General features: G+C 74.4%; 54 protein-coding genes (1 of these 54 only partly in view). 24 read left to right on the top strand and 30 right to left on the bottom strand.

From position 1 onward, the window contains the following. Positions 1-401 carry the final stretch of a glycosyltransferase gene (locus C892_RS0123655; protein ID WP_051060597.1) on the top strand. Its footprint begins 733 nt before the window's first position, so only the last 401 of its 1134 coding nucleotides appear in the window; the start codon falls outside the window, past its left edge; the stop codon is at positions 399-401. Positions 402-522: 121 nt separating this feature from the next. After that, the gene (locus C892_RS0123650; RefSeq protein WP_017538560.1) at positions 523-1131 is read left to right on the top strand and encodes a malonic semialdehyde reductase; all 609 of its coding nucleotides are present in this window, start codon (positions 523-525) and stop codon (positions 1129-1131) included. Between the two features lie 16 nt (positions 1132-1147). On the opposite strand, the gene C892_RS0123645 is transcribed toward C892_RS0123650, so the two are convergent. From C892_RS0123645 to C892_RS0123610, 8 genes are all read right to left on the bottom strand, one after another. Continuing rightward, positions 1148-2005 (bottom strand): glycosyltransferase family 2 protein, encoded by an 858-nt coding sequence (locus C892_RS0123645; RefSeq protein WP_017538561.1) that lies wholly within the window; start codon positions 2003-2005, stop codon positions 1148-1150. Positions 2006-2230: 225 nt separating this feature from the next. Further along, entirely contained in the window at positions 2231-3001 is a 771-nt protein-coding gene (locus C892_RS0123640) for a CDP-alcohol phosphatidyltransferase family protein (RefSeq protein WP_017559217.1), read from the bottom strand. After that, complete coding sequence (locus C892_RS0123635) at positions 2979-4028, bottom strand: iron-containing alcohol dehydrogenase family protein (RefSeq protein ID WP_017559216.1); 1050 nt, start codon at positions 4026-4028, stop codon at positions 2979-2981. The genes C892_RS0123640 and C892_RS0123635 overlap by 23 nt, the downstream gene beginning before the upstream one ends. 5 nt (positions 4029-4033) lie before the next feature. Then, positions 4034-4765 carry a phosphocholine cytidylyltransferase family protein gene (locus C892_RS0123630; RefSeq protein WP_017538564.1) on the bottom strand — a complete coding sequence of 244 codons (732 nt, stop codon included), beginning with the start codon at positions 4763-4765 and terminating at the stop codon, positions 4034-4036. Between the two features lie 16 nt (positions 4766-4781). Beyond that, a complete protein-coding gene (locus C892_RS0123625; RefSeq protein ID WP_239647506.1) occupies positions 4782-5402 on the bottom strand; it encodes a DUF5941 domain-containing protein in 621 nt (206 codons plus the stop codon). Positions 5403-5427: 25 nt separating this feature from the next. Next, a complete protein-coding gene (locus C892_RS0123620) occupies positions 5428-6156 on the bottom strand; it encodes a hypothetical protein (protein WP_017559213.1) in 729 nt (242 codons plus the stop codon). A 48-nt stretch (positions 6157-6204) separates the two neighbouring features. Next, positions 6205-7023 (bottom strand): ABC transporter ATP-binding protein, encoded by an 819-nt coding sequence (locus C892_RS0123615; RefSeq protein ID WP_017559212.1) that lies wholly within the window; start codon positions 7021-7023, stop codon positions 6205-6207. Next, positions 7023-7877, bottom strand: coding sequence for an ABC transporter permease (locus tag C892_RS0123610; RefSeq protein ID WP_017559211.1), 855 nt, complete (start codon positions 7875-7877; stop codon positions 7023-7025). The genes C892_RS0123615 and C892_RS0123610 overlap by 1 nt, the downstream gene beginning before the upstream one ends. Positions 7878-8140: 263 nt before the next feature. On the opposite strand from C892_RS0123610, the gene ispD reads away from it, so the two are divergent. Both ispD and C892_RS0123600 read left to right on the top strand, forming a co-directional pair. Then, positions 8141-8866, top strand: coding sequence for a 2-C-methyl-D-erythritol 4-phosphate cytidylyltransferase (ispD, locus tag C892_RS0123605; RefSeq protein ID WP_017559210.1), 726 nt, complete (start codon positions 8141-8143; stop codon positions 8864-8866). Continuing rightward, positions 8863-9618: a glycerophosphodiester phosphodiesterase gene (locus C892_RS0123600; RefSeq protein ID WP_017559209.1), complete on the top strand. Its 756-nt coding sequence runs from the start codon at positions 8863-8865 to the stop codon at positions 9616-9618. The genes ispD and C892_RS0123600 overlap by 4 nt, the downstream gene beginning before the upstream one ends. Here C892_RS0123600 and C892_RS0123595 read toward each other — a convergent pair. After that, complete coding sequence (locus tag C892_RS0123595) at positions 9605-10609, bottom strand: glycosyltransferase family 2 protein (protein WP_026124586.1); 1005 nt, start codon at positions 10607-10609, stop codon at positions 9605-9607. The two genes, C892_RS0123600 and C892_RS0123595, sit on opposite strands and share 14 nt — an antisense overlap. 217 nt (positions 10610-10826) lie before the next feature. Between C892_RS0123595 and C892_RS0123590 the strand changes: the two genes are divergently transcribed. The 6 genes from C892_RS0123590 to C892_RS0123565 all read left to right on the top strand — a co-directional run bounded on the left by C892_RS0123590 (position 10827) and on the right by C892_RS0123565 (position 16534). Continuing rightward, positions 10827-12374, top strand: coding sequence for an LCP family protein (locus tag C892_RS0123590; RefSeq protein ID WP_017559207.1), 1548 nt, complete (start codon positions 10827-10829; stop codon positions 12372-12374). 178 nt (positions 12375-12552) lie between these two features. Then, a complete protein-coding gene (locus tag C892_RS0123585; protein WP_017538572.1) occupies positions 12553-12780 on the top strand; it encodes a hypothetical protein in 228 nt (75 codons plus the stop codon). Positions 12781-12838: 58 nt separating this feature from the next. Continuing rightward, positions 12839-13315 (top strand): hypothetical protein, encoded by a 477-nt coding sequence (locus C892_RS0123580; RefSeq protein WP_017559206.1) that lies wholly within the window; start codon positions 12839-12841, stop codon positions 13313-13315. Between the two features lie 216 nt (positions 13316-13531). Beyond that, entirely contained in the window at positions 13532-14863 is a 1332-nt protein-coding gene (locus C892_RS0123575; RefSeq protein WP_017559205.1) for a UDP-glucose dehydrogenase family protein, read from the top strand. Between the two features lie 86 nt (positions 14864-14949). After that, positions 14950-15894, top strand: coding sequence for a sphingomyelin phosphodiesterase (gene sph / locus C892_RS0123570; protein WP_017538575.1), 945 nt, complete (start codon positions 14950-14952; stop codon positions 15892-15894). 88 nt (positions 15895-15982) lie between these two features. Further along, positions 15983-16534: a type III secretion system chaperone family protein gene (locus C892_RS0123565; protein WP_017559204.1), complete on the top strand. Its 552-nt coding sequence runs from the start codon at positions 15983-15985 to the stop codon at positions 16532-16534. A gap of 10 nt (positions 16535-16544) precedes the next feature. Here the strand turns inward: C892_RS0123565 and purE are convergent, their stop codons facing one another. Together purE and C892_RS0123555 are read right to left on the bottom strand one after the other, a co-directional pair. After that, positions 16545-17108 (bottom strand): 5-(carboxyamino)imidazole ribonucleotide mutase, encoded by a 564-nt coding sequence (gene purE, locus C892_RS0123560; RefSeq protein ID WP_017538578.1) that lies wholly within the window; start codon positions 17106-17108, stop codon positions 16545-16547. Then, positions 17105-18262, bottom strand: coding sequence for a 5-(carboxyamino)imidazole ribonucleotide synthase (locus C892_RS0123555; RefSeq protein WP_040685568.1), 1158 nt, complete (start codon positions 18260-18262; stop codon positions 17105-17107). Before C892_RS0123555 ends, purE begins: the two co-directional genes overlap by 4 nt. Positions 18263-18341: 79 nt before the next feature. Between C892_RS0123555 and C892_RS0123550 the strand changes: the two genes are divergently transcribed. The 3 genes from C892_RS0123550 (at position 18342) to C892_RS0123540 (ending at position 21011) form a co-directional block, all read left to right on the top strand. Continuing rightward, the gene (locus C892_RS0123550; RefSeq protein WP_017559202.1) at positions 18342-18821 is read left to right on the top strand and encodes a GtrA family protein; all 480 of its coding nucleotides are present in this window, start codon (positions 18342-18344) and stop codon (positions 18819-18821) included. A 165-nt stretch (positions 18822-18986) separates the two neighbouring features. Continuing rightward, a complete protein-coding gene (locus tag C892_RS0123545) occupies positions 18987-19655 on the top strand; it encodes a response regulator transcription factor (RefSeq protein ID WP_017538581.1) in 669 nt (222 codons plus the stop codon). Positions 19656-19724: 69 nt separating this feature from the next. Continuing rightward, positions 19725-21011 (top strand): sensor histidine kinase, encoded by a 1287-nt coding sequence (locus C892_RS0123540; protein ID WP_026124585.1) that lies wholly within the window; start codon positions 19725-19727, stop codon positions 21009-21011. 340 nt (positions 21012-21351) lie between these two features. On the opposite strand, the gene C892_RS0123535 is transcribed toward C892_RS0123540, so the two are convergent. From C892_RS0123535 to C892_RS0123500, 8 genes are all read right to left on the bottom strand, one after another. Next, positions 21352-21993: an MBL fold metallo-hydrolase gene (locus tag C892_RS0123535; RefSeq protein WP_017559200.1), complete on the bottom strand. Its 642-nt coding sequence runs from the start codon at positions 21991-21993 to the stop codon at positions 21352-21354. Then, complete coding sequence (locus tag C892_RS0123530) at positions 21994-23100, bottom strand: S-(hydroxymethyl)mycothiol dehydrogenase (protein WP_017559199.1); 1107 nt, start codon at positions 23098-23100, stop codon at positions 21994-21996. 71 nt (positions 23101-23171) lie between these two features. Beyond that, positions 23172-24188 carry an adenylate/guanylate cyclase domain-containing protein gene (locus C892_RS0123525; RefSeq protein WP_017538585.1) on the bottom strand — a complete coding sequence of 339 codons (1017 nt, stop codon included), beginning with the start codon at positions 24186-24188 and terminating at the stop codon, positions 23172-23174. A gap of 183 nt (positions 24189-24371) precedes the next feature. Then, a complete protein-coding gene (locus C892_RS0123520; RefSeq protein ID WP_017559198.1) occupies positions 24372-25214 on the bottom strand; it encodes a biotin--[acetyl-CoA-carboxylase] ligase in 843 nt (280 codons plus the stop codon). Between the two features lie 17 nt (positions 25215-25231). After that, on the bottom strand, positions 25232-27832 hold the full coding sequence (locus C892_RS0123515; protein ID WP_051060596.1) for a phosphoenolpyruvate carboxylase: 2601 nt from the start codon (positions 27830-27832) through the stop codon (positions 25232-25234). Positions 27833-28060: 228 nt separating this feature from the next. Continuing rightward, complete coding sequence (locus C892_RS0123510) at positions 28061-29074, bottom strand: TIGR03842 family LLM class F420-dependent oxidoreductase (RefSeq protein WP_017559196.1); 1014 nt, start codon at positions 29072-29074, stop codon at positions 28061-28063. 14 nt (positions 29075-29088) lie between these two features. Continuing rightward, a complete protein-coding gene (gene hydA / locus C892_RS0123505) occupies positions 29089-30507 on the bottom strand; it encodes a dihydropyrimidinase (RefSeq protein WP_017559195.1) in 1419 nt (472 codons plus the stop codon). A gap of 11 nt (positions 30508-30518) precedes the next feature. Continuing rightward, positions 30519-31361 (bottom strand): nitrilase-related carbon-nitrogen hydrolase, encoded by an 843-nt coding sequence (locus C892_RS0123500; RefSeq protein WP_017538590.1) that lies wholly within the window; start codon positions 31359-31361, stop codon positions 30519-30521. A 219-nt stretch (positions 31362-31580) separates the two neighbouring features. Here C892_RS0123500 and C892_RS0123495 point away from each other — a divergent pair, with 219 nt between their 5' ends. The 6 genes from C892_RS0123495 to C892_RS0123475 all read left to right on the top strand — a co-directional run bounded on the left by C892_RS0123495 (position 31581) and on the right by C892_RS0123475 (position 38485). Next, complete coding sequence (locus C892_RS0123495; RefSeq protein ID WP_017559194.1) at positions 31581-33185, top strand: acyl-CoA carboxylase subunit beta; 1605 nt, start codon at positions 31581-31583, stop codon at positions 33183-33185. Further along, positions 33182-33430, top strand: coding sequence for an acyl-CoA carboxylase subunit epsilon (locus C892_RS0123490; protein WP_017538592.1), 249 nt, complete (start codon positions 33182-33184; stop codon positions 33428-33430). Before C892_RS0123495 ends, C892_RS0123490 begins: the two co-directional genes overlap by 4 nt. A gap of 40 nt (positions 33431-33470) precedes the next feature. Then, the gene (locus tag C892_RS0123485) at positions 33471-35240 is read left to right on the top strand and encodes an acetyl/propionyl/methylcrotonyl-CoA carboxylase subunit alpha (protein ID WP_017559193.1); all 1770 of its coding nucleotides are present in this window, start codon (positions 33471-33473) and stop codon (positions 35238-35240) included. A gap of 9 nt (positions 35241-35249) precedes the next feature. Further along, on the top strand, positions 35250-35453 hold the full coding sequence (locus C892_RS32825) for a putative leader peptide (protein WP_394296686.1): 204 nt from the start codon (positions 35250-35252) through the stop codon (positions 35451-35453). 163 nt (positions 35454-35616) lie between these two features. Next, positions 35617-37065, top strand: a complete 1449-nt coding sequence (locus tag C892_RS0123480) for a dicarboxylate/amino acid:cation symporter (protein ID WP_017559192.1) — start codon at positions 35617-35619, stop codon at positions 37063-37065. Between the two features lie 145 nt (positions 37066-37210). Continuing rightward, on the top strand, positions 37211-38485 hold the full coding sequence (locus C892_RS0123475; RefSeq protein WP_239647505.1) for a cbb3-type cytochrome c oxidase subunit 3: 1275 nt from the start codon (positions 37211-37213) through the stop codon (positions 38483-38485). A gap of 94 nt (positions 38486-38579) precedes the next feature. Here the strand turns inward: C892_RS0123475 and C892_RS0123470 are convergent, their stop codons facing one another. Then, positions 38580-39956, bottom strand: coding sequence for an NAD(P)H-quinone dehydrogenase (locus tag C892_RS0123470; RefSeq protein ID WP_017559190.1), 1377 nt, complete (start codon positions 39954-39956; stop codon positions 38580-38582). A 301-nt stretch (positions 39957-40257) separates the two neighbouring features. Between C892_RS0123470 and C892_RS0123465 the strand changes: the two genes are divergently transcribed. Beyond that, positions 40258-41061, top strand: coding sequence for a purine-nucleoside phosphorylase (locus tag C892_RS0123465; protein WP_017559189.1), 804 nt, complete (start codon positions 40258-40260; stop codon positions 41059-41061). A gap of 428 nt (positions 41062-41489) precedes the next feature. Here the strand turns inward: C892_RS0123465 and C892_RS0123460 are convergent, their stop codons facing one another. The 4 genes from C892_RS0123460 to C892_RS0123445 all read right to left on the bottom strand — a co-directional run bounded on the left by C892_RS0123460 (position 41490) and on the right by C892_RS0123445 (position 45840). After that, positions 41490-42086, bottom strand: a complete 597-nt coding sequence (locus C892_RS0123460) for a PH domain-containing protein (RefSeq protein WP_017538598.1) — start codon at positions 42084-42086, stop codon at positions 41490-41492. Between the two features lie 39 nt (positions 42087-42125). Further along, complete coding sequence (locus C892_RS0123455; protein ID WP_017559188.1) at positions 42126-43367, bottom strand: amidohydrolase; 1242 nt, start codon at positions 43365-43367, stop codon at positions 42126-42128. Positions 43368-43423: 56 nt separating this feature from the next. Further along, positions 43424-44566 (bottom strand): glutamate--cysteine ligase, encoded by a 1143-nt coding sequence (locus C892_RS0123450; protein WP_017559187.1) that lies wholly within the window; start codon positions 44564-44566, stop codon positions 43424-43426. Positions 44567-44655: 89 nt separating this feature from the next. Then, on the bottom strand, positions 44656-45840 hold the full coding sequence (locus tag C892_RS0123445; RefSeq protein ID WP_026124583.1) for a YihY/virulence factor BrkB family protein: 1185 nt from the start codon (positions 45838-45840) through the stop codon (positions 44656-44658). A gap of 97 nt (positions 45841-45937) precedes the next feature. On the opposite strand from C892_RS0123445, the gene C892_RS0123440 reads away from it, so the two are divergent. Together C892_RS0123440 and C892_RS0123435 are read left to right on the top strand one after the other, a co-directional pair. Next, positions 45938-46963, top strand: coding sequence for a galactokinase family protein (locus C892_RS0123440; protein ID WP_017559186.1), 1026 nt, complete (start codon positions 45938-45940; stop codon positions 46961-46963). 93 nt (positions 46964-47056) lie between these two features. Further along, a complete protein-coding gene (locus C892_RS0123435) occupies positions 47057-48226 on the top strand; it encodes an LCP family protein (RefSeq protein WP_017559185.1) in 1170 nt (389 codons plus the stop codon). Between the two features lie 300 nt (positions 48227-48526). Here C892_RS0123435 and C892_RS0123430 read toward each other — a convergent pair whose 3' ends face one another. Together C892_RS0123430 and C892_RS0123425 are read right to left on the bottom strand one after the other, a co-directional pair. Further along, positions 48527-49744, bottom strand: a complete 1218-nt coding sequence (locus C892_RS0123430) for an NADP-dependent isocitrate dehydrogenase (RefSeq protein WP_017559184.1) — start codon at positions 49742-49744, stop codon at positions 48527-48529. Between the two features lie 89 nt (positions 49745-49833). Further along, complete coding sequence (locus C892_RS0123425) at positions 49834-50166, bottom strand: DUF3017 domain-containing protein (RefSeq protein WP_017559183.1); 333 nt, start codon at positions 50164-50166, stop codon at positions 49834-49836. A 410-nt stretch (positions 50167-50576) separates the two neighbouring features. On the opposite strand from C892_RS0123425, the gene C892_RS0123420 reads away from it, so the two are divergent. Further along, positions 50577-51182: an FHA domain-containing protein gene (locus C892_RS0123420; RefSeq protein ID WP_017538605.1), complete on the top strand. Its 606-nt coding sequence runs from the start codon at positions 50577-50579 to the stop codon at positions 51180-51182. Positions 51183-51215: 33 nt separating this feature from the next. Here C892_RS0123420 and C892_RS0123415 read toward each other — a convergent pair whose 3' ends face one another. The 3 genes from C892_RS0123415 to purN are packed head-to-tail and all read right to left on the bottom strand — an operon-like array spanning position 51216 to position 54308. After that, complete coding sequence (locus C892_RS0123415) at positions 51216-52073, bottom strand: bifunctional methylenetetrahydrofolate dehydrogenase/methenyltetrahydrofolate cyclohydrolase (RefSeq protein WP_017538606.1); 858 nt, start codon at positions 52071-52073, stop codon at positions 51216-51218. Positions 52074-52107: 34 nt separating this feature from the next. After that, entirely contained in the window at positions 52108-53679 is a 1572-nt protein-coding gene (gene purH / locus C892_RS0123410; RefSeq protein ID WP_017559182.1) for a bifunctional phosphoribosylaminoimidazolecarboxamide formyltransferase/IMP cyclohydrolase, read from the bottom strand. Then, the gene (gene purN, locus C892_RS0123405) at positions 53676-54308 is read right to left on the bottom strand and encodes a phosphoribosylglycinamide formyltransferase (RefSeq protein ID WP_083934462.1); all 633 of its coding nucleotides are present in this window, start codon (positions 54306-54308) and stop codon (positions 53676-53678) included. The genes purH and purN overlap by 4 nt, the downstream gene beginning before the upstream one ends. Before the next feature lie 241 nt (positions 54309-54549). Here purN and C892_RS0123395 point away from each other — a divergent pair, with 241 nt between their 5' ends. Continuing rightward, on the top strand, positions 54550-54957 hold the full coding sequence (locus C892_RS0123395) for a hypothetical protein (protein ID WP_017538609.1): 408 nt from the start codon (positions 54550-54552) through the stop codon (positions 54955-54957). Positions 54958-54961: 4 nt separating this feature from the next. On the opposite strand, the gene C892_RS0123390 is transcribed toward C892_RS0123395, so the two are convergent. Then, positions 54962-56401 carry a cell division protein PerM gene (locus C892_RS0123390; protein ID WP_017559180.1) on the bottom strand — a complete coding sequence of 480 codons (1440 nt, stop codon included), beginning with the start codon at positions 56399-56401 and terminating at the stop codon, positions 54962-54964. Positions 56402-56556 lie beyond the last annotated feature (155 nt).

Genomic DNA, 56556 nt, shown 5'->3' with positions numbered 1-56556 from the left:
TGCGCATGGTCAGCGGGGCCATGGCCGGGGTGAGCCTGCTGCACGACACCCCCAACTACCGGCACTCGCTGCCCACCAAGGTGGTGGAGTACATGGCGCACGGCCTGCCGGTGATCACCACCCCCACCCCGGCCGCCGAGGCGCTGGTCTCCGGCCGGGCGGAGGGGGCCTGCGGGGTGGTGGTCCCGCACGGGGACCCGCGGGCCGCCGCCGAGGCGGCGCTGCTGCTGCGCGGCGACCCCCAGCTGCGCTCGCGGTTCGCCCGGACCGGCCACGAGATCGCCCGGGAGCACTACCACTGGCCCGTGCAGGCCAAGGCGTTCGTCCGGCAGCTGGAGGAGTGGGCCCGGGCCGAGCCGGGGCTGCGGACCCGGCCGCGCCGCACGCCCGCCCCGGTGTAGCGTGCGCCACACCGGCCGCCGGGCCGGAATAGCCCCTGCGGGGGCGGGGTTTCCCCGGTGTCCGCGGGTTCCATGCAAATGCATGGACATCGTGCGCGGACCCGGCACGAGAGGAGACCCCATGACCGCGAGCGCCGACCCGCTGGCCCTGTCCAAGGACGCTCAGGACCTGCTCTTCCGCGAGGCCCGCTCGGCCAACGCCTTCGGCCCCGGGCCCGTGGCCGAGGAGAAGCTGCGCGCCCTGCACGACCTGGTCAAGCACGGGCCGACGGCGATGAACGTCCAGCCCCTGCGGGTGCTGCTGCTGCGCTCGGCCGAGGGCCGCGCGCGGCTGCTGCCGCACCTGGCCGAGGGCAACCGGGCCAAGACCGGGGCCGCCCCGCTCACCGCCGTGCTCGCCTACGACGCCGACTTCCACGAGCGGGCCGAGGACTTCTTCCCCGACCGCGCCGGGATGGTCCGCGAGGTCTTCGCCGACGCCGAGGGCCGCCGGGCCCCCGCCGAGCTCAACGCGCACCTGCAGGCCGGCTACTTCCTCCTGGGCGTGCGCGCGGCCGGGCTGGCCGCCGGCCCGATGAACGGCTTCGACCACGCCGGGGTGGACGCCGAGTTCTTCGCCGGAACCGCGCTGCACGCCTTCATGGCGGTCAACATCGGCGAGCCCGCCGGGCCGCACGAGTTCCCGCGGCTGCCCCGCCTGGACTACGAGGACGTGTGGACCGAGCTGTGAGCGCGGTGAGCGCCCCCTAGAGGATCGGCGGGCGGCCGTCGCGGGCCATCCGCCAGGCCGTCGCCCAGGAGATGGGGGTGCGCGGGCCGGCCTCGGTCCGCCACCCCTCGGCGAACCCCTGGAACCAGGCGCGCAGCGCCGGACCCGAGCGCTCCCGCAGCACCGTCAGGCCCACCCAGTTGGCCAGGTAGAGCCCGGCCAGCGGCCAGGGCAGGTTGCGCCGGGCCAGCCAGACCCGGTTGCGCGCGTTGAGCCGGTAGAAGTCGGCGTGCCGGGTCGGTGCGGTGGCCGGGTGGTACATCACCGACTCGGCGTCGTACTCGATGTGGTAGCCGGCGTCCAGGATCCGCCAGGCCAGGTCGGTCTCCTCGTGGGCGTAGAAGAACCCGCCGGGCAGCCCCCCGCCGGCCTCGAAGGCCGCGCGGCGGATCGCGCACGCCCCGCCCAGGAAGGTGGTCACCCGGCTGGAGCGGCGCGCATCGCCCGCGCGCAGCCGCGGCACGTGGCGGCGCTGGTCCGGCCCGCCGTCGGGGTCGGCGATGCGGAACGAGAGCGCCCCCAGCCCCGGATCGGCGGCGAACCGGTCGACGAGGCGCCGGCACAGCTCCGGCGAGCGGTACCAGCCGTCGTCGTCGAGGAAGAGCAGGATGTCGCCGTCGGTGGCGGCCGCCCCCTGGTTGCGCCCCTCGGGGATGCCCAGGTTCTCGGCCAGGCGCAGGGTGGCCACGCCCTCGGGCAGCTCGGGCAGGTCCGCGCCGTTGCCCACGACCACCACGTCGACGTCGGCCCCGCGCTGCTCCAGCACGCTGGTGACCGCGCGGCGCAGCTCCGCCGGGCGGTTGCCCATGGTCAGCACGACGCACGAGATCTTCAAGCGCTCGGCACCTCCGCTGGACGCCGGCGCGAGAGACCCTTCGGTGGTCTCACGAGGCGCTTCCTCGGACACGTGTCGGTTCATGGCAACCGTTCGTAGGCGTGGACGGCGGGTGGACGGAACATTACCGTCCCGCGAACCCGATAACGAAGAGATAAGGGATCGTTTTCCCCCGCGCGCACGGGGAAGGGGGCGGCGCCCGGCGTGCCGGGGCGCCGCCCGCGACTACTCCAGGCGCCGCGAGGCCAGCACGCTGACCAGGTGCAGCACGGTCTGCAGGGCGGCCACCGCCACGCACACCGCCACCAGCACCCGGGTGGCGGCCAGGTCGCCGCGGACCGCGTCCACGACGGCGGCGCCCACCAGCAGCAGGGACAGCTCCACCGCCTGGATGACGCGGTGGAAGCGCAGCGCCGAGGCGGCCTTGCGGGCCAGGCTCAGCCCGGCCGAGCGGGGCCGCATGGCCTCCTGGGAGATCTGCTCCGGCAGCCCGGCCTTGGCCCGGGCCACCACCACGTTGTCGGTCTCGGCCTTGATCAGCGCCACGCCGATGGCGGCGGCCATGCCGGCCACGACCCAGCCCCCGGCCTCGAACGACCCCTGCGCCCGCACGCCCAGCCCGATGAGCAGGGCGATCTCGGACACGTAGTGGCCGATGCGGTCCAGGTAGATGCCGGCCACGCTGGTGCGGCCGGTGTAGCGCGCCACCTCGCCGTCGACGCAGTCGAGCAGCAGGTAGACCTGGACCATGGCGAAGGCCAGCAGCGCGGCCCACAGCCCCCCGAAGGCCACCACGGCGCCGGCCAGGACGCCGAAGGCCATCATCAGGTAGGTGATGGGGTTGGGCGGCACGCCCATGCGCACGAAGACCGTGCTGACGTAGGGGGACACGTCGCGCATGTACAGGCGGCCGGCCCAGTGCTCCTCGTTGACGCGCTCCTTGACGCCTTCGGGCTGGCCCCCGGCGCGGACCTCAGCGACCGACGGTTTGGACATACTCACCGACGCTCCGCCGAATCTCGTCCTCGGACAGGGACAGGTGCTCCAGCACGGTGTAGCGCCCCGGCCGGGTGGCGGGGGCGTGCGCGACCGCGCGGGCGAACTTCTCCTCGTCCAGACCCACGTCCCCGGGGGTCAGGGGCAGCCCGTGGCGGACCAGGCAGGCGCGGATGTCCCGCATCCGCCGCCCGTCCTCGCCCAGGTGCCGGGTGCGCAGGAAGTACGCGAACAGCGCGCCGATCCCGGCCAGCTCCCCGTGGTTGCTCACCCCGGGGAACAGGTGGGTGACGGCGTGCAGGATCTCGTGGCACCCGCCGCTGGCCGGGCGGCTGGACCCGGCCACCGACATCGCCATGCCCGACAGCACCAGCGCCTCGGCCAGCACGGTGAGGAACTCGTCGGACTCCACCGAGTCGGGGCGGTAGAGCACCGCCTCGGCGGCCACCCGGGCGAAGGTCACGGCCATGCCGTCCACCGGCTCGCCCTGCTCGCGCCCGGCCAGCTCCCAGTCGGCGATCGCCGAGAGGTTGGAGACCACGTCCCCCACCCCGGAGCGGACCAGCCGCTGCGGCGCCGCGCGCACGTAGTCCACGTCGATGACCACCGCGATGGGCATGGACACCCCGTAGGTGCCCTTGCCGCTCTCGTGCTCCAGGGAGGCGGTGGGCGAGCAGATGCCGTCGTGGGCCAGGTTGGTGGCCACGGCGACCATCGGCACCCCCGCCATGGAGGCGGCGTACTTGGTCACGTCGATGGTCTTGCCGCCGCCGATCCCGGCGACCGCCTCATAGGCGCCCGAGCGCAGCTTCTTGCCCAGCTCGGTGGCGGTGTCGACGCTGCCCCCCTGGACCTGGAACACCTCGCAGTCGGGCATGTCCAGGTCCGCGGCGATCTGCTCGCCCTGGCCGGGGCCGACCGCCACGGCGATCCGGCCCTCGGCGGCGATGCGGCGGTCGGACAGGACCGACCCCAGGGAGGCGATGGCGCCCCGGCGCACGTCGATGGTGAGCGGGGACGGGAGCATCCGGGCTAGTAGCGGCATGCGATCTCCCGGGCGCGCGCGAGGTCGTCGTGGTCGTCGACCTCGACCCAGTCGACCCTGCCGATCGGGGCGACGGCGATCTTGCCGCCGCGGCCGACCATCTCCTGGTAGCCGTCCTCGTAGTACAGCTGCGGGTCGCGCTCCCAGGTGGCCTTCAGGGCGTCGGCCAGGCGGCCGGCGGCCGCGCCGTCGATGAGGGTGGCCCCGATGTACTCGCCGGCCGCCGAGGCCGGGTCCATCTGCTTGGTGATCCGCTCCAGGTGCCCGGAGGCGTCCAGGGTCACCTTCATCTCCTCGTCGGCGAGCGTTTTGGCGTTGTCCACCGCCAGGAGCAGCTCCGGTCCGCGCGCGGCCAGTAGCGTCTCCTCGACGCTCACCGGGTGCACCGTGTCGCCGTTCACCAGGAGGACGCCTTCGGAGAAGTACTCACGCGCGGTCCACAGGGAGTAGGCGTTGTTCCATTCCTCGGCCTTGTCGTTGTGGACCAGGGTCAGCTTCACGCCGTGGCGGCGCTCCAGCGCCTCCTTGCGCTCCTCGACCGCCTCGGACCGGTAGCCGACGACGACCACGACGTCGGTCAGTCCGGACGCCGCCAGGTTGTGCAGCGAGATGTCCATGATGGTGGTCTCGCCGTCGACCGGCACCAGCGCCTTGGGGAGCGTGTCGGTGTAGGGGCGCAGCCTCCGGCCGGCTCCGGCCGCAAGAACCATACCGAGCATGTACGCGCGTTCCTCCTTAGGTCGTGGAGGCGCCTGCGCCTCCCGGGTCGTCGCCGGTGTCCGCCGGGGCGTCCACCGGTGTGCGGGCCCAGCGCGCCGCCGCCCCGTAGGCGAGCAGCACGGCCAGGTAGCCGGTGAGCGCGCCGAAGGCGAACGGGAGCCAGCCCAGGGCGCCTCCCGCGGCGGCGAGCAGCATGCGCCCGTCCCAGCCGAGCATCGCCCGCGCGGACCGGTCCGGCGGACCGGCCCCCTGGCGTGCCCGGCAGACGGTACCGCAGTGGTGCAGGGCCACCACGACCAAGAGTACGAACACCAGGGGACCCGGTACGCCGCCGCCCGTGCCCAGGGCGAGCAGGTACAGGTACTCGGCCCCCCGCAGGAGGGGGACCGCGAGGGGGTCGTGGCGGCCGCCGTGCGGGTGCGCCGAGGCGGCCCCGGCCAGCAGGAGCGCGGCCACCGGTGCGAACAGGGTAATGCCTGTCACCGACCCCAGACCGGCCGCCAGCAGCACGCCGGTCACCAGCGCCGCGGCGGCCGCGGGCGGCAGCGGCGGCAGCGCGCCGCCCGCCAGGCGCCCCAGCAGCCGCGCGAGGTGACCATCATCACGCAGGAACCGCACGTCGACGCGTGTGGACACGGGGGGCGGGGGGAAGCCGTCCACGCTAGCCGCCCGGCCCCGGCCCCGGACGGGGGTCCACCAGGGCGGCCGTCACCGCGATCGCGCACCCCACCATGAGTGCGATGAAGGTCACGCGCGCGTCGGCGGCCAGCGCGCCCGCCGCGATCACCGCGAACCGCAGCGGGCGCGGGAAGGCCGCCGCCGCACGGGCCGCGGCCGCCGCCCCGGTCCGCCGCGCGGGCGCGGGGCGCCCGGGTCCGTGTGGGTCGTGCGGGTCGTGCGGGTCGTGCGGGCGCGCGCCCCGGCGGTCCGGGCCCAGCAGCTCCTCGGTCAGGCCGGCGTCGCCGGGCTCCCGGGCGGTCGGCATGCCGGGCAGCCGCGCCAGCGGGGAGCCCGCGCGCGGGTCGGGCACCGGCCCGGGGGCCGGAGCGGCCCGGCGCGCCTCGCCCTCGGCCACGCTGTCGCGCAGCGCCAAGGCGATCAGCGCCCCGGCGGCCCACGTCCAGGCGTCCGCGTCGCCGGCGGCCGCGCCGCCCGCGGCCAGGCCGGCGTAGACCGCGTACTCGCCCAGCCGCCCCAGGACCGCGGCCAGCCACTCCTGGAGGGCGTCCCGGCTCCCGGCGGCGGCCGCCGTCCGCAGGTGCTCGCAGAGCAGCACCGCGGCCAGGAGGGCCGCGCCCGCCAGGGCACCGCGGGCATCGCCCGCGGAGAACCAGACCGCGGCCAGGGCGGCCGGCACGGGCGCGATCCGCGTGAGCACGGCGGAGGTCACCCGCCGAGCCTCCCCTCCCGGGGAGGCCGCGGCAACCTCCGACACGCCTCAGGCGGCCTCTCCGCCGCCCTTCTGCCGGCGCTTGCGCTCCTCGGCGGCCTTCTTGCGCTCCTCGGCCTCGGCCTTGGTGTCGGTGTTGTAGGCCTCCAGCGCCGAGGTGATGTCGGCGTCCATGGCCAGCGCGCCGTCCCTGATGTAGAGCCCGCGGTCGCAGAAGCGCTTGAGGTCGTTCTCGTTGTGCGAGACCAGGACCATGGTGCGGTTGTTGCTCAGCATCCGCTCGATGGCCTCGTAGCACTTCTTCTTGAAGGCCTTGTCGCCCACGGCCAGCACCTCGTCCACCAGCATGACCGGGTGCTCCAGTTGGGAGATGAGCGCGAAGCCCAGGCGGACCTTCATGCCGCTGGAGTAGTGCCGCACGGGCATGTCGATGTAGCCCTCGCGGATGTTGGCGAACTCCACGATCTCGTCGAAGCGCGCGTCGATGGTCTCGGTGTCCATGCCGTGCAGGGACCCGACCAGGTAGACGTTCTCCCGCCCGGTGAGCTGGTCGTTGAAGCCGGCCCGCAGCTCCAGCAGCGGCGCCACCCGGCCCCGGACCCGCACGTGCCCCTCGTCCGGGATGAGCACCCCGGCGATCATCTTGAGCAGCGTGGACTTGCCGGTGCCGTTCTTGCCGACGATCCCGACGCACTCGCCCTCGGAGACCTGGAAGGAGACGCCGCGCAGCGGCCAGAAGTCGGCCCCCGTGGGGTTGGGGTCGCGCTTGGTCCCGTGGATGAACATCTCGCGCAGGCTGCGCTTGCGCCGGCGGTTCACCGCGAAACTGATGCCGAGGTCTTCGGCCTCGATGATCGGCTCCGCCATCACAACTCCTTAAGGACGGCCGTCTCCAGGCGCCGGAACACCCAGTATCCGACAATCAGGAAGGCGAACGCACCGACGAGGGCCGTGGTCAGCGCGAACCCTCCGGCGTCGCTGGGGGCGGCGAAGCCGGGCGCGTCGGCCGGGTACCAGACGGCGTGGTGCATCTTGAAGATCCCCAGCAGCGGGTTGAGCTGGAAGAGGGATTTGAACCACCCGGGGAAGGAGGAGTCGGCGGCCAGCACCATGCCCGAGGGGATGATGATGGCCGAGGCGTAGAACAGGATCCGGTTCAGGATCCGCACCACCCGCTCCACGTCCCGCACCAGCACGTTGACCGAGGACAGCAGGAAGGTCACGCCCAGGGTGAAGGCGTACTGGACCACCAGCGCGGCCGGCAGCCAGACCAGCACGCCCATGAGCGTGGTGCGCCCGCCCAGGAAGAACACGAACAGCAGCAGCACCGGCCAGGTGAGCAGGTAGTCCACGAAGCCGCGGGTGACCACCGCGATGGGGAAGATCTCCCGGGGCACCTTCATCGTGGTGATCAGCTTGGACTGCGAGATCAGCGCCTTGGGCGCCTCGTTCAGCGCGGTGCTGAACCACAGCCACGGCAGCAGGCCCGAGATCAGGAACAGCAGGTAGCCGCCGGGGGCGTCGTCGCCGCCGGGCACCCCCCGGTCCGTGTTGAAGATCAGCCCGAACACGAAGAAGTAGACCCCGGCCATGGCCAGGGGTTCGAGCATCGACCAGGCGTATCCGAGGACCGATCTCTGGTACTTGACCTTCAGGTCGCGCCGGACCAGGAGGCCAACGACCTGACGGTTCTGCCAGACGGCCAGCGCCCTTGACGCCACCGCCACCTCCTTGGGGGTGTGCAGTCGTGAGACCTTGCGGCCGGTCGCGGCGGGGGTGCGCTCCGGCCGGGGGACGTTCGATGGAGAGCCGCGCGGGCAGACCCGGCGTCACCGCGCGCTCCGCGCTGCGGGCGCGCCTGGCGGCCGACGCCGTCCCCGGGGCGTCACAAGGGTACCGGTCGGCTGCGGGCGCCCGGTCCGCTCGGGTTCTTGCCATAGGTTCGGGTGGCAGGAGACGGGCGAACGGAAAGCCGAGGTGCGCGATGCCGCATGTGAGTGCCGCGGTCCTGGCCGGGGGCACCGGGACGAGGATGGGCGGGGCCCTGCCCAAGCAGCTGCTGCCCCTGGCCGGGCGCCCGGTGCTGGCGCACGCCGTCGCCGCCTTCCAGGAGGCCCCGGAGGTGGACGAGGTCGTGGTGGTCATGGCGCCGGACCACATGGCCGAGGCCGAGCGCATCGCCGCGGGCTTCCCCAAGGTGCGCGCGGTGCTGCCGGGCGGCGCCACCCGCACCGACAGCTCGGTGGCGGCGCTGCGCGCGGTGGAGGGCCGCGACGGGTCGGACCTGCTGCTGCTGCACGACGCCGCCCGACCGCTGGTGGCCCGCTCCACCATCGCCGCGGCGGTCGCGGCCCTGGAGCACGCCGGGGCGGTCGGGGTGGCGGTGCCCTCCTCCGACACGGTGGTGCGGGTGGAGCCCGGCGAGGGCGGCGCCGAGGCGGTGGCCGAGGTGCCGCCGCGCGCGCGGCTGCGCCGGATGCAGACCCCGCAGGGGTTCCGCCTGGAGGTGCTGCGCCGCGCCTTCGCGGCCGCCCTGGCCGACCCGGACCTGGTGGCCACCGACGACTGCGGGGTGGTGCTGCGCTACCTGCCCGGCGAGCCGGTGCACATCGTCGCGGGCACCGAGTCCAACATCAAGGTGACCCACCCGGGGGACGTCGAGGTCGCCGAGGCGCTGCTGCGCCTGGGCGCGCAGGAGGCCGCCCGATGAGCCTCTTCCGCCCCACCGAGGTCATCGGGCACCGCGGCGCGGGCCGCGGCGAGCGGGACGGGCTGCGGGAGAACACCGTGGCCTCCTACCTGGAGGCGGTGCGCGCCGGGGCCGCCTGGGTGGAGATCGACGTGCGCCGCACCGCCGACGACGCGCTGGTGCTCCACCACGACGCCGCGCTGCCCGGCGGGCGGCCGGTGGTGGACGCCACCGCCGCCGAGTGCGCCCGGCACGGGCTGGCCCGCCTGGAGGAGGCGCTGGAGGCGCTGCCCGAGGGCACGGGGCTGGACGTGGACGTCAAGTCGGTGATGGAGGACGCCTGCCACGCCCCCTCCCGCAGCACCGCCGCGCTGCTGGTGCCGGTGCTGCGCCGGGAGGCCGGGCGGCGCCGGGTGTTCGTGTGCTCCTTCGACCCGGGGGTGCTGCTGCGGGTGGCCGAGGAGGCGCCCGGGGTGCCCACCGCCTGGATGCCGTACGTGCGCAACCCGCTGGACCAGGCGGTGGCCGGGGCCGCCGGGATGGGGTGCGCGGCGGTGGCGGTCGACGCCCGGTCCTTCGGGCTGACCGGGGAGCCGCCCCGGTCCGGGCGGCGCAGCGTGGACTACACCGTCGGCGTGGCCCACCGGGCCGGCCTGGAGGTCCTCTCCTGGTGCCCGGACCCGGTGGACGCCGCCCGCTTCGCCGAGGCCGGGGTGGACGCGGTGGTCGCCGACGACGTGCCGGGCGTGGTGGCCGCGCTCAAGCGCGGGTAGCGCGCTGCGCCCGGGCGGTGCGCGAGTCGGCGCCCAGACTCGGCGGGCTGGTCAGAAAGCCCAGGCCCCAGGACATGTGCATGGTGGCCAGGGCCACCGGCACCGCGAGCCGCCCGGCGGCCGGCAGCCCCCGGCCCAGCCGCACGGAGGCGGCCGCCACCGCGGCGGCGTAGGCGCCGGGGACCAGCCAGGCCGGCCAGAAGAGGAACCCGCCGGCCAGGCCCAGGGCGATCGCGGCCACCGCCGCCGGGGGCGCCAGGTAGCGCAGGTTGATGGTGCCCTTGTGCTGGCGGGCCACCACCCGCCGCCAGCGCCCGTAGTGGAAGTACTGCTTGGCCAGCCGGGCGGCGTTGGGCCGGGGGCGGTAGGAGACCCGCATCCGGGGCTGGAACCACACCGTGCCGCCGGTCGTCCGGATGCGGTGGTTCATCTCCCAGTCCTGGGCCCGCAGGAAGGCCTCGTCGTAGCCCTCCACCCGCTCCAGCGCCGAGCGGCGGAAGACGCCCAGGTAGACGGTGTCGACGGGGCCGCCCTCGCCGCCGGTGTGGAAGCGCGCGTTGCCCACCCCGACCTTGGAGGTCATGGCCGCGGCGACGGCGCGCTCCCAGGGGGTCTCCCCCTCGGCGGCCATGATCCCGCCCACGTTGTCGGCGCCGGTCTCCTCCAGCGTCTCCACCGCCACCTTGAGGTAGTCCGAGGGCATCATCGCGTGCCCGTCGATGCGGGCGACGATCCCGTGGGAGGAGGCGCCGATGGCGGCGTTGAGCCCGGAGGGCGTGCGGCCGGTGGGGTTGTCCACCACGACCACGCGCGGGTCGTCGGCGGCCAGCGCGTCGGCGACCTGGCGGGTGCGGTCCCGGGAGGGCCCGACGCCGAGCACCACCTCCAGCTCGCCCGGATAGTCCTGGGCGAGCACGTGGCGGACCGCCGCCTCCAGGTGGCGCTCCTCGTTCAGCACGGGCATGACTACGGATACGGCCGGCCAGCTCACAGGACTTCCCACGGGTCACTCGGTCGGGGTTCGACCGTAACGGTACTGCAACCCGCGGCACGCTCCCGCCATGTGGGACGGGCGCCCCCGGTGGGAAGCCCGACCGACACCGGACGACAACACGCCGGGGCCGACATGGCCGACCCATCGGTGGATTCGATGACAACCTGGAATCCGGCGGCCGGAGGGCCGCCGGCACGGGGGCTGGAGGAACCCAGTGGGCGAGCGCAGGTCAGACGAGGGGCGTACAGGGCGCGGCGCCGGCGGGCGCGGCGGGGAGTTCCGCAGGGTGCGGTCCGCCCCCACGCCCCCGGCCGGGCCCTCCCCCGCCCGCGCGCCGCGCGGGCCGGTACTGCCGGACCGGTCGGTGCGCCGCCGGCGGCTGGGACTGCTGCTGGCCGGGGCGATGTCGGTGGCGGTGCTGCTGGCCTCCGGCACCGCCTGGGCGCTCACCGGCTGGATGTCGGGCCAGATCAACCGGTTCGACGTCTTCTCCGACCTGGGCGAGCGGCCCGAGGCCGGGCCCACCGGCGCGCTGAACTTCCTGGTGATCGGGTCGGACTCGCGGGAGGGCATGGACCGCGCGGCCAAGAGCGACCTGGGCGTGGGCAGCGCCGAGGGGCGCCGCTCGGACACCATGATGCTGGTGCACGTCAACGACGAGCGGGACGCCGTCAGCGTGGTCGGCATCCCCCGCGACTCCTGGGTGGACGTGCCCGGGGTCGGCAAGGACAAGATCAACGCCGCCTACGCCCACGGCGGCCCGCAGCTGACCGTGCGGACCGTGGAGGCCGCCACCCACGTGCGCATCGACCACTACGTGGAGATCGACTTCACCGGGTTCACCGAGGTGGTGGACGCGCTGGACGGCATCGAGGTGTGCCTGGCCGAGCCGATCACCGACGACAAGGCCAAGCTGGACATGGCCGCCGGGACCCACGAGGTGGACGGGCGCGAGGCGCTGGCCTTCGCCCGCACCCGCAAGACCGCCGGCGGCGACCTGGACCGCATCGACCGCCAGCAGCAGGTGATGGCGGCGCTGCTGGACCGTGCGCTGAGCACGGACACGCTGGGCGACCCGGCGCGGTTCTCGGCGTTCCTGGAGACCGCGCTGGGCTCGGTGACCGTGGACCGGGAGCTGGACACCTCCGCCATCAACGAGCTGGGCTCGCAGCTGCGCTCGGTGGGGCTGGACGACGTCACCTTCGCCCAGGTCCCGGTGGAGGACACGGCCTACTGGACCCCGCGCGGGGACGTGGCGGTGACCTGGGACCGCGAGGCGGCCCAGGAGATGTTCGCCCGGGTGGCCGCGGACCGCCCGCTGGACGGGGCGGAGGCCGGGGGCGGGCCCACCGGCTCCGCCGAGCCCGAGGACGACCCGGTGCCCGGCGAGGTGCGGGTGCAGGTGTTCAACGGCATCGGCACCCCCGGCCTGGGCGCGAAGGCGGCGCGGGAGCTGCGCGCGACCGGGTTCGCGGTGCCCGGGGACGCGCAGAACTGGAGCTCGCGGGACGAGGAGACCACGACGGTGCGGCACGCGCCCGGCGACGAGGCCGCCGCCGAGCTGGTCGCCTCCGCCGTGCCCGGCGCCGAGCCGCGCACCGACGACACGCTCAGCGGCGAGGTGCAGCTGGTGCTCGGGTTCGACTACCGGGGGGTGGAGCCGGTGGCGGCCCCGGAGCCCTCGCCGGAGCGGCAGGAGCAGGGGGCGGACGGCACCGGGCCCTCGACCGCTACCGCCCGGGAGAACGTCTGCGACGGGTGAGCCCGAAACAGGGCTTGGGGTTGAAGCAGTAGGTGCAGTAGTCCCACTTCTCCGGGTTGGGGCGCCGACAGCTCTCGCACACCCACCGCGTCATCGCCGACCACACCGCACACGCCCCCCGCAAGACGGCCGACCGATCAGCCCGATCGTGGGGCCGATCCTAATCTAGGATCGGCCTATGGCGCTGCTATCCGAGGGAGACCGCCCGAGGCAGGTCGGCGAGGCCCTGAAGCTGCTGCACGCCCAGGGCGTCATCGACGGCATCGAGATCGGCCCGGCGGGGCCGCGCCCCTACGCGGTCAAACTCGTCTCGGGCATCGTGCACATGAGCGAGGACGAGGCCGCCATGTTCGCCCTCGGGGCGGCGGTGGGCGCCTTCGGCGGGGCCGCCAAGCGCGCGCCCTGAGCCCGGCGCGAGCCGATACCGTGGACACCGACCCGGCCCCGATCGCCCGGAGGTCGCCGTGCTGCGCCACTTGTTCACCTTCATGGCCGGGCTGGCCCTGGCCCCCGCGATCTGGTTCGGCGCCGCCTGGGCGGCCGACGCCGCGCCGGGGGCCGCCGACGGGGCGCCGCTGGGCGTGCTGATGGCGGCGGGCGCCGCGGCCGGGTTCCTGGCCGGGGCCCGGATCCCGCCGGTCGGGGCGCTGGCCTGCGGCCTGCCGCTGCTGGGCTACGGCCTGTGGCCGGTGGTCGCCCCGCAGACCGTGCCCGGGTGGATCCCCGACGGCCCCGCCCACCCGGACGGCCCGGCCCTGCCCTTCGCCCTGCTGCTGGGCACCCTGCTGGTGATCGCGGCGCTCCCGCCGTCCCGCTGGCGGCGGCGCCCCGCACCGGCGCCCGGACCCGTCCCGCCGCCGGCGGTGGAGCCCGGCGGCCCCGTCGGCGCCGGGGACCAGGGCGCCGACAAGACGACGATTCCGTTCTCCCGCAAGGGGTAGCCTGGGGCGCATACCGCCGCAGGACACACGCGGCCCCTCCCCCGCCCCGCTTTCCGCGCCCCTTGGCGCTTCTTGGCGCGCCCCGAGGTTGCCCCCGCCCCGGTACCGGAAATGCTCCTGTACGACGCCATCCAGCGACCGGGTCGACGGGGCCCCGGGACCGACCGCCCGCGCCGGTACTACGATGCTTTGCCGGTCGTAAGGAAGGACGGACCATTGGTCTCAGCAGCGCGCACCAGGATCTCGGTCATCGGCACCGGCTACCTCGGCGCCACCCATGCCGCGTGCATGGCCGAACTGGGCTTCGAGGTCCTCGGCCTGGACGTCGACCGGGAGAAGGTGGAGACCCTGGCCTCGGGACGGGTCCCCTTCTACGAGCCGGGCCTGGAAGAGGTCCTGGCCCGCAACCTGGACAACGGGCGGCTGCGCTTCACCACCGACTACGACGAGGCCGCCGCCTTCGCCGACCTGCACTTCATCTGCGTGGGCACGCCCCAGCGGGACGACTCGGGCGCCGCCGACCTGTCCTACGTCAAGGCCGCGGTGGAGGCGCTGGCCCCCCGGCTGCGGCGGCCCTCCGTGGTGATCGGCAAGTCCACCGTGCCGGTGGGCACCGCCGCGGTGCTGGCGGCCCGGATCCGCCGGCTGGCCCCCGCCGGGGACGCCGTCGAGCTGGGCTGGAGCCCGGAGTTCCTGCGCGAGGGGTTCGGGGTGGAGGACACCCTGCGCCCCAACCGCATCGTGATCGGCACCGACTCCCCGCGGGTGGAGGCGGCGATGCGCGAGGTCTCGGCCCCGCAGATCGAGGCGGGCATCCCCTTCCTGGTGACCGACCTGCAGACCGCCGAGCTGGTGAAGATCTCGGCCAACGCCTTCCTGGCCACCAAGATCTCCTTCATCAACGCGATGGCCGAGGTCTCCGAGGCGGCCGGGGCCGACGTGATGCAGCTGGCCAAGGCGCTGTCCTTCGACGACCGCATCGGCGGCAAGTTCCTGGGGCCCGGCCTGGGCTTCGGCGGCGGCTGCCTGCCCAAGGACATCCGCGCGTTCATGGCCCGCGCCGACGAGCTGGGCGTGGAGCCGGCGCTGTCCTTCCTGCGCGAGGTGGACGCCATCAACCAGCGGCGCCGCGCGCGGACGGTGGACATCGCCCGCGGCCTCATCGGCGGCGGGTTCGCCGGGCGGACCGTGGGCGTGCTGGGGGCGGCCTTCAAACCCAACTCCGACGACATCCGCGACTCCCCCGCGCTCGACGTGGCCTCCACGATCGCCTCGCTGGGCGCGCGCGTGACCGTCTACGACCCCGAGGCGCTGGAACGCGCCGAGCGCGAGCACCCGGAGCTCAACTACGCCCGCTCCATGCTGGAGGCGGTGCGCGACTCCGAGGTGGTGCTGCTGCTCACCGAGTGGGCGGAGTTCCGCGACGCCGACCCGGACGAGCTGGGCAAGGTGGTGGCCGAGCGCAAGATCGTCGACGGGCGCAACGTGCTCGACCCCGAGCACTGGCGCGCCCGCGGGTGGACCTACCGCGCACTGGGCCGCCCCTGAGCCGATACCCCTTGGCTACCCGCTGGTAACCGAGAGGAGACCCCGCCCCTGAAGGCTGGGCGGACATGAGAAAGCGAAACTCTTTCATGTTCGCCCTCGCCCTCGGCACCGCGCTCGGTGCCTCGACGCCGGCCGCCGCCCCTCCGGCGGCCGCCGCCGAGACCCCGGCCGCTCCGAGGATCGCCACCTACAACGTCTTCTTCATGTCCCAGAGCCTGTACCCCAACTGGGGGCAGGAGCAGCGCGCCGACCTGATCACCGAGGACGGCCTGGTCGCCGGCCAGGACGTGGTCGTGCTCCAGGAGGCCTTCGACAACTCCGCCTCCGAGCGGCTCATCGACGGCCTGTCCGAGGAGTACCCCTACGCCACCCCCGTGGTCGGCCGCTCCTCCTCCGGCTGGGACGCCACCACCGGCTACCGCTGGGAGACCTCCGAGGACGGCGGGGTCGCCGTGCTCAGCCGCTGGCCCATCGTCCGCCAGGAGCAGCACATCTTCGCCGACGCCTGCGGCGGGGACTGGTTCTCCAACAAGGGCTTCGCCTACGTGGAGCTGGACACCCCCGACGGGCCGGTGCACGTGGTCGGCACCCACCTGCAGTCCGAGGACGACGGCTGCTCCGAGGACCTGGACCGGCACGTGCGCTGGTCCCAGCTGGACCGGATCGACCGGGTGCTGCAGGACAAGGACGTCCCCGACGACGAGCCGGTCTACGTGGCCGGGGACCTCAACGTCATCGGCGGCTCCCCGGAGTACGCCGACATGATCGGCCAGCTCGGCGCCGTCGAGCCGGAGTACACCGGTGCCGAGTTCTCCTTCGACACCGCCACCAACTCCGTCGCCGCCGACCGCTACGGCGACTGGCCGGGCGAGCAGCTCGACCACGTGCTGCCCATCGCCAACGGCGCCGCGCCGCAGGCCTACACCAACCGCACCGAGGAGGTGCACAGCGCCCCCTGGACCGTCACCTCCGGCGGCCGGGAGTACACCTACACCGACCACAGCGACCACTACCCGGTCTTCGGCGGGTAGGCACCCGCCGTCGGCGAGCGGGGCCGCGCCCCGCTCGCCGAGCGGGCCGCGGCTGTTCGGCCCGGGCGCACCCGGGTAGGACCGACGCATGCGCGCACCGAGCACCCCCGACCGCTCCCCCGACCGCTCCTCCGCCCGCCGGGCGCTCGCCGCCGAGCACGGGTGGGACTACACCCCGAACGACACGCCCGCCCTGCGGGGCTGGCCGCGCACCGCGCTCCCGCCGGGGCCGCTGGGCCGGGTGGTGGACGAGGTCTCGGGGGTGCACCGGGGCCGCGCCTTCCGCCTCTTCGACTACCTGCACGGCACCGGGCCGCGCGCCCTGGTGGTGCACGCCCTGGACCTGCCGATGCGGCTGCCCTACGCCTACGTGCAGGACCGCGGGGGCGGGGCGCACGACCTGTACGCCGAGGCCCGCGACCGCGACTACCCCGCGGCGCTGCTGGACGGGGCGGTGCGCGCCGACATCCGCAGCGCCGGCATCGCCGACCTGGTGGTGGACGGCGCCGCGCTCATCTGCACCGGCGGCGGGCCCGCCCCGGGCGCCCTGGTGGAGCGCCTGGACGCGCTGTGCGACCTGGCCGGCCACATCCCCGACGAGGTCTGGACCCGCTGGGGCCGGCCGCAGCGGACCGGTTAGAGCCCCGCGGTCAGCCCTGCCCGCCGCCGAAGCCCACCTGCGGGGCGCCGGACGCGGCCTCCTTGCGCAGCCGCTCGCCCTTGGCCTTGGCCAGGCGCTTGAGCTCCTCCTGGAACTCCTCCATCCGGCTGCGCAGGGCCTCGTCGCCGGAGGCCAGCATCCGCACCGCCAGCAGCCCGGCGTTGCGGGCCGCCCCCACGGCGACGGTGGCCACCGGCACCCCGGCCGGCATCTGCACGATGGACAGCAGCGAGTCCATCCCGTCCAGGTGCTTGAGCGGCACCGGCACGCCGACCACCGGCAGCGGCGTCACCGACGCCAGCATCCCCGGCAGGTGGGCCGCGCCGCCCGCCCCGGCGATGATCGCCTTCAGGCCGCGCTCCGCCGCCCGCGAGCCGTACTCGATCATCTCGTGCGGCATCCGGTGCGCCGAGACCACGTCGGCCTCGTAGGACACGCCGAACTCCTCCAGGGCGGCGGCGGCCTCGCGCATCACCGGCCAGTCGGAGTCGCTGCCCATCACGATGCCGACGGCCGGGGCCGTCTCCTGCTGCGCGGACTCGTGCTCGGTCACTGGGGGTCTCCCTTGAGGTAGGCGGCCGCGTCGCGGGCGCGGGCGAGCAGTTCGGCGGGATCGTCGCCGCAGACGGTGACGTGCCCGATCTTGCGGCCCGGGCGCACCTGCTTGCCGTAGAAGTGCACCTTCAGGCCGGGGTCCTTGGCCATGACGTGGACGTAGCGCCCGTAGACGTCGGGGTCCTCGCCGCCGAGCAGGTTGGCCATCACGGTGACCGGCGCCGCGGTGCGCGGCGAGCCCAGCGGCAGGTCCAGCACCGCCCGCAGGTGCTGCTCGAACTGGGAGGTGCGGGCGCCCTCGATGGTCCAGTGGCCGGAGTTGTGCGGGCGCATCGCCAGCTCGTTGACGACCACGCCGCCGGCGGTCTCGAACAGCTCCACCGCCAGCATGCCCACCACGCCCAGCGCGTGCGCCAGCTCGATGGCCAGCTCCTGGGCGTGCACCGCCAGGTCGGGGTCGAGGCCGGGCGCCGGGGCCACCACCTCGTGGCAGATGCCGCCGCGCTGCACCGTCTCCACCACCGGGTAGGCGGCCACCTGGCCGTAGGGCGAGCGGGCCACCTGGACCGCCAGCTCACGGGAGAAGTCCACCTTCTCCTCCACCAGCAGCGGCACCTCCTCGGCGGCCGCGCGCTCCACCACGGTGCGGGCCTCGCCGGCGCCGCCGACCACCCACACGCCCTTGCCGTCGTAGCCGCCCCGGGCCGCCTTGAGCACCACCGGCCAGCCGGCCTCGGCGGCGAACGCCTCCACCTGCGCGGTATCGGTGACCGGGCGCCAGCGGGGGCACGGCGCCCCCAGCTCGCCGGCGCGCACCCGCATGCGCAGCTTGTCCTGGGCGAACCGCAGCGCGTCCCGGCCCGGGCGCAGCGCCACGCCCTCCTCCTCCAGGCGGCGCAGCACCGGCTCGGGCACGTGCTCGTGGTCGAAGGTGAGCACGTCGCAGGACTTGCCGAAGGCCAGCAGGTCCTCCAGTCCGCGGTCGTCGCCCAGGCGCACGTCCCCGCACACCAGCGCGGCGCTGTCGCTCGGAGACCCGGCCAGCACGGCGAAGTCCGCCCCCAGGGCGATGCCCGCCTGGTGGGTCATGCGCGCCAGCTGTCCGCCCCCCACCATTCCGACACGGGGCACCGTGCGGTTAAGCTCACTCACTGTTCCCTCATCGCCTCACTGATCGGCCGGCATGCCGAACGCAGTCTAATGACCGCCCGCGGCCAGGATCGGAGCGACCATGCGATTCGTGACCGGGCTCTACCGCCGGTTCGCCCACCTGGTCCACGAGATGGCCAAGTTCGGGACGGTGGGCGCCGTCGCCTACGCGGTGCAGCTGGCCACCACCAACCTGCTGTGGTCGGCCCTGGACGCCCCCGCGCTGGCCGGCCAGGCGGCGGGCACCGTGTGCGCCACGCTGGTCGCCTTCCTCGGCAACCGCTACTGGACCTTCGGCCACCGCGCCCGCACCGGCCTCGGCCGCGAATACGTCCTGTTCTTCATCATGAACGGGATCGGACTGCTGATCCAACTCGGCTGCCTGTGGGCGGCGGTGCACGGCCTGGGGCTGGACGGCCCCCTCGCGCGCAATATCGCCGGAAACGTGATCGGCGTGGGACTGGGGTCGCTCTTCCGCTTCTGGTCCTATCGCACCTGGGTCTTCCCCGAACGGCGGGACGCGCCGGAGGAGCCCGGTGCGCAGGAGCGCCAGGGGGCCTGAGGCGCACGTTTTCGGCCAATCCCCGTTCAAAGAACGGCAAAGGCAGGTACCGGACGCCCTTCACACCCGATATCGTCCGGGCCGCGCGTCGGTGATTTCATCCGCCCCTGCTCCATACGGCGCGCATAATAGTGAATTGCCCTGGCGGCACTTACGATCTGCACCATGACCTGCGTTCTGCTGGCCGAAGACGACACCTCCATCTACGAGCCGCTCGCCCGCGCACTGCGCCGCGAGGGCTATACGGTGGACGTGACCGTCAACGGTACCGACACCCTCGACCGCGCCCGCGCGGGGGACATCGACCTGATGGTCCTGGACCTGGGCCTGCCGGAGATGGACGGGCTGGAGGTCGCCCGACGGCTGCGCGCCGAGGGGCACACCACGCCCATCCTCATCCTGACGGCGCGGGCCGACGAGGTCGACACCGTGGTGGGGCTGGACGCCGGCGCCGACGACTACGTCACCAAGCCGTTCCGGCTGGCCGAACTGCTGGCCCGGGTCCGGGCGCTGCTGCGCCGCGGCGGGGCCGAGGTCCCGGTGGTGCACGGGGTGCGGATCGACAACGATTCGCGGCGCGCCTGGCTCGGCGAGGAGGAGCTGCAGCTGACCACCAAGGAGTTCGACCTGCTGCGGGTCCTGGTGCGCGACGCCGGCAAGGTCGTCACGCGCGAGCAGATCATGCGCGAGGTGTGGGACACCAACTGGTGGGGGTCGACCAAGACCCTGGACATGCACATCTCCTGGCTGCGCCGCAAGCTCGGGGACGACGCCAACCAGCCCTCCTACATCACCACCGTGCGCGGCGTCGGGTTCCGGTTCGAGCGGGACTGACCGCGCGGCCGACGACCCGCCTGCGCCGCGGACGCCCGCCGGAGCGGGGGCCCGACCAGAAGGGACGACATGCGCAGGCGGATGCTGTTCTCCACGCTCGTGGTGACCGTGATCGCGGTCATGCTCCTCGGCCTGCCCCTGGGCGCCCTGGTCTACCGGTCGGCCTATGAGGAGGCCGGGCGCGCGCTCCACCAGGACGCCGAGGTCATCGCGGCCGACGCCGACGCCCAGCTGCAGAACGAGGGCGGCATCGACGTCCCGCACTTCGCCCAGGTCTACCCGGACCTGGCGATCCGGCTGACGCCCCCCGGCCCGGGCGGGGCGGTGGCGGCCGGCGGGTGGGGGTACTCCCCCGGCGGCGGCGACACCCGCGCCGTGATGGAGGCCGAGGCCGTCTCCCCCGGCGGGGTCCGGGTGGAGGTCTGGCGCAGCACCCGCCCCATCCAGGAGAACGTGTTCAACGCCTGGCTCGGCATCGCCTCCCTGTCGCTGCTGGCCATCGGGGTGGCGGTGGGCCTGGCGGTGCTGCAGGCCCGGCGGCTGACCCTGCCGCTGGTGGACCTGGCCGCCACCGCCGAGCGGCTGGGGTCGGGGGTGGCCACCCCCTGGGGCCACCGCTACGGCATCCCCGAGGCCGACCGGGTCGCCGAGGTACTGGACCGCAGCGCCGAGCGGATCGCCGGGCTGATCGCCACCGAGCGGCACTTCGCCACCGACGCCTCCCACCAGCTGCGCACCCCGCTGACCTCGCTGACCATGCGGCTGGAGGAGATCATCGCCGAGGCCGAGGACCCCCAGGTGGTGCGCGAGGAGGGCGAGGCCGCGCTGCAGCAGGCCGAGCGGCTCACCCAGACCGTGGAGAGCCTGCTGGGGCGGGCCCGCAAGAGCCAGAACCCCGAGGTGGAGCCGGTCGGCGTGGACCGGCTGCTGGAGCGCTTCGTGGCCGAGTGGTCGCCGATGTTCCGCCGGAACGGGCGCGACCTGCGGCTGACCGGGGCCAAGGGGATGACCGCGATGACGGTGCCCATGGACCTGGTGCAGATCATGGCCGTGCTGGTGGAGAACGCCGCGGTGCACGGGCAGGGCACGGTCACGGTGCACGTGGTCGACGGCGGGCACTCGGTGCGCATCGAGGTCGCCGACGAGGGCGACGGCGTCCCCGACCACCTGGTGGGCCGGATCTTCGACCGCGAGGTGAGCGGCGCCGGCGGCACCGGCCTGGGCCTGGCGCTGGCCCGGCACATCGCCGAGTCCGAGGGCGCCCGCCTGGAGCTGGTCAAGGCCAACCCGCCCACCTTCTCGGTCTTCCTGCCGGTCGGCGGCGAGGGCCTGGACAAGGCCACCGGCCCGGTCTAGGGGTGTTTCCTGGATCAGGCCCTAGTAGTACTTCGTTAGGTTCCTGGTTTCTCTTTTTCCCGGCCCGGTTCCGCCGTCCACGCGGCGTGCCCCACAGCGCTGCCGTCCGCCAAGCCCCTCGCGGTCCGCCGGCAGCGGCAACGACCACGCGGCCGGCACCCCGCTCACCGGCCCCGGCCGGCCCGCAGGCCGCCGGGCGCTCCGCGGTGATCTCGGGAAAAACGACCCTAAAAACGGGCGGGAAGGGTCGTTTTTCCCGAGATCAACGAGAGAACCGGGCGGACGGCGGAACCGGGCAGGGAAAAGAGAAACCAGGAACTCAACGAAGTACTACTAGGGATCAGTACCCCCGGTCGATCCACTCCTGCAGGTGCGGCGCCTCCGCGCCGACCGTGGTGGAGGGGCCGTGGCCGGTGTGCACCGCCGTCTGCGGCGGCAGCGCCAGCAGGCGGTCCCGGATCGAGGCGATGATCGTCGGGAAGTCGGAGAAGGACCGCCCGGTGGCCCCCGGGCCGCCGCGGAAGAGGGTGTCCCCGGTGAAGACCGTGCCCTGCCCCTCGGCGTAGAGGCACACCCCGCCCGGGGTGTGCCCGGGGGTGTGCAGCACCCGGAGCTCCACCCCGCCGGCCTGCAGCAGCTCCCCCTCCAGCAGCGGCGCGTCGGGCTCGCGGTCCGGGTGGACCCGGTGCCACAGCTCGGCGTCGTCGGGGTGCAGCAGGATCGGCGCGTCGCACAGGTCGGCGAGCGCCGCCGCCGCGTTGACGTGGTCGTTGTGCCCGTGCGTGCACACCACCGCCATCAGCTCCCGGTCACCCAGGGCGCGGGCGATGGCCTCGTGGTCGTGGGCGGCGTCCACCACCACCGCGGTGCGGTCGTCGCCGACGATCCAGACGTTGTTCTCCACCTCCCACTCGCCGCCGTCCAGGGCGAACACCCCGGAGGTGACCAGGTTCTGCACGGGCCCGGCGGACGTCTCGGCCATTCAGCGGACCACCACCGATCGCAGCACGCTCCCCTTGCGCATCCGGTCGAAGGCCTCCTCCACGTCGTCCAGGGCGATCCGCTCGGACACGAACGCGTCCAGGTCGAGCCGCCCCTGCAGGTACAGGTCGATCAGCATCGGGAAGTCCCGGGAGGGCAGGCAGTCCCCGTACCAGGACGAGGCGAGGACGCCGCCGCGCGCGAACACGTCCAGCAGCGGCAGCTCCGCGGTCATCTCCGGGGTGGGCACCCCCACCAGGACCGCGGTGCCGGCCAGGTCGCGGGCGTAGAACGCCTGCCGGAAGGTCTCGGGCCGCCCCACCGCGTCGATCACCACGTCGGCGCCGAACCCGCCGGTGCGCTCGCGGATCGCGGCCACCGGGGCCTGCTCGCGGGCGTCGACCGTGTCGGTGGCCCCCAGCCGGGCCGCCCACGGGAGCTTGCGGGCGTCCACGTCGAGGGCGATGATGCGCGCGGCGCCGGCCAGCCGGGCCCCGGCCACCGCCGCCGCGCCCACGCCGCCGCAGCCGATCACCGCCACGGTGTCCCCGCGCCCCACCCGCCCGGTGTTGATCGCCGCGCCCAGCCCGGCCATCACCCCGCACCCCAGCAGCCCGGCCGCGGCCGGGTCGGCGGCGGGGTCGACCCGGGTGCACTGCCCGGCCGCCACCAGGGTGGCCTCGGCGAACGCGCCGATGCCCAGCGCCGGGGAGAGCGCCGTGCCGTCCTCCAGCCGCATGGGCTGCGCGGCGTTGGCGGTGTCGAAGCAGTACCAGGGCCGCCCGCGGGCGCAGGCGCGGCACCGCCCGCACACCGCCCGCCAGTTCAGCACCACGAAGTCGCCGGGCTCCAGGCCCGCCACGCCTTCGCCGACGGACTCGACCACGCCGGCGGCCTCATGGCCGAGCAGATAGGGGAACGCATCGCCGATGCCGCCCTCGCGGTAGTGCAGGTCGGTATGGCAGACCCCGCAGGCCTGCACCTCCACCCGCGCCTCGCCGGGGCCGGGATCGGGGACGACGACGGTCTCCAGGCTGACGGGGGCGTTCTTCTCGCGGGCGACGACCGCGCGCACGGTGCGGCCGGCGGGACGGGGATCGTGGGACACCAGCGCTCCTTGGGGTCGGGCCCGGGGTCTTCCCCCTCCTCATGCCCCGCGGCGCCCCTCCGCAAGCCCCCTCAGGCGCCGGTGGCCGGGGTGGCCGGCGCGGGGGTGAACACCCGGCGCAGCGCGTAGGGCTGGAGCCGGCCCAGCCCGTGGGCGTGGCGCGCGCGCACCGCCGCCACCCGCAGCGCGGACTCGCCCTCCAGCTGCTCGGCCATGGCGTCGTCGACGAGCACCGTCCCGGGCCGGGCGAAGGAGGTGAGCCGGCTGGCGCGGTTGACCGTGGTGCCGAAGACGTCGCCCAGCAGCGCCAGGATCGGGCCGTAGGCCACGCCCACCCGCACGTCGGGCACCTCGATGTCGGTGGCCACCCCGTCGGACAGGCGCAGCGCGATCTCGGCGGCCTGGCGGGGGGTGTTGGCCACGAAGAACACCTCGTCGCCGAGGGTCTTGACGACCCGGCCGCCGCCGGAGGAGACGATGTCGGTGGCGGTGGACTCGAACCCCTCCACCACCTCGGCCAGCTCCACCTCGTCCAGCTCGCGGCTGAGGTTGGTGAAGGAGACCAGGTCGGCGAAGCCCACGGCGAGCGGGAAGTAGGTGGGGGCGGCGTCCTCGCTGCTCTCCATGAACGCCAGGCGGCGCGCCGATGAGGCGGCCAGCTGCCGCCGCCAGATGTGCACCAGCAGCCGCTCCACGTCGGGGAGCAGGTCGCGGGTCAGGCCCACCAGCGGGCCCAGGTCGCCGCCGTCGTCCCCGGAGCGCTCGTAGGCCAGGGCGGACAGGATGCTGGTCTGCCACTCGGCCAGGCGGGCCATGGTCTGGCCCATCGAGCGGGCCAGGCGGATCGCGGCGTCCTCGTCGACCTTGCCCGCGGCCAGCAGGTCGGCGGCGGTGCGCAGCGCCTCGACGTCGCTGTCGGTGAACGCCGCGACGTCCTCGCCGCGGCTGGGGAAGCCCAGGGCCCGCCAGACCCGGCCGGCGAACTCGGGAGGGGCGCCGGACAGCCGCACGGCCTCGGCGCGGGTATGGCGCGCCTGTCCTCCCAACAAGGCGGCTTCGATCTGCTCGGGGTCCGGACGCGCGGGCATACGTTCTCTCGTCTTCGCTGCGGTGGTGGCGGGCCTCGGATAACGCTCCGGGCCCCACGCGATCACGTGTGTATCACTGTCGGTTTAGCGGGCGGGACCTCTCCGCGTCAAGAACGCCCCGGCCTCCGGGCTTGTGGCACGGCCTCCATGGTGCCACGCCCGCTCCGCCCCCAGCAGGGCGCCTCACCCGCCGCGGACGTGGACCACGTCCCCGGCGCCGACCGCCTCGGGCGGACCGCCGTCCGGGCGCACCACCAGGCGGCCGTCGGCGTCCACCTCCTCGGCGCGGCCCTCGAGCAGCCGCCCGTCCGGCAGGTGCACCCGCACCCGGGCGCCCAGGGTGGCGCAGTACCCCCGGTACTCGCCGGCCAGGCCGCTGCGCTCGGCGTCGCCGCCGGCCTCCTCCCACCCCCGGTACACCTCGGCGAAGGCGCGCAGCACGGCGCGCAGCAGCGGGTCCCGGTCGCCCTGCGGGTCGCCCTCGAGCACCAGCGAGGTGGCCGTGTCCACCGGCAGCTCCCCGCGGCGCTGGGACACGTTCAGCCCCATGCCCACCACCACCGCCGGGTCCCCCCGGGAGAAGTCGGCCTCGGCCAGGATGCCGGCCAGCTTGCCGCCCGAGGGGGCGAGGACGTCGTTGGGCCACTTGAGCACCGGCGGCACCTGGGCCACGAAGCCGCACGCGCGCACCGCGGCCGCGCCCATCGCCAGCGGCAGCCACCCCAGCCGGTCGGCCGCCGCGCGCGGGCGCACCAGCACCGAGAAGGTCAGGGCCGCCCGGGCCGGGGTGGTGAACCCCCGTCCCAGGCGGCCCCGCCCGGCGGTCTGGTGCTCGGTGACCAGCACCCGCCCGGCCTCGGCGCCCTCGCGCGCGCGGCCCAGCAGCTCGGTGTTGGTGGACCCCAGCGCCTGCACCACCTCCACCCCGGTCCACAGCGAACCGGGCCTGACCAGGGCGCGGTTCAACGCGCCCTCGTTCAGCGGCGGGCGGTCCAGGTCGGAGTAGCGGGACGGTGTGGCGCTCATGGGTCCCTGTATACCGGTCAGCCGGTGTTCTGCAGGCCCGCCGCCACGCCGTTGACCGACAGCAGCAGCAGCCGCTCCAGGTGGCGCTGGTCCTCCTCGTCGAGCTTGCCGGCCTCCGGTCCGCGCAGCGCGTTGAGCGCCCGCAGCTGCAGGTGCGACAGCGCGTCCACGTACGGGTTGCGCAGGTCCACCGCCCGCGAGAGCACCCGGCGGTTCTCCAGCAGCCGGGTGTGCCCGGTGGTGCGCAGCACCAGCTCCCGGGTGCGGTCGTACTCCTCCAGCACCTTGGCGGTCAGCTCGGGCCGCCCGCCCAGCCGCAGGTACCGCTCGGCGATCGCCCGGTCGGTCTTGGCCAGGCTCATCTCGGCGTTGTCCAGCAGCGAGGCCAGCAGCGGCCACTCGGCGTAGGCCGCGCGCAGCGCCTCGGGGTCCGAGGCCGCCGCCAGCCCGGTGCCCAGGCCGTACCAGCCGGGCAGGTTGACCCGGGTCTGGGTCCAGGCGAACACCCACGGGATGGCCCGCAGGTCGCCCAGCCCGCGCGCCGCCGACCGGCGCGAGGGGCGCGAGCCCAGCCGCAGCTCGCCCAGCTCCTCCAGCGGGCTCACCCGGGAGAACCACTCGGCGAAGCCCTCGGTGTCGATGAGCTCCCGGTAGGCCGCCTGGGCCGCCTCGGCGATCTCGTCGGCCATCCCGCGGAAGCGGTCGGCCGCCTCGCGGGCCCGGTCCTGCACCGTGGCGGTGGAGGCGAGCAGCACCGCGTGCCCCACCTGCTCGGCGTGGCGGTGGGCGATCGCCTTCTGCCCGTACCGGGCGAAGATCACCTCGCCCTGCTCGGTCACCTTGAACCGGCCGTCCACCGAGCCGGGGGCCTGCGCCAGCAGCGCCCGGCTGGCCGGGCCGCCGCCGCGGCCCAGCGACCCGCCGCGGCCGTGGAACAGGGTGAGCACCACCCCGTTGCGCTCGGCCCACGCGGCCAGTCGGCCCTGCACGTCGTACAGCCGCAGCGTGGCGCTGACCGGCCCGACGTCCTTGGCCGAGTCGCTGTAGCCGAGCATGACCTCCAGCCGGTTCCCGGTCTCGGAGAGGCGGCGCCGCACGTCCGGCAGCTCCAGCATCCCGTCCAGCACGTGCGGGGAGGCGTCCAGGTCGGCGCCGGTCTCGAAGAGCGGGATCACGTCCAGCACCGGCGCCCTGCCGGCCGGCAGGGCGTGTGCGGCCAGCTCGTACACCGCGGCCACGTCCGCGGCCGAGCGGGTGAAGCTGACGATGTAGCGGCGGCAGGCGTCCACCCCGAACCGCTCCTGGATCCAGGCGACCACCCGCAGGGTGGCCAGCACCTCCTGGGTGGCCTCGGAGAGCTCGCCGCCGGCCCGCACCTCCTCCAGCGCCCGGGCGTGCACCTCGCTGTGCTGGCGGATCTCCAGCTCGGCCAGGTGGAAGCCGAACGTCTCGGCCTGCCACACCAGGTGCTGCAGCTCCCCGTAGGCCTGGCGGCGGGCGCCGGCCGCGTCCAGCGACCGCTGCACCGTGCGCAGGTCCTCCAGCAGCTCCTCGGGCCGCCCGTAGGCCAGGTCGGCGTCGCGCTCGCGGGTGGCGCGCAGCCGCGCCGCCGCGACCAGCAGCATCTGCCGGTGCGGCTCGTTCGGGGAGCGCTTGGCGATGTCGGCCGTCAGCCGCGGATGCGCGGCCTGCGCCGTGGCCAGGGTGTCCCGCAGGTCCTCACCGGCCGGGGTCAGGTTGGAGTAGGCGGTCAGGGTGCGCGCCACCCGGCCGCAGGCCTCCTCCAGGCTGCGCAGCACGTGCTCGGACTGGATGGTGATCGCCTCGCGGGTCACCTCGTGGGTGACGAACGGGTTGCCGTCCCGGTCCCCGCCGATCCAGCTGCCGTAGCGCATGAAGGCCGGCGCCCGCGGCGGCCGGGTGCCGGTCCCGGCCGGGTCCAGCGCGGTGTCCAGCGACCGGTAGATCTGGGGGACCACCTCGAAGATGGTCTCGTCGAAGGCGGCCATCGCGGTGCGCACCTCGTCCAGCGGGTCCAGCTTGGTGTAGCGCAGCTGGGAGGTGCGCCAGAGCAGGTCCACCTCCTCGGTGAGGCGGCGGCGGGCCTCCCGCTCGGCGGCGCTGTCGGGGTGGGCGGCGTGCAGCCGCTCCAGCTGGGCGCCGATGCGCAGGATGGCGGTGGACACCGCCCGGCGGCGCGCCTCGGTCGGGTGGGCGGTCAGCACCGGGTGGAACTCCATGCCGGCCACGAACTCCGCCAGCCGGTCCTCGCCGCAGTCCTCGCGGACCTCCTCCACCGCCGCGGCCAGCGACTCGCGCGGGGGGTGCACCGCGTCGTCGCGCTCGCGCAGGGCGCGCATCCGCTGGTGCTCCTCGGCGAGGTTGGCCAGGTGGAAGTAGACGGTGAACGCGCGCGCCACCTGCTTGGCCCGCTCCAGCGGCCAGGCGTCGACGAGCTCGGTGATCTCGGCCGCCTCCACGGTGCCCTCGCGGGCCCCGATCACCGCGGTGCGCAGCCGCTCCACGTCGGCGAGCAGGTCCTCGCCGCCGCCCTCGGCCAGCACCGTGCCCAGGGTGCCGCCGAGCAGCCGGATGTCGCTGCGCAACTGCTCGGGCATCTCCTGCCGGGCGCCTTCGCGCCCGGCGCCGGCGGGGTCGTTCGCCATCGCCAGATCTCCTCTCGCAGGGTCACCGCGCCGGCGCCGTTGCAGGTTCCGCGGTGGCGTGTCGGTGCGACAGCCTAGCGGGCGTGGTCTGGACCATTGGGCACCCGGGGTGCCTCGGTCCCCACCTGCGGCGCGGCCCGGCGCGGCCGGGAAGTGGTCTACCCGGCCGCGCCCCGGTGTCTACCCGCGCAGGGCCGGGATCACCTCCGCCCCGTATGTGACGGCCACCTCGTCCACGGCGTCGTGCATCGCGTACAGGGCGAACTGGTCCACGCCCAGCGCGCGCAGCTCCTTCATCCGGCGCCGGTGCTCCTCGGGCGGGCCCAGCACGCAGAACCGGTCCACGATCGCGTCCGGCACGAACGCGGTGTCGGGGTTGCCCGTGCGGCCGTGGTGGGCGTAGTCGTACCCGCGGCGCTCCCGGATGTAGTCGGTCAGCTCCTGCGGGACCGCCCCGGACGCCGGGCCGTACCGGGCGACCAGGTCGGCGACGTGGTTGCCGACCATGCCGCCGAACCACCGGCACTGCTCGCGCGCGTGGGCGAGCCCCTCGGGGGTGCCGTCGGTGACGTAGGCCGGTGCGGCGACGCAGATCGACAGGGCGTCCGGGTCGCGCCCGGCCTCCCGCGCCGACCGGCGCACCGCGTCGACCATCCACTCGGTCAGGGAGGGGTCGGCCAGCTGCAGGATGAACCCGTCGGCGACGCGCCCGGCCATCGCCAGCGCCTTGGGCCCGTAGGCCGCCGCCCACACCGGCAGCCGGCCGGACTCCACCCAGGGCAGGCGCACCGGGGCGCCGTCCACGTCGGCCTCGCGCCCCTCGGCCAGGTCCCGGATGGCGCCGATGGCCCCCTCCATCCGCGCCAGGGTGGCGGGCCTGCGGCCGGCGACGCGCATCGCCGAGTCGCCGCGCCCGATCCCGCACACCGTGCGCGGGCCGTACATCTCGTTCAGCGTGGCGAACGCCGACGCGGTGACCTCCCAGGCCCGGGTGGACGGGTTGGTCACCATCGGCCCGACCCTCAGCAGCTCGGTGGCGGCCAGGATCCGGCTGTAGAGGACGAACGGCTCCTGCCACAGCACGCAGGAGTCGAACGTCCAGCCGTGGGTGAAGCCGAGCTCCTCGGCGCGGCGCATCCGCTCCACCGTCCGCGCGCCGGGCGGGTCGGTCTGCAGTACCAGTCCGAAGTCCACGGCGGCCCCCTTCCTCAGATCAGTTCCCCGCACAGCCCCCGCCGGACGAACCTGCCGTGCCCCGCCGCGCCGGTGTAGGCGCCCCGGTCCACCACCACCCGCCCGCGGGAGAGCACCGTGCGGGCCCGGCCCGTCACGCGCATCCCCTCATAGGCCGAGTAGTCGACGTTCATGTGGTGGGTGGCGGCGGAGAGCACCTGCTCGGCCGAGGGGTCGTAGACGACGATGTCGGCGTCGGCGCCGGGGGCCACGGTGCCCTTGCGCGGGTACAGCCCGAACATCCGGGCCGGGGCCGCGCAGGCCAGCTCGATCCACCGCCGACGCGAGATGCGCCCGTCCAGCACCGCCTGGTGCAGCAGGTCCATCCGGTGCTCCACCCCGGGCATGCCGTTGGGGATCTTGGAGAAGTCCCCGCGCCCCAGGTCCTTCTGGCCCTTGAAGCAGAACGGGCAGTGGTCGGTGGAGACCACCGACAGGTCGCCGGTGCGCAGGCCCCGCCACAGCGCCTCCTGGTGCTCGCGGGGGCGCAGGGGCGTGGAGCACACGTACTTGGCGCCCTCGAAGTCCGGCCGGGCCAGCTCGTCCACGGACAGGTACAGGTACTGCGGGCACGTCTCGGCGAAGACGTTGAGCCCGTCGTCGCGCGCGCGGGCGATCTCGGCCACCGCCTGCTCGGCCGACACGTGCACGATGTACAGCGGCGCACCGGCCACCTGGGCCAGGCGCACCGCCCGGTGCACCGCCTCGGACTCCAGCAGCTCCCTGCGCACCTGCCCGTGCGCCTCGGGGCCGGTGCGCCCCGCGGCCAGCGCCTGCTCCACCAGCACGTCGATGGCCAAGCCGTTCTCGGCGTGCATCATCATCAGCCCGCCGTTGGCGGCGGCGCGCTGCATGGTGCGCAGGATGCGCCCGTCGTCGCTGTAGAACACCCCCGGGTAGGCCATGAACATCTTGAACGAGGTGATGCCCTCGTCCACCAGGGCGTCCATCTCCTTCAGCGCCTCGGGCACCGCGTCGCCCACGATGGCGTGGAACCCGTAGTCGATCGCGCAGGCGCCCTCGGCCTTGGCGTGCCAGGCGTCCACGCTCGCCCGCAGCGACTCCCCGGCCCGCTGGACCGCGAAGTCGACGATGGTGGTCGTGCCGCCCCAGGCCGCCGCCCGGGTGCCGGTCTCGAAGGTGTCACTGGCGTAGGTGCCGCCGAACGGCATCTCCATGTGGGTGTGGGCGTCCACGCCGCCGGGGAGCACGTAGTGCCCCTCGGCGTCGATCACCTCGGCCCCGCTCCGCGCCCAGGAGCGGGCGGCCTCGCTGTCCCGGGCCGCCACCGCGGCCACGCGCTCGCCCTCCACCAGCACGTCGGCCGGCGCCTCCTCGGCGGCGGTGACCAGCAGGCCGCCGCGGATCAGGGTGCGCTCCGGCGTCGTCGCCATGCCGCCTCCCCTCAGGCCCCGGTCAGCGGGCCGTAGGCGTCGGGGCGCCGGTCCCGGTAGAACGCCCACTGGGTGCGCGCCTCCTCGACCGCGTCGAAGTCCAGGTCGCGCACGAGCAGCTCGGGCTTGCGGTCCGAGGCGACGTCCCCGACGAAGGCCCCGCGCGGGTCGGCGAAGTAGCTGGAGCCGTAGAAGTCGTTGTCGCCGTACTCCTCGGTGCCCACCCGGTTGATGGCGGCGACGTAGTACAGGTTGGCGACGGCGGCGGCGGGCTGCTCCAGCTTCCACAGGTGGGCCGACAGGCCCCGGCTGGTCGCCGAGGGGTTGAACACCAGCTGCGCGCCGGCCAGCCCGAGCGCGCGCCACCCCTCGGGGAAGTGCCGGTCATAGCAGATGTAGACGCCGATCCGGCCCGCGGCGGTGTCGAACACCGGCCAGCCCAGGTTGCCGGGCCGGAAGTAGTACTTCTCCCAGAACCCCTTCACCTGCGGGATGTGGTGCTTGCGGTACTTGCCCAGGTAGGTGCCGTCGGCGTCGACCACGGCGGCGGTGTTGTAGAACCAGCCCGGCCCCTCCCGCTCGAAGACCGGCAGCACCATCACCAGGCCCAGCTCCCGGGCCAGCGCCGAGAAGCGGGCGACCGTCGGCCCGTCCGGGACCTGCTCGGCCAGCGCGAAGTGCGCGTCCTGCTGCACCTGGCAGAAGTAGGGCCCGGTGAAGATCTCCTGGAATCCGATGACCTGCGCCCCCTGGGCGGCGGCCTCTCTGGCGTAGCGCTCGTGGGCGTCGGTCATCGACGCGGTGTCGCCGGTCCACTCGGTCTGGACGAGCGCGGCACGAACCATCTGCGGCATGGCCCTCCTTAACGCCGTCCCGGGCCCCCCTTGGCCGCGGGAAGCGTCGAAGGTAAGCAGGCCCTGCGCCGGGGGTCAACGGCCCCGGGCGACACGCCCTGTCCGGACCCGGGGTTTCGGTCGGCCGGAGCGGTGACGGGCGGGGCCGGTGTCCGCCATCCGAAAGTAACGGGGGTCACCCCACCGATCGGCCCGCGGGGAGGTCTACCCTGGCTTTCTATGGCCACCGAAGCCCCAGAACCGCTGCCCGCGGACGAGATCGACATCCACACCACCGCGGGCAAGCTCGCCGACCTCCAGCGACGGCGCTACGAGGCCGTCCACGCCGGTTCGCAGCGAGCGATCGAGAAACAGCACGCCAAGGGCAAGATGACGGCGCGCGAACGGATCGACGCCCTGCTGGATCCAGGGTCGTTCACCGAGTTCGACGCCCTGGCCCGGCACCGGTCCACCAACTTCGGCCTGGACGCCAGCCGCCCCTACGGCGACGGCGTGGTCACCGGGCACGGCACCGTCGGCGGCCGCCCGGTCGCCGTCTTCAGCCAGGACGTCACCGTCTTCGGGGGCTCCCTGGGCGAGGTGTACGGCGAGAAGATCGTCAAGGTCCTGGACCACGCGCTCACCAACGGCTGTCCCGTCGTGGGCATCAACGAGGGCGGCGGCGCGCGGATCCAGGAGGGCGTGGTGGCCCTGGGCCTGTACGCGGAGATCTTCAAGCGCAACGTGCACGCCTCCGGGGTCGTCCCGCAGATCTCGGTGATCATGGGCGCCGCCGCCGGCGGGCACGTCTACTCCCCCGCCCTCACCGACTTCGTGGTGATGGTCGACAAGACCTCCCAGATGTTCATCACCGGCCCCGACGTCATCAAGACCGTCACCGGCGAGGACGTGTCCATGGAGGAGCTGGGCGGGGCGCGGGCGCACAACACCCGCTCCGGCGTGGCCCACTACATGGGCTCCGACGAGCAGGACGCCCTGGACTACGTGCGCGAGCTCCTGGACCACCTGCCCGACAACAACCTGGACGAGGCCCCGGCCGCGCCCGGCGCCGCCGACCTGGAGCCCACCGCGGAGGACGCCGAGCTCGACACGTTCATCCCGGACTCGGCCAACCAGCCCTACGACATCCGCCGGATCATCGAGCACGTCGTGGACGACGGGGACTTCCTCGAGGTCCACGAGCACTTCGCCGGCAACATCGTGGTCGGCTTCGGCCGGGTGGACGGCCAGAGCGTGGGCGTGGTCGCCAACCAGCCGATGAACTTCGCCGGGTGCCTGGACATCGACGCCTCGGAGAAGGCCGCGCGCTTCGTGCGCACCTGCGACGCCTTCAACGTCCCGGTCCTCACCTTCGTCGACGTGCCCGGCTTCCTGCCCGGCACCGACCAGGAGTGGAACGGCATCATCCGGCGCGGCGCCAAGCTCATCTACGCCTACGCCGAGGCGACCGTCCCGCTGATCACCGTCATCACCCGCAAGGCCTTCGGCGGCGCCTACGACGTGATGGGCTCCAAGCACCTGGGCGCCGACGTCAACCTGGCCTGGCCCACCGCCCAGATCGCGGTCATGGGCGCCCAGGGCGCGGTGAACATCCTGCACCGGCGCACCCTGGCCGCCGCCGAGGACGTGGAGGCCGAGCGGGCCCGGCTGGTCGAGGAGTACGAGGACACGCTGCTCAACCCCTACTCCGCGGCGGAGCGCGGCTACGTCGACGGGGTCATCCTCCCCTCGGAGACGCGCGTGTCGGTGGTCAAGGCGCTGCGGTCGCTGCGCGGCAAGCGCAAACAGCTGCCGCCCAAGAAGCACGGGAACATCCCGCTGTGAGCGCCCGGCAGAGCCCCGCACCGGACGGGCCGCACCTGAGCGTGGTCCGCGGCGACCCCTCCGCCGAGGAGGTCGCCGCCCTGGTGGCCGTGCTGACCGCGCGCGCCCGCGCCGCGCAGGCCGCCCGCGCGGCCGCCGAGGCCGCGCCCGGGCCCCGCTCGGCCTGGCGCGACCGCTCCCGGCTGCTGCGCCGCCCCGTCCGTCCCGGACCGGGCGCCTGGGCGCGCAGCTTCCACCCGGGCTGACCCGGCCCGTCCCGATCGTTCACCAGGAGGATTCCCCACCGTGCGCAAAGTCCTGATCGCCAACCGCGGGGAGATCGCGGTACGCGTCGCCCGCGCCTGCCGCGACGCCGGGATCGCGAGCGTGGCCGTCTACGCCGACCCCGACCGCGAGGCCCTGCACGCCAAGACCGCCGACGAGGCCTACGCCCTGGGCGGGGCCGCCCCCGCCGACACCTACCTGGACGCCGCCAAGCTCCTGGACGTGGCCGCCCGCTCCGGCGCCGACGCCGTCCACCCCGGCTACGGCTTCCTGTCGGAGAACGCCGACTTCGCCCGGGCCGTCACCGAGGCCGGGCTCACCTGGATCGGCCCCCCGCCGGCGGCCATCACCGCCCTGGGCGACAAGGTGCAGGCCCGCCACATCGCCGCCAAGGTCGGCGCGCCCCTGGTCGCCGGCACCCCCGAGCCCCTGGAGGACTCCGCCCAGGCGGTGGCCTTCGCCCAGGAGCACGGCCTGCCCATCGCCATCAAGGCCGCCTTCGGCGGCGGCGGGCGCGGCCTGAAGGTCGCCCGCACCCTGGAGGAGATCGGCGAGCTGTTCGACTCGGCGGTGCGCGAGGCCACCGCCGCCTTCGGCCGCGGGGAGTGCTTCGTCGAGCGCTACCTGGACCGCCCCCGCCACGTCGAGACCCAGTGCCTGGCCGACGTCCACGGCAACGCCGTGGTGGTCTCCACCCGCGACTGCTCGCTGCAGCGCCGCCACCAGAAGCTCGTCGAGGAGGCCCCGGCCCCCTTCCTGACCGAGGAGCAGAACGCCGAGCTGTACGCGGCCTCCAAGGCCATCCTGCGCGAGGCCGGCTACGTGGGCGCGGGCACCTGCGAGTTCCTCGTGGGCGCCGACGGCACCATCTCCTTCCTGGAGGTCAACACCCGCCTGCAGGTCGAGCACCCGGTCTCCGAGGAGGTCGCCGGCATCGACCTGGTGCGCGAGCAGCTGCGCATCGCCGACGGCGAGGAGCTGGGCTATGACGACCCGGCGCTGCGCGGCCACTCCTTCGAGTTCCGCATCAACGCCGAGGACGCCGGGCGCGGCTTCCTGCCCGCCCCGGGCACCATCACCCGCTTCACCCTGCCCGGCGGGCCGGGGGTGCGGGTGGACACCGGGTGCGAGGAGGGCTTCACCGTCCCGGCCTCCTTCGACTCGATGGTGGCCAAGCTGATCGTCACCGGCGCCACCCGGGAGCAGGCCCTTCAGCGCTCGGCGCGGGCGCTGGCCGAGTTCGAGGTCGGGGGCATGCCCACCGTGATCGGCTTCCACCGGGCGGTGGTGGCCGACCCGGCCTTCGCCCCGGCCCCGGGCGAGCCGTTCAGCGTGCACACCCGCTGGATCGAGACCGAGTTCGACAACACGGTCCCCCCGTTCGAGGGCGTGCCCGCCCAGGCCGAGGAGGAGGACCCGCGCGAGTCGGTGACCGTCGAGGTCGGCGGCAAGCGCATCGAGGTCGTGCTCCCCGGAGGGCTCGGCGCCGCGGCGGCGCCCGTGCCCGCGGGCCGCTCCGGGTCCAGGAAGGGCGGGCGGAAGAAGGGCTCGGGCGGGGCGGCCGCCGCGAGCGGGGACGCGCTGGTCTCGCCGATGCAGGGCACCGTCGTCAAGGTCGTGGCCGAGGACGGCGCCACCGTGGCCGAAGGGGACACGGTGGTGGTGATCGAGGCCATGAAGATGGAGCAGCCCCTGGCCGCGCACAAGGCCGGCACCGTCGCGGGGCTGTCGCTGGCCCCGGGCGACACGGTCTCCAGCGGCACCGCCGTCTGCGAGATCAAGGACTCCTGAGGGCACCGGGTGCGGCGGGGTGTCCGCCGCACCCGACCCGACATAACGGGACAAGACAGGGCAACCAGGGCGAACGTGACCGGATTGACACCCCCGGGCGGGGGAATAATCGGGCGCGGCCGGTTATTGTTCCTAACCGTGACGAACCTGTGGGGCCTTACCGAGCGACGGCACGTCGACCTGTGCCGCGTCGCCAGCCAGGCGTGTCGCTGACCGCCTGAGCCGATCCGCCGCACCCGCCGATCGACCCGCATCCCACCGCTGCGCGCCTGCCGTGCGTCGTCCCCGCGCAGGCCGCCCCGTTCCGCTTCGTCCGCCCGCCGACCCCGGCACCACCTCCGCCCGTCGGCGCCTGCCCTGATCCAGGAGCCCTCCCGTGCTATCCGCGCTCAGACGCATCCCCCGTATCCCGTTCGCCGTCCAGGTGCTCGCCGCCCTCGTCCTGGGCATCGCGCTCGGCGTGGCCGCCCGCCAGCTCGGCGGCGACGCCGAGAACCCCAACGGCCTGGCGGTCGCCCTCGACACCATCGGCGGCACCTTCGTCACGCTGCTCAAGGCGATCGTCCCGCCGCTGATCCTGCTGGCGGTCATCTCCTCCATCGCCCAGCTGCGCAACGTCTCCAACGCCGCCCGCCTGGCCGGCCAGACCCTGCTGTGGTTCGCGATCACCGCGCTGATCGCGGTGGCCATCGGCATCGGCCTGGGCACCCTGGTCCGCCCCGGCGTGAACAGCGGCGTGGACGCCGGCGCCGTTCAGGACCCGGGCACCACCGGCTCCTGGATGGCCTTCCTGGAGAGCATGGTCCCGCAGAACTTCCTGGGGCTGACCGCCTCCACCGACGGCGAGGTCCTGCCCGACGGCGGCGGCCTGGACCTGTCCACCGGCCTGACCTTCAACGCCCTGCAGCTCATCGTCATCGCCATCGCGGTCGGCGTGGCCGCGGTCAAGACCGGCAAGGCCGCCGAGCCCTTCCTGGCCTTCACCGACTCGGCCCTGCAGATCGTCCTCAAGGTCCTGTGGTGGGTCATCCGCCTGGCCCCGCTGGGCACCCTGGGCCTGCTGGGCAACGCCGTCTACAGCTACGGCTGGACCACCATCGGCGCGCTGGGCTCCTTCACCCTGGCCATCTACATCGGCCTGGCGCTCGTGGTCTTCGCCGTCTACCCGCTCCTGGCGCGGGTGCACGGGCTGTCCATCGGCAAGTACTTCTCCGGCATCTGGCCCGCCGTGCAGCTGGGCTTCGTCTCCCGCTCCTCGATGGGCACCATGCCGGTGACCCAGCGGGTGGCCGAGACCAACTTCGGGGTGCCGCGCCACTACGCGTCCTTCGCGGTGCCGTTCGGCGCCACCACCAAGATGGACGGCTGCGCCGCGATCTACCCGGCGATCTCGGCGATCTTCGTCGCCCAGTTCTTCGGGCTGGACCTGTCGCTCACCGACTACCTGCTGATCGTGTTCGTCTCGGTGATCGGCTCGGCGGCCACCGCCGGCACCACCGGCGCGACCGTGATGCTCACCCTGACGCTGTCCACCGTCGGCCTGCCGCTGGAGGGCGTGGGCCTGCTGCTGGCCGTCGACCCGATCCTGGACATGGGCCGCACCGCCACCAACGTGGCCGGGCAGGCGCTGGTCCCGGCGATCGTCGCCAAGCGCGAGCGCATCCTCGACGTCGAGCGCTACCACGCCCCGCGCGGGCTGGGCGGGTTCGTCGCCGACGACCACGTCACCGCCGCCGAGCGGCTGGCCGCGCAGCAGGAGCAGGCCGGGGCCGAGCAGGCGGCGGCGAAGGAGGACTCCGAGGCCAAGGTGGGCACGGGCGCCTGACCCCCGCGACCCGCCGCACCACGGGCGGCCCGCCGGGCACGGCGGGCCGCCCGTAGTCTGTGCCCCAGGGACCGGTCTCCCCTTTCCGGGAACCGGCGGCTCCCGCCGTTCGTCCTTACCGAATGAGGGAGGCGAGAGGAACGACATGTTGCGCCGATTGGTAGTACCGGCCCTGTTAGCAGCGGGCCTTGGCGTCGCCGCGGCGGCGGCCCCCGCGGCCGCCGACGTCCCCGACGCCGGGGACGCGGTCCAGGACCTCGAATCCGACCACTTCTACATCGAACAGAGCATCACCGAGAACATCCCCGAGGCCGAACAGGAGGCGCTCGTCTCGGCCGCGCAGGACGCCGAGAGCGAGTCGCCCGTCTACCTGGTCATGCTCCCTTCGGAGAGCTTCGACTCCCAGACGGCCCTGGACGGCTACATGGACGAGCTCATGGGCGATGTGGGCGACGGCGTCTACGCCGGGTTCATGGGCAGCGGAGCCAACAACTTCTTCGTGGACTCCCCGGACCTGGAGCAGTCCGAGCTGAACGAGATCCGCGACAACGTCATCGCCTCCGACCCGGCCAACGAGGTCGACACCCTGGCGGCCGTCCCCGACGCCGTCGCCGAGCAGGAGGGCGACGCCGCGGCCTCCGGCATGTTCGGCATCGCGTTCCTGGCGGTCCTGGTGCTGGCGGTGGCCGGCGGCGGCTACTACGTGTACAGCTCCCGCAAGAAGCGCGAGGCCGAGAAGGCCAAGCAGCTCGCGGAGATCAAGCAGATGGCCCAGGAGGACGTGGTCCGGCTCGGCGAGGACATCGCCCAGCTGGAGATCGACGTGTCCCAGGTGGACGAGGCCACCCGGAACGACTACAGCCACGCCATGGACTCCTACGACCGGGCCAAGGCCACCCTGGACGACATCCGTGAGCCGCAGGACATCCAGCAGGTCACCACCGCCCTGGAGGACGGCCGCTACTACATGGTCGCCACCCGGGCGCGGATGAACGGCGAGCCGGTGCCCGAGCGGCGCCAGCCCTGCTTCTTCAACCCCCAGCACGGCCCCTCCGAGCAGGACGTGCAGTGGGCGCCCCCGGGCGGCGCGGTGCGCGCGGTGCCGGCCTGCGCGGTGTGCACCAGGGCCGTGCTCAGCGGCGGACAGCCCGACGTGCGCCTGGTCGAGGTGGACGGCGAGCGGCGCCCCTACTACGACGCGGGCCCGGACTACGCCCCCTACGCCGGCGGCTACTTCGGCATGAGCATGATGATGGGCATGTTCTCCGGCATGATGATGGGCTCGATGATGGGGTCCATGATGGGCGGCGGGATGATGGGCGCCGGCATGGAGGGCATGGGCGGCGGCGAGGACCTCGGCGGAGGCGACTTCGGCGGGGACTTCGGCGGCGACATGGACTTCGGCGGCTTCGACTTCTGAGCGCCGGCCTCCCGGCGCGCACGCGCACGAAAGGGCCCACGGCACCGCGCCGTGGGCCCTTCCCGTGTCCGCGCCCGCATCCCGGGCCCGGGCCCTACTCCGGCGAGGCCTGCATCAGCGACCGGGCCGCCTCGGTCACGCTGCCCGACAGCGAGGGGTAGACGGCGAAGGTGTGGGCGATCTCGTCCACCGTCAGGCGCTGCTGCACCGCGATGGACACCCCCAGGATCAGCTCGCTCGCGCGCGGGCCGACGATCACCCCGCCCAGCACGATGCCGGTGTGGCGGCGGCAGATCAGCTTGACGAAACCGTCCTTGCTGCCGCCCATCTTCGCCCGCGGGTTGGTGTCCAGCGGCAGGTTCACGATGCGCGCGTCCACCGTGCCGCTGCGCACGTCCTCCTCGGTGGCGCCGACCGAGGCGAGCTCGGGGTTGGTGAACACGGTGGCGGCGACCGTGGACAGCTTCAGCGGGGAGACCGCCTCGCCCAGGGCGTGCCACATGGCGATCCGCCCCTGCATGGCGGCGACCGAGGCCAGCATGTTCACCCCGGTGCAGTCCCCGGCCGCGTACACCCCCGGGGTGGAGGTCCGCGACACCCGGTCGACCTGGACGAAGCCGCCGCCGTCCAGGCGCACCCCGATCTCCTCCAGGCCGATCCCGCCGGTGTTGGGGATCATCCCGACCGTCATCAGGCAGTGGCTGCCCTCCACGGTCCGCCCGTCGGAGAGGGTGACCCGCACGCCCTCGCCGGTGTTGACCACCGACTCGGCGCGGGTGTTGCCGAGCACCTGCATGCCCCGGCGGCGGAAGACGCCCTCCAGCACCTCGGCCGCGTCGGCGTCCTGGGTGGGCATCACCCGGTCGCGCGAGGAGACCAGGGTGACCTCGGCGCCCAGCCCGGTGTAGGCGTTGGCGAACTCGGCCCCGGTGACGCCCGAGCCCACCACGACCAGGTGCTCGGGCATCTCCTCCAGGTCGTACAGGTGGCGCCAGGTCAGGATGCGCTCGCCGTCGGGGCGGGCGGTGGGCAGCTCGCGCGGGTGGGCGCCGGTGGCCAGCAGCACCACGTCGGCGCGCAGCCGCTCCTCCCCCACGGCGATGATGCGCGGGTCGACCATCCGGGCCTCGCCCGTGACGATCCGCACGCCCTCCTTCTGCAGCCGGGCGGCGGTGTCCTCGGACTGGGCCCGGGCCAGGCGCTTGACCCGGCCGTTGACCGCGGCCAGGTCGACACCGACCCGGCACTCGTCGCCGGAGTTGATGGTCAGGCCCAGCCGCCCGGCGTCCTTGACGTAGGTGGAGCGGACCGACGTGGCGATCATCGTCTTGGAGGGCACGCAGTCGGTCAGGACGCACGCGCCGCCGACACCGTCCCGCTCCACCACGGTCACGTCCGCACCCAGCTGGGCGGCGACCAGGGCCGCCTCGTACCCGCCGGGGCCGCCGCCGATGATCACGACCTTCGTCACGTCTGTTCCACTCCTTCGCGGCGCGCGGGACCGGGGCGCCGATCCGGCGCCGCTCGGCCGTTCGCCCGGATGTCTGCTCGCCTGTCGCACCTCCATTGTCCGCCATGGTCAGGGGCGGATTCTCCGCGGCTCCCCGGTCGGCGCGCCCGGTGCGGGCCCGGGTGCACGGCCGGGTCGGCGCCGGGGCGGCGGCGGCCTGCCCCGACGTCCGCGATACACACCCCGGCGTTGCGCTCAGTAACAAATCGGAAGCACAGGGGTACGCTCCGGAGATGTGAGCGAATCCACGCAAGACCGCCCCGTGGTCACGACGGCCGACGCGAAGGAGCAGGCGGCCGCGGCGGCGCAGGAGCTGAAGTCCCGCACCGGCGCCGACGGCTACGACGCCCTCGTCGTGCTCGGCTCGGGCTGGACCGACGTGGCCGACCACCTGGGCACGCCCGACATCGAGCTGGACTCCGCCGAGCTGCCGGGGTTCGCCGCGCCGACGGCACCGGGCCACTCGGGGCGGCTGCGCAGCCTGTGGGTGGGGGCCAAGCGGGTGGCCGTGCTGTGCGGCCGTGCGCACCTGAGCGAAGGGCACGACCCGATGGCGGTGGCGCACCCGGTGCGCACCGGCATCGCCGCCGGCGCCCCGGTGGTGGTGCTCACCGGGTCGGCGGGGTCGCTGCGCACCGACTACGCGGTGGGCGAGCCGATCCTGGTGCGCGACCACATCAACCTGACCGGGGCCTCCCCGCTGACCGGGCCGGACTTCACCGACCTGACGCGGGCCTATTCGGCGCGGCTGCGCGGCATCGCCGCCGACGCCGACCCGTCGCTGGCCGAGGGGGTCTACGCCGAGGTGACCGGGCCGGAGCTGATGACCCCGGCCGAGCTGGGCATGCTCCGCGCCTCCGGGGCCGACCTGGTCGGCCGGTCGCTGGCGCTGGAGACGATCGCCGCGGTGGAGATGGAGGCCGAGGTGATGGGCCTGGCGACGGTGAGCAACGACGCCGTGGCCGGGGTGTTCGAGCCCTTCGACCCCGACCGCGCGATCGCGGCGGTGCGGCGGCACACCCAGCGCCTGGGCGGGCTGCTGCACGAGGTACTTATGCGGGCCTGAAAAGGCCGGGAGGGGCGCCGCTCCCCTCCGCGCGAGGGAACGGCGCCCCTCCCGTCGGAGGGGTGCCCAGAAGGGGCCCACCGGGCCGTCGGCGCTGCGTGGCGAGCAGCATCCCGAGGCCGAGGATGACGGCGCCGTCCGGCCGTGCCGGCGGGGCCCGTGTGCACCGAGCGCGCGTGGGGGCGGGTGGCGATCCGCACCGCCGCGCGTTCCCGCTATTCAGTTGACCCGCAGTTGACCCGCAGTGCCCGGGGAGGGGCTTCCGGGGGTCCGGGGTTCCGCGCGATCCCCAGACCCCCGCCCGTTCTCCTTAGGCATGCCTTACCTAATCAGCTGGCCGCCGCCGCGTCAAGTCCCCCCGGACACACGAAGAGAGGGGAGCCCCGAAGGGCTCCCCTCTCTGTGTCCGTCCTCCGCGGGACGAGGTCTCAGAACAGCAGGGCGACCGCCGCGAGCAGCGCGACGGGCAGGGCCAGGGCGGCCACCGCGTCCGGCGACACCGCGGTCACCACGCCCTCGGCCCGCTCGGTGCCCCCCGAGGGCCTCGCCTTGCGGCGCTCGGCGATCTCCCGCAGGCGCTTGGCGTGCAGTTCGACCGGGCGCAGCTCGCGCGGGTCGGACTCGGCCACCGGGTCGGTGTCGGAGTACCCGCCGGCCCGGCGCAGGTTCTCACGGACCTTGGCCCGCTTGGTCTCGCGCAGCGCCCAGGAGCGCACGACGGTGCCGCCCGCGTGGACGCGCAGCACGTCGGTCACGTCGGCCCAGGTGAACTCCGACCACGGCACGAAGGTCTCGCGCAGGGGGTTGACCACCCGCACGCCGTCCTGGCCGGGGACCACCCGGGGGCGGAGCCAGAGGACGTAGACCCCGCCCACGGTCAGCAGCAGCACCCCGGCGGCGACCAGGGACGCCGTGTCGGAGCCGTTGAGCGCCAGGTCCAGCAGCAGCAGCGCGGCGACGCCGACCCAGATCCAGGAAAGGACCCGCGGCAGCGTCGCGGTCAGGGGTTTTCCGTCATCTCCCACAGGAACAGTCTTACCGCATGCCGGTACCGCCGCGGCCGCCTACATCAGCGCGCCGTCCCCCAGCGCGTCCTCGGCGGCGGGGCCGCGGGCACCCTCCCACAGGGCGGTCAGCGCCGCCGAGACCAGCACCCGCACCCCGTGGCCGATCGCCCGCTCGTCCACGTCGAAGGTGCCGCGGTGCAGGTCGAGCATGGGGCCCACGGCGTCCGGCGGGTGGGTGCCCAGCCGGGCCAGCGCCCCGGGGACGTGCTCCAGGTACCAGGCGAAGTCCTCCCCGCCCAGGCTCTGCGGGGTCGGGGCGAGGGCCTCGGGGCCCAGCGCCAGGCCGACCGCGTCGCGCAGCATCCGCACGCTCTCGGCCTCGTTCACCGTGGGCGGCACGCCCCGGCGGTAGTCCACCTCGGCGGTGGCCCCGTAGCCGCCCACCACCGTCTCCACCAGCTCCTTGACGATGTCCGGCGCCGAGTGCCAGGCGTCGTCGTCCAGGCAGCGCACGGTGCCCTCGGCCACCGCGTCGTCGGGGATGACGTTGGGCGCCGAGCCGGCGCTCACCCTGCCCCACACCAGGCTGAACCCGGCCCGCGGGTCGACCCGGCGGGACAGCGCGGCCGGCAGCTCGGTCACCACCTTGCCCAGCGCGTAGACCAGGTCGCTGGTCAGGTGGGGCCGGGCGGTGTGCCCGCCCGGCCCCGAGAGCCGCACCGCCAGCTGGTCGCAGGCGGCGGTGATCGGCCCCACCCGAAGCCCCACCTGCCCGCACAGCAGGCGCGGGTCGCAGTGCAGGGCGAAGACGCGGTCCACCCCGTCCAGGCCGCCGACGTCGACCACCGCACGGGCGCCGCCCGGCAGCTCCTCGGCCGGCTGGAAGAGCAGCCGCACCCGGCCGGGCAGCGCACCGGCCCGCGCCTGCTGGGACAGGAACAGCCCGGCGCCCAGCAGGGCCGTGGTGTGCACGTCGTGCCCGCACGCGTGCGCCGCCCCCGGCACCGTGGAGCGGTAGGGCACGTCCTTCTCGTCGGTCAGCGGCAGCGCGTCGATGTCGCCGCGCAGCGCCACCGTGGGCCCGCCGTCCCCGATGTCGCACACCAGCCCGGTCCCCTCGGGCAGCCGCTTGGGCGCCAGCCCGGCGGCGCGCAGCCGCTCCTCCACCCGCTGGGTGGTCCGGGTCTCGGCGAACGCCAGCTCGGGGTGCATGTGCAGGTCCCGCCGGAACTCGACGAGACCGCTCTGGCGGCGCGCCAGAAACGCGGCCAGTTGGTCCGGCAGATCTCGCCCCTGCATGCGTGGGCCCCCTCGTTCGTCATCGGTCGTGGGTCGTGTCGTCGCGTCCTGCCGTGCTACGCGGCGGCCGGGGTCCCGGTGCGGAACTCCGCGGCCAGCGCGTCCACGACGTCGTTGAGGGAGCCCCCCTCGCGCACGATCGCGCGCTGCCGCTCGTAGGAGGCGCCCTTGTCGAGCACTTCGGAGACCGCGTCCAGCTCCTCGGCGCAGCCCAGGCGCGCGGCCACCGGTCCGAGCTCGCGCACGAGCTCGTACAGGTCGTCCCGCAGCGGGACGGTGGACCCGCGCCCGTCGGTGATCACGCGCGCGTCCAGCCCGTAGCGGGTGGCGCGCCACTTGTTGTCGGTGACCACCCAGGCGGGCGGGCGGGGCAGCCCGTAGCCCCGGTCGAGCTGCTGGTCGAACAGCCGGACGAGGCTCTGCGAGAGGGCGGCGGCCATGCCGACCTCGCGCAGGGTGGGGATCCCGTCGAACATCCGGATCTCGATGGTGCCGTAGTCCGGGTGCGGGCGGACGTCCCACCACACTTCCTTGATACTGGCGATGGTACCGGCGCGCAGCAGTGTCTCCATGTATTCCTCGAAAGCCGGCCAATCGTCCAGCAGCGGCGGCGGCCCGGCGGTGGGCAGCGCGCCGAAGACCACCGACCGGGACGAGGCCAGCCCGGTGTCGTGCCCGCTCCAGTACGGGCTGGAGGCGGTCAGCGCCAGGAAGTGCGGCAGGTAGGCGGCCAGCGCGTTGACCATCGGCACCGCCTTCTCCTTGGACCGCACCCCCACGTGGACGTGCACGCCGAAGGTGAGGATGCGCCGGGCCAGCCACTGCATCTGCTCGATCAGCTCCCCGTAGCGCTGCACGGGGGCCAGGGTCTGGTCGCGCCAGTCGTCGACCGGGTGGGTGCCCGCGCACAGCGCGACCGCATCGCGGGGCTCCAGCACCTCCCGCAGGCGGTCGGTGCTGCCCCGCAGGTCGGCGACGGCCTCCTGCACGGTCTCGCACACCCCGGTCACCACCTCCACGGTGCACTGCATGAGCTCGTGCCGCAGCGGCGGGCACCCCGGGCCGCGGCTCAGGTCGGGCAGGTCGGCCAGCACCCGCTGGGCCTCCTGGCGCAGGTGGCGGGTGCGGGCGTCGACGAGCTGGAGCTCCCACTCCACGCCCAGGGTGGTCCGGTCAGAGGCGTTGAATTCGATGGCCACGGGCAACCTCCGAACAGGGGTCCGGCCGGCGCGCTCGCCGGCGCATGTGGCACCTTCACCCCCGGGGGCTCGGCTCCGCAACCCGCGTACTACCCACGGTACGCCTCCCCGCCCCGCCGGGCCCGCAGAATCCGGAACACGGCCCAGAGCGCCGCGCCGGCCGCGGCCGCACCGGCCGCCGGGGCCAGCGCCCGCAGCCGGCGCCGCAGCAGCCACCGGCGGGTCAGCACCCGCGAGCGGGCCCGGCCCTCGGCGGTGGGCCGGGCCGGCAGCACCGCGGCGGCGCGGGCCCCGTCGGCCGGGCGCACCGCGCTGCGCCCGGGAGCGCCCGGCACCAGCCCCACCGGCAGGTCCAGCGGGACCGCGCCCTGGTAGGGCGGCGGCACCGGCAGCCAGGTGGCCGTCCAGGCCGCGGCGAACAGGACCGCGCGCAGCACGATGTTCATCCACACCAGCAGCCCGACCAGCACCGCGAAGGAGGCGTAGACCGGGTTGTTCAGGGTGCTCGCGATCAGCAGCGCCCCCGCCGCCTTGAGCACCTCGAAGGCCGCGGCGGCCAGCAGCGCGCCGCGCCACAGCATCCGCCAGGGGCGGCGGGTCCCGGAGAGCCGGGAGAAGAGCACCAGGAAGATCAGCGTGTCGGCGGCCACCGCGATGGCGACCGCCAGAAGCCGGGTGGCGGCCACCGCGGCCACCGAGCCGTCCAGCTCCACCCAGGCCAGCACCCAGCGGGTGGCGGCCTGCGAGACGCTGGTCAGGGCCACCGAGGCCAGCAGGGCGGTGCCCAGCACCACCATCACCGCCAGGTCCTGCAGCTTGGCCAGGACCACGTTGGGCCCCTCGGAGGGGTTCTTCAGCCAGATCCGGTGCAGGGCCGCACGCAGCTGGCCCACGGCGCCCAGGCCGGTGTAGAGCAGGCCCAGCAGGCCCACCACCGAGGCCCCGGTGCGCGCCTGGGCGACCTGGTCGATGGGCAGCTCCGCGGCCAGGCCGGGGAGCAGGTCGCCGATGGCGGTCTCCAGGTAGTCGCGGGCGTCCGGGCTGAACTCGGCCACGTACCCCACCACGGCGAAGGCCAGGGCGATCAGCGGGAAGAAGGACAGGAACCCGAAGTAGGTGACCGAGGCGGCCAGGCGGCTGCCGTCCTGGTCGGTGTAGCGCTCGGCGGCCCGCACGGCGTGGTCGAACCAGGGGCGGCGGCGGCGCATCGCCCAGTAGGCGTCCATGCCGCGCCGGAACAGGTCCTTCGCCCGCTCTGCGACCCGGCCCGCCATCGCCCCCGCCTTCCGGAACGTCCCTGCCCGCGGACCGAGCGTAGCCCCACCGCCGCAGAGCGCGGAAGCGGGCCACGCACGGCACAATGAAGGCATCGTGAAGCTCTTCGCACGCCTGCTCGGCTCCCGCGGCCGCCCCGGCGGCCCCCTGCACTGGCCCGTGGCCGAACGCGTCGCCGGCACCGCCCTGGCGGACGCCTTCGCCGACGTCTACGGCACCCCGCCCGCGGGGGTGCGGTTCGCCCCCGGGCGCGTCGCGCTGATGGGCGACCCCGGCGCGCAGGAGGACGGCCCGGTCCTGCTGGCCGCCCTGCCCTGGGGTGTCCACCTGGCCTGGGCGCCCACCGGCGACGGCGCCGTGGAGCTGCGGCACGCCCGCGCACCGCAGGAGCGGCGCCCCCTCCCCGCGCCCCTGGCCGCCCGCCCGGCCGCGGAGCCGGGCGGCGGGGCACGCGTCCTCTTCGACACCGACCTCCCCGCGCCCGCGTCCCTGGGCGGGCGCGAGGCGCTCGCCGAGGCGCTGGGGGCGGCCCTGGGCACCGGGACCGCGCTCCCCTTCGCCGAGCGCACCGCCCTGCGCCTGGACCGGCGCACCGGGCGCGCCCGCGCCCTGCCCTTCGACCTGGAGGCCGCCGGGCTGCGGCTGCTCGTCGCCGACACCCGCTCGGGCCCGGCCGCCGACCCCGCCCGCCGCCGCGCCGAGTGCGCGCGCGCCGCCTCCCGCCTGGGCGTGTCCCGCCTGCGGGAGGTGGAGGACCTGGCCGGGGCGCTCGCCCGGCTGCGCGACCCGGTGCTGCGCGGGCGGGTGCGGCACGCGGTCACCGAGGAGAACCGGCTCGACGCGGTGGCGGGCCTGCTGCGGGCCGGGGCGCCGGCCGAGATCGGCACCGTGCTCACCGCCTCCCACCTGTCCCTGCGCGACCATTTCGCGATGTCCACCCCCGAGCAGGACCTGGCGGTGGAGCGGGCCGTGGGCGCCGGCGCGCGCGGCGCCCGGGCCACCGGCGGCACCGGGGACGCGGTCGTGGCGCTGGTGCCCGCCGAGCGCGCCGGGACGGCCGCCGAGGCCGTCCGCACCGCACTGGCGGAGCGCTCCCCCCGGGTCCGCACGGCGCTGCCGTGACCCGGACCGGCGGCGGCCGGATCGAACCGGAATACGATGAGCCGCGTCTGTAGGGGTGAGACGGCGAGACGACGGGAACGGGCGAACTGAACGATGGACCACGGCCGAGACGACGACGCCCAGCGCACGGGGGTCTTCCGCCGCGACGGATCCGGCGGCTACGACGAGATCGAGAAGCTGTACCGCTCGAAGAAGCGGTCGGCCGGGTCCACCCGCCGCATGCCCTCGGTCCGGGACCGGCCGCGCGGCCGCGAGTACGACGGGACCGGCGCCGCGCGCGAGCGGCGCCGGAGCGGTGAGCGCCGGCGCAGGCGCGCGCTGCGGATCACCGGCGCGGTGCTGGCCCTGGTGGTCCTGGCCCCGCTGGTCTTCGGCATCGGGTTCTACCTGTGGGCCGACGGCCGGCTGGAGCGGGTGGAGGCGATGCCGCCGGCCGACGGCCGCCCCGAGGAGCAGCCCGGCACCACCTACATGGTGGTCGGCTCCGACAGCCGCAAGGGGCTCAGCGACGACGAGCTGCAGGACCTGCGCACCGGCCGCGCCGAGGGCAAGCGCACCGACACCATCATGGTCGTCTACGTGCCCGAGGACGGGCGCCCGGCCATCGTCAGCGTGCCGCGCGACTCCTACGTGGACATCCCCGGCATCGGCCAGAACAAGATCAACGCCGCCTTCGCCGAGAACCTGGGCGGCGGGCCGAGCACCCTGGTCCAGACCTTCGAGCAGGCCTCGGGGGTGCGGATCGACCACTACGTGGAGATCGGCTTCGCCGGGTTCGTGGACATCGTGGACGCGGTCGGCGGGGTGGAGATGTGCCCCGAGGAGGCGATGGAGGACCCCAAGGCGGGCCTGGACATCGAGGCCGGCTGCCAGGACATGGACGGCGCCACCGCGCTGGGGTACGTGCGCACCCGCGCCTCGGCCCGCGCCGACCTGGACCGCATCCAGCGCCAGCGGGAGTTCTTCGGCGCCCTGGTCTCCAAGGCGACCGGCGCCTCGACGCTGGCCAACCCCTTCCGCCTGGTCCCGCTGGTCCGGGAGGGCACCGAGACCTTCGAGGTGGACCAGGACGACCACCTGATGGACCTGGGCGGCATGGCGCTGGCGATGCGCGAGGACCCGGCCACCACCTCGGTCCCGGTGGGCTCCACCCCCACGCTCAACGTGGGCAGCGTGGTGCTCTGGGACGAGGCCGCCTCCGAGGAGATGTTCTCGGCCATGCGCGAGGGGCGGGAGATCCCCGAGGACGCCATGCGGGACTGAGGCGGCCGCCCGGACGGCACCCCCGGACAAGGCGAAGGGCCCACCGCTCACAGAGCGGTGGGCCCTTCTGGTGACGTTCCGCACCGCGCGCGCCTACCCCCCAGCGGGCGCACGGCCGGCACGTCGGCCTCGGTGTCCGGGCGCGGTCCCTCTCGGGCGCCCCGAACATGCATAACTCTACGCAATACTCTCAAACTACGCGAACGGTACGGATGTGGCCTTCGCCGCACCCCGCGCGAACGCGTGAGCGGCCCCGCCGATTCCCCGGCGGGGCCGCTCACGGCCGACGTGCCCGGTGGCTCAGGCCAGGCGCTTCTGCAGGTTCTCGTCCAGCGCGGCCAGGAACTGCTCGGTGGTGAGCCAGTCCTGGTCACCGCCGACCAGCAGCGCCAGGTCCTTGGTCATCTGGCCGCCCTCGACGGTGTCGACGACCACGCGCTCCAGGGTGTCGGCGAACTCCACGACCTTGGGGGTGGAGTCCAGCTTGCCGCGGTGCTCCAGGCCGCGCGTCCAGGCGAAGATGGACGCGATCGGGTTGGTGGAGGTCGGCTTGCCCTGCTGGTGCTGGCGGAAGTGGCGGGTGACCGTGCCGTGCGCGGCCTCGGCCTCGACGGTCCGGCCGTCGGCGGTGCGCAGCACCGAGGTCATCAGGCCCAGCGACCCGAAGCCCTGGGCGACCGTGTCGGACTGCACGTCGCCGTCGTAGTTCTTGCAGGCCCAGACGTAGCCGCCCTCCCACTTGAGCGCGGCGGCGACCATGTCGTCGATCAGCCGGTGCTCGTAGGTCAGGCCGGCGGCCTCGAACTTCTCCTTGAACTCGGTGTCGTAGATCTCCTGGAACACGTCCTTGAACATGCCGTCGTAGGCCTTGAGGATCGTGTTCTTGGTGGACATGTACACCGGGTAGCCGCGGTCCAGGCCGTAGTTGAGGCTGGCGCGCGCGAAGTCCTCGATGGACCGGCGGTAGTTGTACATGCCCATGGCCACGCCGCCGCCCTCGGGGAAGCGCGCGACCTCCATCTCGATGGGCTCGCCGCCCTCGTCGGGCGTGTAGGTGATGGTGACCGTGCCCGGGCCGGGGACCTTGAAGTCGCTGGCCTTGTACTGGTCGCCGTGGGCGTGGCGGCCGATGATGATCGGCTGGGTCCAGCCGGGCACCAGCCGCGGGACGTTCTGGCAGATGATCGGCTCGCGGAAGACGACGCCGCCCAGGATGTTGCGGATCGTGCCGTTGGGCGAGCGCCACATCTTCTTCAGGCCGAACTCCTCGACCCGCGCCTCGTCGGGGGTGATGGTGGCGCACTTGACGCCGACGCCGTGCTCCTTGATGGCGTTGGCGGCGTCGACCGTGATCTGGTCGTCGGTGCGGTCGCGCGCCTCGATGCCCAGGTCGTAGTACTTCAGGTCGACGTCCAGGTAGGGCAGGATCAGCCGGTCCTTGATGAAGGACCAGATGATCCGCGTCATCTCGTCGCCGTCGAGCTCTACTACGGGGTTCTCGACCTTGATCTTGGCCATGGCTGTGTGGCTGTCCCTTCGTGTCGGCTGGCCGTCGCGCGGCTCAAAAAGGGCGTACGCGATATCTCGATATCAAGCTTATTAGACGCTCACGTGCCCAGGGCGGGTGCCACCCACGCCAAGACCACCAGCGCCGCGGCCAGCCCCAGCGCGGTGGCGATGTCGAACCAGCGCCCGCGCACGGCGAGCATGCCCACCCGGTCCTCGGGGAGGACATAGCGCAGGAGGGCGGCCAGCAGAAGGGCCCCGGCGATGATCGCCGGCCCGCGTTTGAAGTAGGCCGCGGCCACCACGACGATGCCCGCCCCCATGGTCGCCAGCACCAGGAAGTAGGGGACCTGGGCCAGCCAGCCGGGCGGCTCGTGCTGCTCCTCGCGCTGCTCCTGGGATGCGACCGCCGCCTCCAGTGGATTCCGGCTCACCGATCACCTCATGCTCGACCCCGGGTGGCGCACTCCGGCCACCGGCCGCGGCGGCGTGACCGAAACCCGGAGGAGATGCGGGGTCACGGTGGAGCGAACCATCAATGAACACTCGTCGTGACTGGCCACCGCAGGACCAGTCTAGTGAGTCCGCGCGCGCGGACGTCCCACGCCGCACCGTATCGGGCCCGGGACCCCGGCGTGCCCCGGTGGCCCCATCCCCGGCGATGGGCGTAAACCTCCCGCGATAGGTGTCTAACGGGGGAGTAAGCGCGTAGAACCGACAGGCCCCGGGTAACCAACCAGGAGACGAGTGCCACGGTGAGCGAGGACAGCCCCCCATGAACCCCACTCAGCACGTCAACCGCGCACCGTCCCATCGGCCACGCCCCACAACGGGAGGAAGAACCGTGGACGGGCCCTACATCAGGGTCGAGGAGACCGGGGACGTCTGCCGCGTCACCGCCGAGGTGACCACCGTCGGCCGCGGCGAGGGCGCCGACATCCGCCTCAGCGACCCCAGCGTCTCCCAGCTGCACGCCGAACTGGTGCGGCGCGGCCCCTACCTCTACGTCGTCGACCTCGGCCTGTCGCGCAACGGCACCCGGGTCAACGGCCGCCCCATCGCCCGGCGCGTCCTGGAGGAGGGCGACGTCGTCAGCTTCGGCTCGGCCCGCTGCAAGATCGGCGGGCTCCCCCGCGAGGACATCCACCCCGACGTCGAGCTGCGCCGCGGCGCCGCCCCCGAGCTCACCCGCCGCGAGCTGGACGTGCTCACCTCGCTGTGCCGCCCGGCGCTGTCCGACGAGGCGTTCGTCTCCCCCGCGACCGCCCGCGAGATCGCCGAGGACCTGGTGGTCACCGAGGCGGCCGTCAAACAGCACCTGCTGCGCCTCTACCAGAAGTTCCGCATCCCCGAGGGCCCCAACCGCCGCACCCGGCTGGCCAACGAGGTCGTCGCGCTGGGCCTGGTGCGCCCGATGCCGGCCGGGGACCGGGAGCGCAAGGCGGGCTGAACCCGCCCGGACGCCCCCGGCCCCGGTCCGCCGCTAGGCCAGGCCGGCCTGGCGCTCGGCCGCCTCGACCACGTTGACCAGCAGCATCGCCCGCGTCATCGGGCCCACGCCGCCCGGGTTCGGGGAGACGCAGCCGGCCGTGTCCCACACGTCGGCGGCCACGTCCCCGGCGATCCCCTGGTCGGTGCGGCTCACGCCCACGTCCAGCACGGCCGCCCCCGGCTTGACCATGTCGCCGGTGACCAGCCCCGGCTTCCCGGCCGCGGCCACCACCACGTCGGCGCGGCGGGTGTGCGCGGCCAGGTCCCGGGTGCCGGTGTGGCACAGCGTCACCGTCGCGTTCTCGCTGCGCCGGGTCAGCAGCAGCCCCAGCGGGCGGCCCACGGTCACCCCGCGGCCCACGACCACCACCTCGGCGCCGTCCAGCCCCACCCCGTACCGGGTGAGCAGCTCCACGATCCCGCGCGGGGTGCACGGCAGCGGCGCCGGCTCCGTCAGCACCAGGCGGCCCAGATTCGCCGGCTGCAGGCCGTCGGCGTCCTTGACCGGATCGATGAGGCCGAGCACCCGGTTCTCGTCCAGCCCCCCGGGCAGGGGCAGCTGCACGATGTAGCCGGTGCACGCCGGGTCGGCGTTGAGCTCGGCCACCGCCGCCTCCACCTCGGCCTGGGAGGCCGTGGCCGGCAGGTCGCGGCGGATGCTGGCGATGCCCACCTCGGCGCAGTCGCGGTGCTTGCCGCCCACATAGGAGCGGCTGCCCGGGTCGTCCCCGACCAGCACCGTGCCCAGCCCCGGAAGCACCCCCGCGTCCTTGAGGGCGGCCACCCGCCCGGCCAGCTCCGCCCGGATCTTCGCGGCGGTGGCCTTCCCGTCCAGGATCTGTGCGCTCATGCTCTGGCTCCCTGTCCCTCGGTCGGGGTCTGCACTAGTGGAAGAAGTGCCGGGTTCCGGTGACGTACATCGCCACCCCGGCGCGCTCGGCCGCCTCGGCCACGGCGTCGTCGCGCACCGAGCCGCCCGGCTGGACCACCGCCCGCACCCCGGCCGCGGCCAGCTCCTCCAGGCCGTCGGGGAAGGGGAAGAAGGCGTCGCTGGCGGCCACCGCGCCGGCCACCCGCTCCTCGCCGGCCCGCGACACCGCCAGCCGCACCGCGTCCACCCGGTTGACCTGGCCCATGCCCACGCCGACCGTGGCCCGGTCCGCGGCCAGCAGGATCGCGTTGGACTTGACCGCGCGCACCGCCCGCCAGGCGAAGGCCAGGTCGGCCAGGACCGCGGGGTCGGCCGGGGCGCCGGTGCGCAGCTCCCACCCGTCGGGGACGTCCCCGGGCGCGTCCAGCGCGTCCGCCGACTGCAGCAGCAGCCCGCCGCTGATCTGCCGGGCCTCCGGGCGCGCGGTCCGGTCCGGCGCGGCCACCTTCAGCAGCCGCACGTTCTTCTTTCGGGTGAGCAGCTCCAGCGCCCCCTCCTCGAACGCGGGGGCGGCCACCACCTCGGTGAAGATGTCGGCCAGCCGCTCGGCCATGGCCGCGGTCACCGGGCGGTTGGCGGCCACCACGCCGCCGAAGGCCGACAGCGGGTCGCAGGCGTGCGCCTTGGCGTGCGCCTCGGCGATGTCGGCGCCCAGCGCGATGCCGCACGGGTTGGCGTGCTTGATGATCGCCGTGCACGGCTCGTCGAAGTCGTAGGCGGCCCGCAGCGCCGCGTCGGCGTCGACGTAGTTGTTGTAGGACATCTCCTTGCCGTGCAGCTGCTCGGCGCCGGCCAGGCCCGGCCCCGCCGGGTCGTCGGTGGTGTACAGCGCCGCCCGCTGGTGCGGGTTCTCGCCGTAGCGCAGGGTGGCCGCACGGGTGTAGGCCGCGGCGTGGAAGTCCGGCCAGCCGGTGGCCCCGGCGGTGTCGTCGGGGGCGTAGGCCTCGGCGAACCAGCCGGCCACGGCGGCGTCGTAGGCCGCGGTGTGGGCGAAGGCCTGCGCCGCCAGCCGCCGGCGCGCGGCCTCCTCGAAGCCGTCGGCGCGCACCGCCTCCAGCACCTCGCCGTAGCGGGCCGGGTCGACCACCACGGCCGCGCTCGCGTGGTTCTTGGCCGCGGCCCGCACCATCGACGGCCCGCCGATGTCGATCTTCTCGATGCACTCGGCCGCGGAGGCGCCCGAGGCCACCGTCTCCCGGAACGGGTAGAGGTTGACCACCACCAGGTCGAAGGGGGCCACCCCCAGCTCCTCCAGCGCCGCGCGGTGCTCGGCGCGGCGCCGGTCGGCCAGCAGGCCCGCGTGCACCTTCGGGTGCAGGGTCTTGACCCGCCCGTCCAGGCACTCGGGGAAGCCGGTCACCTCCTCCACCGGCACCACCGGGACCCCGGCCTCGGCCAGGCGGGCCGCGGTGGACCCCGTGGAGACGATCTCCACCCCGGCCTCGGCCAGGCCCCGGCCCAGCTCCTCCAGCCCCGTCTTGTCGTAAACGCTGATCAGCGCGCGCCGAATGGCCTGCCGCGTCACCGGTTCTCCTCTGCTCGTTCGTTGCCGGCCGCGCCGGGCCGCACGTGCCGGCCCTCCAGGCGCCAGCCCTCCCGGGCCAGCCGGCCCACCGTCTCCACCAGCAGCCGGCGCTCGACGGCCTTGATCCGCTCGTGCAGCGCCTCCTCGTCGTCGCCGGGCTCCACCCGGACCGCCACCTGGTCGATGATCGGTCCGGTGTCCACCCCCTCGTCGACGAAGTGCACCGTGGACCCGGTGACGCGCACCCCGTGGGCCAGGGCGTCGCGCACCGCGTGCGCGCCCGGGAAGGACGGCAGCAGGGCCGGGTGCAGGTTGACCACCGGGGCCACGTCCAGCACCTCGCGGCCCAGGATCCGCATGAAGCCCGCCGAGACCACCAGGTCGGGTCGGTAGGAGGCGATGCGGGAGGCCAGCTCCGCGTTCCAGGCGGCGCGCTCGGCGCGGCCGCGGAAGGGTTCGGTGAACACCGGCACCCCGGCCTTCTCGGCCAGGGCCAGGCCCGCCGCGCTCTCTCGGTCCGATCCGACCGCGACGACCGCGGCTCCGTACCCGGGGTCCTGCGCCGCTTCGAGGAGCGCGGCCATGGTGCTCCCCGTCCCGGAGATGAGGACGACTACTCGCGCCGACAGTGTGGTTCCTCCTCGACAAGGCGGGTCCGCCCCTGCCCGGGGTCGCGTTGGGAACGCGCAGCATCCGGGCACGGAAGGCGATGAGGGCGGAATGCGCGGGAGGGCACCGCGCTCCCGCTCGCCCCAACCCTATCCTCCCTGCGCGGAGCCGGAGGGACCGGGGCCGTGAGCACGCCGCTCCTCCGGTAGCGTCTGTTCCGGCGCCTCCCCCCGAGCCGCCCGACCGAGGAAAGGACCAGCGTTGACCGAGCAGCAGCCGCAGGCCGACGGACAGCCTCCCGCCGTGGAGAAGGGCGGCCTGTGGGGGGTCTTCCTGTCGGCCGCCGGGCTGATGCTGCCGCCCTTCGGGGTGCTGCTGTCGGTGCTGGGGATCCAGCAGGGGCGCAAGGCCCGCCGCGCGGCCCGCGAGAACAGCACCCAGGCGCCGGGGGCCGTGCTCAGCGTGGTGCTGGGCTGGTTCGGCGTGGTGTTCTCGGTGGTGGCCGTCGCCGGCTACATCTACTTCTGGGACGAGTACAGCGCCTACCAGGAGTGCTCGACCCGGGCGCTGACGGTCAGCGCCCAGGAGGAGTGCGACCAGGCCTGGCGCTCGGCGGTGGCCGACCGCACCGGCGTCCCCGAGGACCAGGTGCCCTCGCTGGGCGGTTAGGCGGTCAGGTGCGGTCCTCGGCGGGCTCGGCCTCCGGGCCGGCCTCGTAGGTGATGCCGAACAGCTCCTCGGGGTCCTCGCCCTCGTGCTCGGCCGCCCGGCGGCGCCACCGCGGCATCCGCGGCCGCGGCAGCGCGGGCAGGCGGAACCGGCGCGGGCGCGCGGCCTCCTCGACCGGTGCCGGCTCGACCGGTGCCTCGTCTCCCGGCGGCTCCCCCTCCGGCCGCTCCCGCGCCGCCGTCCGCCGGAAGTGGCGCCAGTTGGCCACCCAGGCCGCGATCGCCGCCGCCAGGCCGACCTCCAGCGCGGTGATCAGCCCGACCTGCCAGGCCGAGGGCCCCACGTCGGCCAGCCGTTCCGCCCCGATCGGCCCGCCGGCCAGCAGCGACAGCGCGGTGAACACCAGCCCGGTGGCCACCCCGCAGACGAACCCCCACAGCGGTGCCGCCTCCCCCACCACGGTGGGCGCGCTGCGCTGGGTGAGCACCCCGCCCACTGCCCCGGCGGCGAACGGGGCGGCCAGCGCCGCCAGTGAGGCCACCGGGGCGGCGCCGTTGTCCGGCAGCGCCGCCAGCATCGGGAAGGCGGGCAGCGGCCCCACCGCCACACCGGTGGGGGCGACCATGGTGCCGCTGCCCACCGCGAACCCCGGGCCGACCGCGTAGGCGGCGCCGAACACCACGGCGTTGGGGGCGTAGGCCAGCTGGGCCAGCACCAGCAGGGTGCCGCCCACCGCGCCGGGGCCCAGCTCGCGGGTGATCGCGGCGGCCTCGCCGAAGCCGAACGCCAGGCCGCACAGGAACAGCAGCCCGCCGGCGGCCAGCAGCACGGCGGTGGCCCCGCCGGCCCCGGCCAGCAGGGAGCGCGGCCGGTCGGGCATCAGCTCCAGCATGCGGCGCAGCTCGATGCCCTTGTCGCGCAGCTGCTGGCGGAGCACGCCCAGCCCGCCGGCGACGAAGGCCAGGCAGAACCCGGCCACCAGCGCCTGCACCACGCTGGGGCGGACCACCTCGGTCTGCGCGGCCAGGGCCAGGGTGCCCGAGACGGCGGCGTAGGGCCCGGCCAGCGCCAGGGCGGCGCGGAACATGTGGCGCAGCCGGGGCAGCTCGCTGGTGCGCGCCAGCCACCGGCCCGCCCGGTACAGCAGCGCCCCGGGCAGCACCACCAGGCCCAGCGGCAGCATCATCACCTCGCCGCCGGGGATGCCGAAGCCGACCAGGTGGCCCACCAGCCAGGCCTGCACGGCGGTGCGCGCCACGTCGGCGATCTCTTCGCCGAAGGCGTCGTGCGGGGCGGCCACCCACCCGGCCAGGGTCAGGGTCATCAGCACGGCGAGGCCGACCCCGGCCGCCCAGGCCGCGGCCAGCCCGCCCGCGGTGTACAGCGGGCGGTGGTCGGTCCCGCGTCGGTCCGAGGGTTCCTTGGGCGCGCTCACCCCGCCCATGCTGCCAGCACCGGGCGCCCGGAACGAGCACGCCCCGCCCCGGAGGTCCGGGGCGGGGCGGTGCCGTGCGGTCCGCTCGGGGACTAGAAGAGGTCCCGTGCGAGCTTGGCCGTCTCGCTGGGGGTCTTGCCGACCTTCACGCCGGCCGCCTCCAG

Source organism: Nocardiopsis baichengensis YIM 90130 (assembly GCF_000341205.1).
GTDB lineage: Bacteria > Actinomycetota > Actinomycetes > Streptosporangiales > Streptosporangiaceae > Nocardiopsis_A > Nocardiopsis_A halophila.
Note: the sequence above shows the minus strand (reverse complement) of the source record. Positions and strands in the feature narration are given on the sequence as shown.

Coding starts and splice junctions, on each gene's coding strand:
- C892_RS0123650 (WP_017538560.1), top strand. CDS start 523: ATGACCGCGAGCGCCGACCCGCTGGCCCTGTCCAAGGACGCTCAGGAC.
- C892_RS0123640 (WP_017559217.1), bottom strand. CDS start 3,001: ATGTCCAAACCGTCGGTCGCTGAGGTCCGCGCCGGGGGCCAGCCCGAA.
- C892_RS0123635 (WP_017559216.1), bottom strand. CDS start 4,028: ATGCTCCCGTCCCCGCTCACCATCGACGTGCGCCGGGGCGCCATCGCC.
- C892_RS0123630 (WP_017538564.1), bottom strand. CDS start 4,765: ATGCTCGGTATGGTTCTTGCGGCCGGAGCCGGCCGGAGGCTGCGCCCC.
- C892_RS0123615 (WP_017559212.1), bottom strand. CDS start 7,023: ATGGCGGAGCCGATCATCGAGGCCGAAGACCTCGGCATCAGTTTCGCG.
- ispD (WP_017559210.1), top strand. CDS start 8,141: ATGCCGCATGTGAGTGCCGCGGTCCTGGCCGGGGGCACCGGGACGAGG.
- C892_RS0123600 (WP_017559209.1), top strand. CDS start 8,863: ATGAGCCTCTTCCGCCCCACCGAGGTCATCGGGCACCGCGGCGCGGGC.
- C892_RS0123585 (WP_017538572.1), top strand. CDS start 12,553: ATGGCGCTGCTATCCGAGGGAGACCGCCCGAGGCAGGTCGGCGAGGCC.
- sph (WP_017538575.1), top strand. CDS start 14,950: ATGTTCGCCCTCGCCCTCGGCACCGCGCTCGGTGCCTCGACGCCGGCC.
- C892_RS0123565 (WP_017559204.1), top strand. CDS start 15,983: ATGCGCGCACCGAGCACCCCCGACCGCTCCCCCGACCGCTCCTCCGCC.
- C892_RS0123550 (WP_017559202.1), top strand. CDS start 18,342: ATGCGATTCGTGACCGGGCTCTACCGCCGGTTCGCCCACCTGGTCCAC.
- C892_RS0123545 (WP_017538581.1), top strand. CDS start 18,987: ATGACCTGCGTTCTGCTGGCCGAAGACGACACCTCCATCTACGAGCCG.
- C892_RS0123540 (WP_026124585.1), top strand. CDS start 19,725: ATGCGCAGGCGGATGCTGTTCTCCACGCTCGTGGTGACCGTGATCGCG.
- C892_RS0123535 (WP_017559200.1), bottom strand. CDS start 21,993: ATGGCCGAGACGTCCGCCGGGCCCGTGCAGAACCTGGTCACCTCCGGG.
- C892_RS0123525 (WP_017538585.1), bottom strand. CDS start 24,188: ATGCCCGCGCGTCCGGACCCCGAGCAGATCGAAGCCGCCTTGTTGGGA.
- C892_RS0123520 (WP_017559198.1), bottom strand. CDS start 25,214: ATGAGCGCCACACCGTCCCGCTACTCCGACCTGGACCGCCCGCCGCTG.
- C892_RS0123515 (WP_051060596.1), bottom strand. CDS start 27,832: ATGCCCGAGCAGTTGCGCAGCGACATCCGGCTGCTCGGCGGCACCCTG.
- hydA (WP_017559195.1), bottom strand. CDS start 30,507: ATGGCGACGACGCCGGAGCGCACCCTGATCCGCGGCGGCCTGCTGGTC.
- C892_RS0123500 (WP_017538590.1), bottom strand. CDS start 31,361: ATGCCGCAGATGGTTCGTGCCGCGCTCGTCCAGACCGAGTGGACCGGC.
- C892_RS0123495 (WP_017559194.1), top strand. CDS start 31,581: ATGGCCACCGAAGCCCCAGAACCGCTGCCCGCGGACGAGATCGACATC.
- C892_RS0123475 (WP_239647505.1), top strand. CDS start 37,211: ATGTTGCGCCGATTGGTAGTACCGGCCCTGTTAGCAGCGGGCCTTGGC.
- C892_RS0123455 (WP_017559188.1), bottom strand. CDS start 43,367: ATGCAGGGGCGAGATCTGCCGGACCAACTGGCCGCGTTTCTGGCGCGC.
- C892_RS0123445 (WP_026124583.1), bottom strand. CDS start 45,840: ATGGCGGGCCGGGTCGCAGAGCGGGCGAAGGACCTGTTCCGGCGCGGC.
- C892_RS0123435 (WP_017559185.1), top strand. CDS start 47,057: ATGGACCACGGCCGAGACGACGACGCCCAGCGCACGGGGGTCTTCCGC.
- C892_RS0123430 (WP_017559184.1), bottom strand. CDS start 49,744: ATGGCCAAGATCAAGGTCGAGAACCCCGTAGTAGAGCTCGACGGCGAC.
- C892_RS0123415 (WP_017538606.1), bottom strand. CDS start 52,073: ATGAGCGCACAGATCCTGGACGGGAAGGCCACCGCCGCGAAGATCCGG.
- C892_RS0123390 (WP_017559180.1), bottom strand. CDS start 56,401: ATGGGCGGGGTGAGCGCGCCCAAGGAACCCTCGGACCGACGCGGGACC.